The sequence below is a fragment of the Pedobacter humicola genome (assembly GCF_056490705.1).
This window is the reverse complement of the sequence record NZ_JBWJIG010000019.1, coordinates 57,672-105,670: the sequence shown is the minus strand read 5'-3', so window position 1 is coordinate 105,670 and position 47,999 is coordinate 57,672. Positions and strand designations below refer to the sequence as shown.

Annotated in this window: 45 protein-coding genes (1 of these 45 only partly in view); 25 read left to right on the top strand and 20 right to left on the bottom strand. The window is 39.5% G+C overall.

The window, feature by feature from the left end; all coding sequences use genetic code 11:
- Positions 1–77: 77 nt before the first annotated feature.
- Complete coding sequence (locus AC04Q1_RS23230; protein WP_478366933.1) at positions 78–557, bottom strand: hypothetical protein; 480 nt, start codon at positions 555–557, stop codon at positions 78–80.
- Between the two features lie 369 nt (positions 558–926).
- Between AC04Q1_RS23230 and AC04Q1_RS23225 the strand changes: the two genes are divergently transcribed.
- Positions 927–1,634 carry a toll/interleukin-1 receptor domain-containing protein gene (locus AC04Q1_RS23225; RefSeq protein ID WP_478366932.1) on the top strand — a complete coding sequence of 236 codons (708 nt, stop codon included), beginning with the start codon at positions 927–929 and terminating at the stop codon, positions 1,632–1,634.
- A gap of 142 nt (positions 1,635–1,776) precedes the next feature.
- The gene (locus AC04Q1_RS23220) at positions 1,777–2,022 is read left to right on the top strand and encodes a hypothetical protein (RefSeq protein ID WP_478366931.1); all 246 of its coding nucleotides are present in this window, start codon (positions 1,777–1,779) and stop codon (positions 2,020–2,022) included.
- Between the two features lie 388 nt (positions 2,023–2,410).
- Here AC04Q1_RS23220 and AC04Q1_RS23215 read toward each other — a convergent pair whose 3' ends face one another.
- Entirely contained in the window at positions 2,411–2,776 is a 366-nt protein-coding gene (locus AC04Q1_RS23215) for a hypothetical protein (protein ID WP_478366930.1), read from the bottom strand.
- A 399-nt stretch (positions 2,777–3,175) separates the two neighbouring features.
- On the opposite strand from AC04Q1_RS23215, the gene AC04Q1_RS23210 reads away from it, so the two are divergent.
- The 4 genes from AC04Q1_RS23210 (at position 3,176) to AC04Q1_RS23195 (ending at position 7,314) form a co-directional block, all read left to right on the top strand.
- Complete coding sequence (locus AC04Q1_RS23210) at positions 3,176–3,418, top strand: hypothetical protein (protein ID WP_478366929.1); 243 nt, start codon at positions 3,176–3,178, stop codon at positions 3,416–3,418.
- Positions 3,419–4,200: 782 nt separating this feature from the next.
- Positions 4,201–5,751, top strand: a complete 1,551-nt coding sequence (locus AC04Q1_RS23205) for a HEAT repeat domain-containing protein (RefSeq protein ID WP_478366928.1) — start codon at positions 4,201–4,203, stop codon at positions 5,749–5,751.
- Positions 5,752–5,783: 32 nt separating this feature from the next.
- Positions 5,784–6,170, top strand: coding sequence for a DUF7674 family protein (locus AC04Q1_RS23200; RefSeq protein ID WP_478366927.1), 387 nt, complete (start codon positions 5,784–5,786; stop codon positions 6,168–6,170).
- A 421-nt stretch (positions 6,171–6,591) separates the two neighbouring features.
- Entirely contained in the window at positions 6,592–7,314 is a 723-nt protein-coding gene (locus AC04Q1_RS23195; RefSeq protein WP_478366926.1) for a hypothetical protein, read from the top strand.
- Between the two features lie 146 nt (positions 7,315–7,460).
- On the opposite strand, the gene AC04Q1_RS23190 is transcribed toward AC04Q1_RS23195, so the two are convergent.
- The 4 genes from AC04Q1_RS23190 to holA all read right to left on the bottom strand — a co-directional run bounded on the left by AC04Q1_RS23190 (position 7,461) and on the right by holA (position 13,340).
- Positions 7,461–7,997 (bottom strand): hypothetical protein, encoded by a 537-nt coding sequence (locus AC04Q1_RS23190; protein WP_478366925.1) that lies wholly within the window; start codon positions 7,995–7,997, stop codon positions 7,461–7,463.
- A gap of 346 nt (positions 7,998–8,343) precedes the next feature.
- Positions 8,344–9,072: a copper homeostasis protein CutC gene (locus tag AC04Q1_RS23185; protein ID WP_478366924.1), complete on the bottom strand. Its 729-nt coding sequence runs from the start codon at positions 9,070–9,072 to the stop codon at positions 8,344–8,346.
- Between the two features lie 849 nt (positions 9,073–9,921).
- The gene (locus tag AC04Q1_RS23180) at positions 9,922–12,180 is read right to left on the bottom strand and encodes a glycosyl hydrolase family 95 catalytic domain-containing protein (protein ID WP_478366923.1); all 2,259 of its coding nucleotides are present in this window, start codon (positions 12,178–12,180) and stop codon (positions 9,922–9,924) included.
- A 137-nt stretch (positions 12,181–12,317) separates the two neighbouring features.
- The gene (holA, locus tag AC04Q1_RS23175) at positions 12,318–13,340 is read right to left on the bottom strand and encodes a DNA polymerase III subunit delta (protein ID WP_478366922.1); all 1,023 of its coding nucleotides are present in this window, start codon (positions 13,338–13,340) and stop codon (positions 12,318–12,320) included.
- Positions 13,341–13,573: 233 nt separating this feature from the next.
- Here holA and AC04Q1_RS23170 point away from each other — a divergent pair, with 233 nt between their 5' ends.
- Complete coding sequence (locus tag AC04Q1_RS23170; protein WP_478366921.1) at positions 13,574–14,032, top strand: type I restriction enzyme HsdR N-terminal domain-containing protein; 459 nt, start codon at positions 13,574–13,576, stop codon at positions 14,030–14,032.
- A 155-nt stretch (positions 14,033–14,187) separates the two neighbouring features.
- Here the strand turns inward: AC04Q1_RS23170 and AC04Q1_RS23165 are convergent, their stop codons facing one another.
- From AC04Q1_RS23165 to AC04Q1_RS23150, 4 genes are all read right to left on the bottom strand, one after another.
- Positions 14,188–15,381, bottom strand: coding sequence for a Gfo/Idh/MocA family protein (locus AC04Q1_RS23165; RefSeq protein ID WP_478366920.1), 1,194 nt, complete (start codon positions 15,379–15,381; stop codon positions 14,188–14,190).
- Between the two features lie 339 nt (positions 15,382–15,720).
- Positions 15,721–17,085: a 3-keto-disaccharide hydrolase gene (locus tag AC04Q1_RS23160; protein WP_478366919.1), complete on the bottom strand. Its 1,365-nt coding sequence runs from the start codon at positions 17,083–17,085 to the stop codon at positions 15,721–15,723.
- A gap of 86 nt (positions 17,086–17,171) precedes the next feature.
- Complete coding sequence (locus tag AC04Q1_RS23155) at positions 17,172–18,527, bottom strand: Gfo/Idh/MocA family protein (protein ID WP_478366918.1); 1,356 nt, start codon at positions 18,525–18,527, stop codon at positions 17,172–17,174.
- Between the two features lie 316 nt (positions 18,528–18,843).
- Positions 18,844–21,510: a valine--tRNA ligase gene (locus AC04Q1_RS23150; RefSeq protein ID WP_478366917.1), complete on the bottom strand. Its 2,667-nt coding sequence runs from the start codon at positions 21,508–21,510 to the stop codon at positions 18,844–18,846.
- Positions 21,511–21,689: 179 nt separating this feature from the next.
- Here AC04Q1_RS23150 and AC04Q1_RS23145 point away from each other — a divergent pair, with 179 nt between their 5' ends.
- Together AC04Q1_RS23145 and AC04Q1_RS23140 are read left to right on the top strand one after the other, a co-directional pair.
- Positions 21,690–21,857 (top strand): hypothetical protein, encoded by a 168-nt coding sequence (locus tag AC04Q1_RS23145; protein WP_478366916.1) that lies wholly within the window; start codon positions 21,690–21,692, stop codon positions 21,855–21,857.
- A 42-nt stretch (positions 21,858–21,899) separates the two neighbouring features.
- Positions 21,900–22,106 (top strand): hypothetical protein, encoded by a 207-nt coding sequence (locus AC04Q1_RS23140; RefSeq protein WP_478366915.1) that lies wholly within the window; start codon positions 21,900–21,902, stop codon positions 22,104–22,106.
- Position 22,107: 1 nt separating this feature from the next.
- Here the strand turns inward: AC04Q1_RS23140 and AC04Q1_RS23135 are convergent, their stop codons facing one another.
- A complete protein-coding gene (locus tag AC04Q1_RS23135; RefSeq protein WP_478366914.1) occupies positions 22,108–22,743 on the bottom strand; it encodes a Uma2 family endonuclease in 636 nt (211 codons plus the stop codon).
- A 166-nt stretch (positions 22,744–22,909) separates the two neighbouring features.
- Positions 22,910–24,901, bottom strand: a complete 1,992-nt coding sequence (locus AC04Q1_RS23130; protein WP_478366913.1) for a heavy metal translocating P-type ATPase — start codon at positions 24,899–24,901, stop codon at positions 22,910–22,912.
- 358 nt (positions 24,902–25,259) lie between these two features.
- On the opposite strand from AC04Q1_RS23130, the gene AC04Q1_RS23125 reads away from it, so the two are divergent.
- Both AC04Q1_RS23125 and AC04Q1_RS23120 read left to right on the top strand, forming a co-directional pair.
- Positions 25,260–27,296: a M13 family metallopeptidase gene (locus AC04Q1_RS23125; RefSeq protein WP_478366912.1), complete on the top strand. Its 2,037-nt coding sequence runs from the start codon at positions 25,260–25,262 to the stop codon at positions 27,294–27,296.
- A 323-nt stretch (positions 27,297–27,619) separates the two neighbouring features.
- Entirely contained in the window at positions 27,620–28,420 is an 801-nt protein-coding gene (locus AC04Q1_RS23120; RefSeq protein WP_478366911.1) for a DUF2625 domain-containing protein, read from the top strand.
- 47 nt (positions 28,421–28,467) lie between these two features.
- Here the strand turns inward: AC04Q1_RS23120 and AC04Q1_RS23115 are convergent, their stop codons facing one another.
- Positions 28,468–28,806: an MmcQ/YjbR family DNA-binding protein gene (locus tag AC04Q1_RS23115; protein WP_478366910.1), complete on the bottom strand. Its 339-nt coding sequence runs from the start codon at positions 28,804–28,806 to the stop codon at positions 28,468–28,470.
- A gap of 495 nt (positions 28,807–29,301) precedes the next feature.
- On the opposite strand from AC04Q1_RS23115, the gene mnmC2 reads away from it, so the two are divergent.
- The 6 genes from mnmC2 (at position 29,302) to mazG (ending at position 33,931) form a co-directional block, all read left to right on the top strand.
- Positions 29,302–29,970 (top strand): tRNA (5-methylaminomethyl-2-thiouridine)(34)-methyltransferase MnmC2, encoded by a 669-nt coding sequence (gene mnmC2 / locus AC04Q1_RS23110; RefSeq protein WP_478366909.1) that lies wholly within the window; start codon positions 29,302–29,304, stop codon positions 29,968–29,970.
- Between the two features lie 235 nt (positions 29,971–30,205).
- Positions 30,206–31,153, top strand: coding sequence for an aldo/keto reductase (locus tag AC04Q1_RS23105; RefSeq protein WP_478366908.1), 948 nt, complete (start codon positions 30,206–30,208; stop codon positions 31,151–31,153).
- Positions 31,154–31,232: 79 nt separating this feature from the next.
- Positions 31,233–32,342, top strand: coding sequence for an AI-2E family transporter (locus tag AC04Q1_RS23100; RefSeq protein WP_478366907.1), 1,110 nt, complete (start codon positions 31,233–31,235; stop codon positions 32,340–32,342).
- 1 nt (position 32,343) lies between these two features.
- On the top strand, positions 32,344–32,640 hold the full coding sequence (locus tag AC04Q1_RS23095; protein ID WP_478366906.1) for a hypothetical protein: 297 nt from the start codon (positions 32,344–32,346) through the stop codon (positions 32,638–32,640).
- Between the two features lie 14 nt (positions 32,641–32,654).
- The gene (locus AC04Q1_RS23090) at positions 32,655–33,104 is read left to right on the top strand and encodes a DoxX family protein (RefSeq protein WP_478366905.1); all 450 of its coding nucleotides are present in this window, start codon (positions 32,655–32,657) and stop codon (positions 33,102–33,104) included.
- Positions 33,105–33,124: 20 nt separating this feature from the next.
- On the top strand, positions 33,125–33,931 hold the full coding sequence (gene mazG / locus AC04Q1_RS23085) for a nucleoside triphosphate pyrophosphohydrolase (RefSeq protein WP_478366904.1): 807 nt from the start codon (positions 33,125–33,127) through the stop codon (positions 33,929–33,931).
- A 96-nt stretch (positions 33,932–34,027) separates the two neighbouring features.
- Here mazG and AC04Q1_RS23080 read toward each other — a convergent pair whose 3' ends face one another.
- Entirely contained in the window at positions 34,028–34,411 is a 384-nt protein-coding gene (locus AC04Q1_RS23080) for a YchJ family protein (RefSeq protein ID WP_478366903.1), read from the bottom strand.
- 74 nt (positions 34,412–34,485) lie between these two features.
- Between AC04Q1_RS23080 and AC04Q1_RS23075 the strand changes: the two genes are divergently transcribed.
- A complete protein-coding gene (locus AC04Q1_RS23075) occupies positions 34,486–35,286 on the top strand; it encodes a tRNA pseudouridine synthase A (protein ID WP_478366902.1) in 801 nt (266 codons plus the stop codon).
- A 36-nt stretch (positions 35,287–35,322) separates the two neighbouring features.
- Positions 35,323–35,769 carry a hypothetical protein gene (locus tag AC04Q1_RS23070; protein ID WP_478366901.1) on the top strand — a complete coding sequence of 149 codons (447 nt, stop codon included), beginning with the start codon at positions 35,323–35,325 and terminating at the stop codon, positions 35,767–35,769.
- 74 nt (positions 35,770–35,843) lie between these two features.
- On the opposite strand, the gene AC04Q1_RS23065 is transcribed toward AC04Q1_RS23070, so the two are convergent.
- Positions 35,844–37,088, bottom strand: coding sequence for an ABC transporter permease (locus AC04Q1_RS23065; RefSeq protein WP_478366900.1), 1,245 nt, complete (start codon positions 37,086–37,088; stop codon positions 35,844–35,846).
- Between the two features lie 273 nt (positions 37,089–37,361).
- On the opposite strand from AC04Q1_RS23065, the gene AC04Q1_RS23060 reads away from it, so the two are divergent.
- Together AC04Q1_RS23060 and AC04Q1_RS23055 are read left to right on the top strand one after the other, a co-directional pair.
- Positions 37,362–38,513 (top strand): exo-beta-N-acetylmuramidase NamZ family protein, encoded by a 1,152-nt coding sequence (locus tag AC04Q1_RS23060; protein ID WP_478366935.1) that lies wholly within the window; start codon positions 37,362–37,364, stop codon positions 38,511–38,513.
- A gap of 173 nt (positions 38,514–38,686) precedes the next feature.
- Positions 38,687–38,893 (top strand): hypothetical protein, encoded by a 207-nt coding sequence (locus tag AC04Q1_RS23055; protein WP_478366899.1) that lies wholly within the window; start codon positions 38,687–38,689, stop codon positions 38,891–38,893.
- A 36-nt stretch (positions 38,894–38,929) separates the two neighbouring features.
- Here AC04Q1_RS23055 and AC04Q1_RS23050 read toward each other — a convergent pair whose 3' ends face one another.
- Together AC04Q1_RS23050 and AC04Q1_RS23045 are read right to left on the bottom strand one after the other, a co-directional pair.
- Complete coding sequence (locus AC04Q1_RS23050) at positions 38,930–40,777, bottom strand: sensor histidine kinase (protein WP_478366898.1); 1,848 nt, start codon at positions 40,775–40,777, stop codon at positions 38,930–38,932.
- Between the two features lie 34 nt (positions 40,778–40,811).
- Positions 40,812–41,855: a DNA topoisomerase IB gene (locus tag AC04Q1_RS23045; RefSeq protein ID WP_478366897.1), complete on the bottom strand. Its 1,044-nt coding sequence runs from the start codon at positions 41,853–41,855 to the stop codon at positions 40,812–40,814.
- Positions 41,856–41,946: 91 nt separating this feature from the next.
- On the opposite strand from AC04Q1_RS23045, the gene fmt reads away from it, so the two are divergent.
- On the top strand, positions 41,947–42,855 hold the full coding sequence (gene fmt, locus AC04Q1_RS23040; RefSeq protein WP_478366896.1) for a methionyl-tRNA formyltransferase: 909 nt from the start codon (positions 41,947–41,949) through the stop codon (positions 42,853–42,855).
- 288 nt (positions 42,856–43,143) lie between these two features.
- On the opposite strand, the gene AC04Q1_RS23035 is transcribed toward fmt, so the two are convergent.
- From AC04Q1_RS23035 to AC04Q1_RS23025, 3 genes are all read right to left on the bottom strand, one after another.
- A complete protein-coding gene (locus tag AC04Q1_RS23035) occupies positions 43,144–43,881 on the bottom strand; it encodes a hypothetical protein (protein WP_478366895.1) in 738 nt (245 codons plus the stop codon).
- A 239-nt stretch (positions 43,882–44,120) separates the two neighbouring features.
- The gene (locus AC04Q1_RS23030; RefSeq protein WP_478366894.1) at positions 44,121–44,990 is read right to left on the bottom strand and encodes an aminotransferase class IV; all 870 of its coding nucleotides are present in this window, start codon (positions 44,988–44,990) and stop codon (positions 44,121–44,123) included.
- Positions 44,963–45,991, bottom strand: a complete 1,029-nt coding sequence (locus AC04Q1_RS23025; RefSeq protein WP_478366934.1) for an RluA family pseudouridine synthase — start codon at positions 45,989–45,991, stop codon at positions 44,963–44,965. Before AC04Q1_RS23025 ends, AC04Q1_RS23030 begins: the two co-directional genes overlap by 28 nt.
- Before the next feature lie 192 nt (positions 45,992–46,183).
- Between AC04Q1_RS23025 and AC04Q1_RS23020 the strand changes: the two genes are divergently transcribed.
- The 3 genes from AC04Q1_RS23020 to AC04Q1_RS23010 all read left to right on the top strand — a co-directional run.
- Positions 46,184–47,053, top strand: a complete 870-nt coding sequence (locus AC04Q1_RS23020) for a 1-aminocyclopropane-1-carboxylate deaminase/D-cysteine desulfhydrase (protein ID WP_478366893.1) — start codon at positions 46,184–46,186, stop codon at positions 47,051–47,053.
- Positions 47,054–47,225: 172 nt separating this feature from the next.
- A complete protein-coding gene (locus tag AC04Q1_RS23015) occupies positions 47,226–47,804 on the top strand; it encodes a TetR/AcrR family transcriptional regulator (RefSeq protein WP_478366892.1) in 579 nt (192 codons plus the stop codon).
- 8 nt (positions 47,805–47,812) lie between these two features.
- Positions 47,813–47,999, top strand: the 5' end (the start) of a protein-coding gene (locus AC04Q1_RS23010) for an FAD-dependent oxidoreductase (protein WP_478366891.1). The gene runs 962 nt beyond the window's last position; the window shows 187 of its 1,149 coding nt (coding positions 1–187); it begins with the start codon at positions 47,813–47,815; its stop codon lies off the right edge, out of view.

The following is a 47,999-nucleotide window of genomic DNA, read 5'->3' as shown; positions in this document are numbered from 1 at the left end:
ACAAAATTGGGACACCGATGTGGTGCCCCAATTAGGTTCTGGTTAATAAACCAGGTCTTGAGAAACACTAGAGGCTATTATACTTGAATATCAATTCTTTTTCCACGGCTCGGGAAGCGCTGTTTCAGATCATCGTATATGGCCTGTGTACCCGTAACATTAGAGCGGCTTGCTCCTTTAATCGAATAATAAATCACTAAAGCGGCTTCGTAAGCTTCGCTGCCCGCTACCATTCCGGTATCTTCCAGGCCACGCGAAAGGGTACTGATCTGCTGGTAAAGGGCATAAATATAGGAAGCCAGTTTATGATCTTTTTTGGCTTCGGTTAAATCGACATAACCGGGCACTAAACTTGGGCTCTGCGTGGCATACTCCATTGTTTTGTTTACAAAAGCAATGGTCTTATCGCCCATTTTAAGGCTTTCCATTCTTTCTTCGGCGGTTAAATTGATTAACAAAACCGGCGCTAAGGCGGTTTTTAATGCTTCGAATGCAGCTGTAATGGCCGCTGATTGCTCAGGTGTGATTTCGGTCGAAATCTTGTTGCTTAAACTCATTTGGTAGATGGTTTTTAGTTAATATTTAAGTTAATTGGCACTCCTGTAAAATTGTGGGATGAATTAACCATTTACCATGGGATAGCTGGCAAGATGATGTTTTGCCTCTGGGATATGAGGCTGATTTAAAGATAGGAAAAGGGAAGAAAAAGGGAAAATATTTTGAGAAATATTTTTTTGGTTGTATTATTTAGGATTTGCTGGATTTTATCTGTTGGACAGTATTAATACTAAATATGAGTATTTATGGTTTACCGTAATTAATTACCCCCATCTATTTTTAAATTAGTGATCAAATCTAATTGCCAATTAGTTATATCTTCCAAGAAACTAATCATTAGAATTAACAAACCAATTAAAATATAAAATATGGCAAGATGTACAGCACCAGTAAATGGTCACCGATCAGCAAGCGCAGCGGCAAACTGCCCTGCTTGCAGTAGTCGCTATAATCGAAGTTACAGTTCGTATTCTCCTTATTCTTCATCTTATTCTTCATCCTCAAACAGCTCAATAAGTCGTGGTAACAGTAGTAGCCCAACTAGATCTAAGGCGAGTTGGTCTTCTGCAGGTTCTTCTATTCTATATACACCTGCAGAGATCAGAACACTGACACCAGTACGTGAAAATGTAGAAAAGCGTTCTCATTTACCAGACTTAAGAGATGTCTTTCTTTGTCACGCTTGGGACGATCGAAAAGATGCTGCGAAAGAGTTGCATGATTTATTAGAATCGATGGGCGTTTCTGTTTGGTTTAGCGAAAAAGATGTTTTATTAGGTTCATCATTACTCCGTGAAATCGATAAAGGATTGACAAAGTCACGTGTTGGTATTGTGTTAGTTACACCTTCTTTTCTTAAGCGTGTTAAAGGAGAGGGTATCGCAGATAAAGAACTTTCTGCTCTTCTTGCTCGTGATTTACTTGTCCCTATTGTGCATAACACAACGTATGATGAATTACGTGAAGTCAGCCCTTTACTTGGTTCACGAAGTGGTTTAAGTACTATAGAGGATACGATGATAGAGGTTGCTAGTAAGTTAGCGGAATTATTAACTCCTGAGAATATTACATATTAAAGAGCAGTACATAACGGCAGTGGCAAATTTAGTTCTATAGTGGTAGCCCTTGATTTAACATATGTATAAAACCGAAATTTGTATTTCGATTCTTCCTCGATAGCGCAAGTCTTAGCGTTTGAACCATTGGGCTAAATGACTTATGCTATATCGAAAATATCTAAATCCAACGATTTATTTTAAAGCCCCAATTGAGCTTTTACTTTTGGTGATTAGCGTTAAGACTTGTACTAAATACGAGGATCAAATTGCGAAAGCGAAAGAAGTTCTATATCAGAAATCTATTGTTGAAATTATAACTACAAATGAAGCTAAAGAAAGAGTTAAAACAGCAAATATCAATGATTCTCTAGATAAAAAGCAAGTATTGATAAAAAGCAAGTATTGATGATACTTTAGAGAATATTTATGTATGTAAATCTACTTAAGCCAAATAGAAAGGACAAATAAATATTCCCGTAACTCAAGAAGAGCAACCGACTGAATTTGAAGGTTAATAAGGCATTAAGGGACTAATATTTTACATAGTAAAGTTGTAAATAAAAAAAACTTTATATATGTTTACGCTTAATAAAACAGGAAAGGCGTCCCCTTACAACGGAAACGCCTCGAATAAAGCATTTGCGGTGCTCTATCTCCTGCTAGCATTGATTGGTCTTTTAATTTCATTTTGTTACAACTCAGAATGACAATTTTAAAGACTTAATCAGAACCTTACAAGTGGTTCTAAACAACAACCCTACGGTATTAGTAAGCCCAGCTATTTGTTGGGCTTTTTATTTTCTGGAAGTTTCTGGCCTTCCCTTTAAAACATAGATATCTTTTTCTTGGTATTTATCTTTTGAAAGATCGAACATTATATTTTTCTTTTCGTAATCAAATCCCATTTGATCAAATACACTTCCTGCGTTTAGATAATAATAAGCTCCAGCTTTTGAAACCTTAACAGATCCCTCAGCATCAGACTCCAATAAATAGAGCTTGCTTACATCAGCTTTATCCCTTCCTATAAGAAAAGCTTTCTTATTTTGTATTTCCATAAAATTACTTGCTTCTATATTAAGACCTAGCTTTCCTGTTTTGTGCACAGTTGCCTTAGGTTTAGTTCTAGTTGCATTAGCTTTTATGAATTCAATTTCCATTTCCTTGATTTTATTATCACAAATATAATATCATTTTCCATAATTAAAGCAATTTTATAATTATATTTTATAAGTATTTATCCACACTAATCGCATTCTTGTTAGTAAATATTTTCAAATCCTTGCGTATCTTAATATCAGTCATTAATTTTCGTATTACCAAAAGTAACACGTTTTAATTATTAAACATTTTTAATATATAATAAAATTGTTATAAAATCACTTCGTATATATAACGCATATCATATATATAAAATAATTAATTCCTTCTGCATTTTCATACTATAATCCTTGTATGATTCCTTATGCTTCATTTGATAAAAATTCTAGAAAATCACTAAAAAACCAACCCATTCGAGAAATATACCATCAATTGCATATGTTTATAAAAAAGACATTATGAAACGATATGTACTATTAAAAATTCATCTTAACGAAATCTATTCTAAAAGATTTGACGATCTAAGTGAATTAAGGAAAAACCATGATGATAGCTCAGATCATTTTCCAGGAAAAGTGGCGGCTGAATACGATTTAGAAAACGGAGAGTTTCTTGATTTGATAGATCCACATGGAGAGGCAAGTATTCTTAAGCCTCATTTAGATAACATCAGAGCTCAATATAATGAGGAGAACTTGTAGCTTTTAACTATTTAAATATTAGAATAAAAAGTTAAAATGCAAGATCTGCATAAAACAAAAGAGCTTATTGACTCCCGATTCAATGTTAAGAGAAAAATTGAGTTTGATTTTTTTAGTACTCCGCTTGATGAGGTAACTGAATCCCGCAAGGATGGTAATTGTTGTAATGAGTATTGTTTATGTCATTGATATCATCTGAATTCTGTGAAAATGCTACAATAAAAAGGTAACAAAAAACGGATTATCAAAATCATAACACGACACTGTCTTAGTCATAAAAATGGACATACAATATTTATCGAATACAGAAGGCCAACGGCAACTCTAAACTGACATATTTTATAGTGGCTGAAATAGCCCTATGAAAACTTATTTCAAATCGAATAAACACAGATCATATAACTAAGGGTAATTTGCTATATTGTCGCCTTATTTATTTTTCAATAACTCTACCTTCTCCCGCAAGCTGGCCAACAATCTTTCGTACAGTTATAATGATTTCCAATAGAACCATGGTTATGTGAACCTTCGTAGTTATTTTGAATATTATTGATCACGGCTTCATCAGAGTAATTTTTAATCACTTCGACAGAAACCCCTAAAACAGTTACCACTTTTACGAGCGTGGTATCCTCAATTTCTTCGCTCTGCTCTAGTTGGCTAATACCTAGGCGGAGGCAGGGCGCTAATACCTGCAAAGCTGTGGTGAACTATTAGTTTTTCATATATTTAGAGGCTGCTGCTCAGCTTAACCAAACACAATCCAAGACAGAACAAACCACATGGAACTCTGGAATTACCTGCAAATTTTAAGACAAAAGAAACAAGGTTGGCTTTTTAAAAAAGACAATGCTGAAGAAAGACTTCTTGCCTTGACAAAAATATTGGAGTTAGGCTATCCAAGTGCCATCCAGCCGCTGATTCCATTTCTCAAAGACGAAAACAAAGAAATTCAGCAAGCCACTTGTAAAACAATCGCCCATTTATTTAAGAAAATAAACACCAAAAAAGGTTACTACGACACATTAAAACATTGCGACATTTCAAAATCCGATCTCGACCTGTATAGTCTTATCTTTTCAAAGGAGGATTGTATAATGCTCTACTCGATTGCTACGATGAACAGCGATGGGTATGTAAGGGAATATGCCCTTAAGCAACTTTCAGATACCCGGAGCCAAAATGCCATTCCTTTTATCGTTTACAGGTTAGCGGATTGGGTTAAGGCGGTTAGGCATACTGCATTAAGAAGCCTCGGGTATTTTAAAAAGGTTGAATTTATAAATGCACTGGTTGAGCATCTGACCATTTTTGAATGGCTGCAAAAAGTGGAAAGAACAGATTTGCAGTCGGTGCATGCGGATATCATGAATTTTGTGGTGATAAAAAACAAAAGTTATGTAACTGAACACTTCAAAACATTTAGCGAGCGCACAAGAATTGTAATTGCCAGGCACATCGCGAAATCGGCTGATATTGCGCCTAAAGATTTAAAAATACTGTTAAGCGATAAACATTTTTTAGTCCGCAATTTTGCCCTGGCCCATTTCGACAAATTAACTCAGGCTGAAATTGACCGTCTGTTAACTGATAAATCTGCCAGAATTAGAATTCAGACACTCTACCATTTAAAAAACAGAGCGAATTTTTCGGATATCGTATTTCCTTTTATAGCAGACCATTCGGCTACTATCCGCGATTTCGCCCGTTATTCGCTGAAAGGTTTGGTTGCAGACTTTGCGACAATCTACAACGACAATTTATTAAACAGGAGAAACATAACTGGTTCATTAAGTGGCTTAGCCGAAACAAACGGTAAGCATTTTATAGAAACGATCGTTCCTTTTTTGAACGATCCACAGGCAAAAATAAGAAAGGCCACGTTTTTAGCGCTTAAGCAGTTAGACGGAGACAAGGCTTATCATTTCGCTTTGCAGCATTTAGACACCGGATACATCGGTATGCGTAATGTAATTATAGAATATTTTTCTAATGCAGCAACAACAGAGGTGCTTCAACAAGCGAGAAAAATCTATGCAGAAGGACAATGTGATGTAAAGAAATCGATGCTCAAGTTATTTAGCAAAGTTGGAAAATGGGCAACAATTGGGGATATTATGATCGGAACCATTGACGGGAATGAAAGCATAAGACAATTAAGTTTAACTTATTTACAACGCTGGAGAAATAAAGCTACAACTTATTTTACGAAAGCCAAACCAGAGGAGCTCGAAAGGGCAAATCAGCTCTTCAGATATGCCTTTGAAGTACACGAAGAAAAGAAATACTTTAAGCAAAACCCCTTAACAGGTATTGATTTTTATTTACAATAAACAAAGGAATCAAACCCTCAAATCCCTGGTTTATGATGACGAATGATCACTATTTTGATGAAATGATGCGCACCTTTCCGCCGCTACAATCGGAGATTCTGGCATGGGATGCCGGGATGATCCATTTCCGGATGGAAACCTTCGCCGTTTATACGATAGAACAGATCAAAAGTGCGGATCAAACTACACTCCTAAAATGCTTTAACTTTCAGGAATCAAAAATTGACCTGATGGGTCCAGACCTGGTGAATGCCTTAACGGTATCCTACTGTGAGGCGTTATTATTGAGCGCAGCGGCCAGCAGGATGAAAGATTTAACCGCTTTAATGCCACCCAAACTCAGGGCCATATACATCGATTATAAGAACCGGTATAATGGGCTTGCCCGCAAAGCGGTTGATAGAAACCCATTCCTGTAACCGGGTACCGATGATGTAGTACATCCTTGTGTTTAAGTTTGTTGGGTTGGATAAATGTACTGAGCAGAACGCTTTTAACTGATCGGTTGATGGTAAAGCGCGAGCCGTGCCCTTAATCTGACCGGGGACATCAAGACTTGCGCAAGAGGTGTATTTAAGGGTTCTAAATCAGCCAACTGTTTCTCATCAGCGGTAATGCAACTGTTCCGATAGCCGCGAAAACTGTAACATTTTAAGGAAAAAACATATCGGTACATAGTTTATATTAACTTTGGAATACGATCATATATATGGAATTCCAGCAAACATTGTTACCCAATTATCCTCCTGCTCAAATACCCATTCATATCCGGTAATGTACCCTTTAACCACAACCATTTAAACCAAACTAACCCATTTTAGCGCTTTTATCTTTAAACCCATGGCCGATCAGGAAGTAATCAAACACACCAAAAAAATATATAAAATCTGGAACAGCAAGGAGCATTCCTTCCTGCACAAGGCAAAAGAATTTTTTCTCGAAATTCTGATCATTGTATTTGCCGTTAGCCTTTCGATATGGCTCCACGGGCAGAGCGAACATGCCCATAAGGCGGAAGATGTTAAAAAGTTTTTGCTGGGCATGGAAAACGATTTCCGGAACGACCTTAAAGAAATGAAGGCAGACAGAGCGATGTTCATCAACAGCAGGGAAGCATTCAGATACATCAGGGGGCTTAAAATCGGACAAAGGGCGGATGCAGACAGCATTAAGAAATACAACAATTATCTTTTTAATGAAACGGGGCTTTTGGCAAACAACGGAAGGTTTGAAGGATTTAAATCGTCGGGAAAAATCGGTGACATCGAGAACCTCCGGATTCAAAACGAGATGATGGATCTTTATCAGGAGAACATTCCCACACTTATATTATATACCAATTATTATTCGAAGAAAAAATCAGCGCTTGACGACTTTTTCAACAGAAACCTCCATAGAAAGAGCGATCTGGAGAACAATTACCTGGATCTTTTTTCAAGGGAGGAAGTATACAATATGGGTTACGACCTCACACAGGTAAGAAGTATTGTGAGCCAGTACGATAAATGCATCGGTAACATGAACAGCATTATTGCCGAAATCAATAAAGAATATAAAGATTAAAGCGGTAAAAATAATTGCCGCACAACAACAAAAAGCGGCTGGTTTAATGTTAACGCATGCGCGGGATCCGATAGCTGGATAAAATATAAAGCAAGCACATTAAAATCCTAATTTTTATTTCTTAAATACCTAAAGAGTAACAATTGTTATTTTGGAAGGCTAATGACCCTGATCTTTTTCCCCTGAAGAAACTTTTTGGCTTCATCATCCCATAAGGCTTCAACCAGATCTGTTGTTCTTCTCTTACTGTATTTAACCATTTCTTGATAAGGAACCGGCTCTTCGAAATAGACATACAGGGTTAGGGGATTTTTGTGGGCCTGTCTCCTCAGGTTTTCTTCGCGATCCGGATAAAAATGAAAAATCACAAAATCTGTTTTGAACGTTTTTTCGTCCCAATTGCCTGGCACGAAATTATGGATGGGCAGCTCAATAGCATTAAAAAGGACAATCATTTTTTTGTTCGGGTAATAGCCAGCACCTTTCTGAAAATTATACTTCATATAGGCAACGGTATCACCATTAAAAGCTTGGAGATTTTTATAACCGGGAGACTTTTGAGTTTTTTTTTGAGCGACCAGAACTGAATCCTTCCCCTCTACTTTATGTTCAACCTGCCTGCAACCGACTAATGCATAACAGACCAAAAACAGAGGGAATAACAAGAATAGTATTTTTTTCATGGGGATGTAGTGATCTCAGTTAAACGGTTTATTTTAAAGCCCCGGGTCGGGTGTTTGCTTTTAGTTAGGGTATTAAATGTGTGCAAGATTGAGCAAAGGACAAAAATAAATAATATTATCTCCTAACCACCCCTACCTGCCGATGAAAATCGGCACAGGCTCTTCTAAATTCGCAGGGAGTTCCCTTCATAGTTTTAAATAGCATCCGACCTAAAGATGCAATCTGCAAAACATGGCGATCGCATTAAGATTGCTTCGTGCCTCGCAATGACGATATCCTGAGTATTACCTATACCAAATATTGAAAAACTGGTAAGAGAAATATTATTCGTGATTGTTAACAATATTATTGATTCAACACTTCCAAAATTTTCTTAAGCTCTTCCCTACCCGAGATATACACATTACCATAATCATTGATTTCGCCATTGATATAGCGGAGCGGGTTTGGCGCACTGGCCCTTGCCGAAGCATGGTACTCTTTTGCCCCGCATGCATTTACCAGGGTGCTGATATTGCCCGATTTTATCCCTGCTCCGGGCATAATGATGATGCGGTCGCCGGCCTGTTCTACAAGTTGTTTTAACACGTTTGCACCCTGCGGTGCACCAACCGCTCCGCCCGAAGTGAGTACCCGTTCGCAACCACAGGCGATCAGCTCTTCCAATGCCTCGAAAAGATCGGGAGTGCCATCAAAGGCCCGGTTACAGGTTACGCCCATGGGCCCGGCCCATTCTACAATGCGTTTTAACCATTCGGTATCAATTTTGGCATCAATGGTTTGGGTACCGACCGAAATGCCGTTACAGCCAAGTGTTCTACAGATTTCAATATCATTTTTAATGATCTGATATTCATCTTCCGAATAGTAGTAATTACCCGATCGGGGCCGGATGATGGGATAAAGGTCGATGCTGATTTTTTCCCTTACCTGTTTGATGGTGCCGTATGAAGGCGTGGTTCCACCTTCTATGGGGTTATCGCAAAGTTCTACCCTTGCCGCGCCTACCTCCTGGGCAATAAGGCATGATTGTATATTGAAAGCACAAACTTCGAGCTGTTTTTTTGAGATCATGGTTTTGCAGGTTTTAAAGTTCTATATCTGATGAGGTGTATTCAGGTAAAAAGATTGAATACTAACGGAAAGATAGTTGGTTTAGGAGTGTTTTGCAAGACTGGGGAAATGATGTTCACATTTGAGATACTATATCTAATAAGGATAGTGCTTAATTATGCAGGGATTCTTCGTACCTACCATTGACAGAGTCTATTAGAGCGGTCGTCATCCGATAGCTATCGGATGCGAGGAGGAATCCCGAAGTTTCGGGAAAGCAATCTCTCCTGCTAGATCCTTACCAGAAAGATTGCTTCGTCGGCTGAAAAAGCCTTCTCGCAATGACGATACTATGAGGGGATTTATCTCCATTAATATCTCTTGTCATTCATATTGATTTTTATAAAATAAATTATCCCTCAGAATGACAAACACGAATGGAGCGGTGTATAATTCTTAGCTCCCGCATTAAGGTTCCCGCTTGCCCGGGATGCGATAGGTATCGGATGACGGCCGTACTAAAGGCATTCATAGAGCTTATTCCCCTATTCATGGAGTATTTATGCCCTTATAACTATTGTCTATTTTAACAGAATCCTTTGAGTGGTAGTTTTGGTTATTCATTTAGTAATACACACAGGTAACTAAGCGATACAGAGAATGAAGCTATAGGGACGCACATTACTCTTTAGTTATAATCTTACTGTGATATTAGCAATGACTACTAAGAGGGGGCATCCGGGATGATTTAGCCCCCTCTACTTTTAAAATCATTTGTGCAACGTGTTCCCGCCATGAGGCAAAGTTTAATTGCCATCGGTCTTAGCCTGCCAATCGAAAACCCCGGTGTTCTTTGCGGATAATCCTTACTTATTCATAACCATTTTCGAAGGTAATGATCTGTTGTTTTTTCAGGTTTACTTCTGCAATCCCATCCGCTCCCATTTTCACGCTTCCGGCAGGAAGATCTCTCATCACAAAGGTTTTAAAGGGAAGTTTAATCCTCAGTACGCCTGCTTTTTCCGCATATATTTTCACCTGGGTTGGGACGCCATTTTCCTTATGGCCACTGATTAAAAAGGCACCTTTGGCACGCAGGTTATTAAATGAAACATCCTTCCAGCTTTGTGGCACTGCCGGGAAAACCTGGAGATAACCACTCCTGCTCTGTAGCAGCAATTCCTGAACACCCTGTGCAAAAGCAAAATTACCTTCTAACGTAAAAGGACGATAGGTAAAGGCCGAGTATTGCCCCCCCTTTTGATCGCCGTTTAAATGGAAGCTATTTGGCGAGCAGAAATTTGACGCAAAAATCTCCAGTTGCTTTACGGCTTTATCGGCCTGATAAGCCCTGGCGTATAAAGATGCCATCCAGCTAAAGGAGTAACCACACCAGGCCCTGGTACCAATTTCTTCCAAACGCTTTAAAGAGTTATCGACAATGGTTTTATCTTTTGCATTGTTCACATCCAATAAATCGAGTGGATAAATGGCCATATACTGCGACATGTGCCTGTGCGAGCTCGTTAAATTAGATCCCGGTGCTATGGTAAAACCGGTTTCATTTATTTCATAGTCAGGCAATTCGTTCAATACTGCAAGCCAGTGCTTATTTTCCTCCACTTTACCATTGGCTTCACTTACTTCGGCCGCGGCTTTAAATAAAAACTTGGACAAGGATAAATCGAAATTGGTCCAGTTTAAAAACCAGGCCTTAATGCTGTTATCGTTATACTCCGGACTAGAGCTTAAAGGCAATGTACGCTTCCCATCCTTCAACCGGGTGATATTTTCCAGATAGGTCGCCGCTTCGTGGATGTATGGATAAGCCCTTGTTTTCAGAAATACCTCATCCATGCTATATTTCCACTGCCAGTAAAAATGCTGCGAAGTCCAGGCACTTACGGTTGGCGAAAGCGAATATTGGATCCATCCGCCCATGGGGTCGCCGTTCAGGGTAATTACACCGGGAACATTCAAACCCTCCACACCGAAATACTGTTTGGTATAATTCAGGTTTTTCTCCCTGATTTTCCATAACCAATCGGTAAAAGTTGCGCCTTCGGCCAGGTGATTAGCGGTATAGGTTGGCCAGTAACTCAACTGCGTATTTAAATCGTTGTGAAAATCGCCCTTCCAGGGTGGTAAACTGCCATTATCGGCCGTCCAAACGGCTTGTAAGGTAATGGCGGGTGCACCTTTTCTGGCCACACAGCCCAACTTGTACATTTCTAAATAGTATTGTTTTTGGATGAGGTGATCAGGCACAGAAATGTTAGACTTTGCCCAGAAATCCTTCCACCATTTGGCATGGCTGGCCCAACCAGTTGGTTCTTTCGCTCTAGCAGAAATGACGGGCAATGTTGCTGCTTTATCGCTGCTGATGGTCCAGGCGCCGATTACTTTACCCTTAGCCAACTTTTTCCATTGCACCAAGACTTCGTAATAATGCCCCTGATAGGTAGGCTGATGATAACGGATGCTGTTTGCGGTGTTGGTTACCGTGCCCTTTGCATAACCGAGTTTTTGCAAACCTTCGCCGGCGTGACTATCATCCCCTTTTTCTATCAGATTGTTGGCATAATTATGTACGATTAAGTTGGGTAAAATAGCGGTAGATTTAAGGTTTTCCAAACTAAAATACCCCTGTTGCTGTGCCGCATGGATATAACAGTTAAAAACGGTTCCGTTTTCGAACTTCACGGTATTCAGGGCTGTCTCGATATCCAATACATTAGATACCACTTTGCCCAGTTTCGAAATATCAAATTCCATTGCCGCAGCGGGCAATTTGGTCGGGTATGGACTGGTATCATAAGGTGCATCGCCTATTTTCTGAACAGCGGCATAATTATTTTGGTGCACCTGTTCTTCCACCCATTTAAAGGTAAGTTTAGAAATATCGAGCGCTTTACGTTCGTCCCATAAATCGGCACGGTCTAAAGACAGACGGAGTTTGTTATTTTTCTCCCAGATTAAAACCCCCAACATCCCATTGCCTAATGGCATGGCTTCGTCCCACCTGCTGGCAAGTTTAGGAAAGGAAAGGTTATAGGGTTTTAGTGATTGCGCATAGCCTGAATAAGCGAAGCTGAGCAATAACAGAACGATGGTAATTTTGGTTTTCATTTGCTTGTTTAGAAAAGATTAGTCCCTCCTGGTGAGGTATTCATTTCTAAAATAATGATATTAAATTACAATAAAACCCTTAAAAATTGCGCAAACGTTTGATGGACAATATAGAACAGGCTTTTGCGAAAAAAAGATCAGTGCACAATTTTGAAAACGAGTTCTTTTAAAAGTTCGCCATCATCTACGTTTCCGGTACTGTCTAAGCCCTTGCTTTTTAAATCATACTCACGCAACAGACCAATGACCTGGAAAACCTTACCCGTATTGTAATTTCTGGCGGCAACCTCATAATCTTTAATGAAGAAGGGCGGCACGCCCAAAGCCGATGCCGCATCGGCCTTGTTTGGGATATAATGGTATTTTAGCAGTTTGGTAAAATAACCGCCCAAATTGGCCAAAACCATTACCGTTGGATTGGCTTTCGGGTTGCTGGCAAAGTAATTGATGATTTTGTTGCATTTCAGCACGTCGCGGATGGCCAGTGCTTTCTGCAGTTCGAAAACGTTGTACTCTTTACTAATGCCGATATTTTTCTGAACCAGATCGGTGTTGATGGTAACCTCTTTGGGCACATTCAGCATTAATTTTTCGATCTCGTTGGCAATTTTTGAAAGATCTGTTCCTAAATATTCGGCCATTAATGCCGATGCCTGCTGATCAACCTTATAACCTTTTTCTTTAATAAACTCTTCAATCCAGGGTACCAGTTTATAATCGCGGACAGGATCTGACTGAAAAATCAGTCCGCTTTTGTTAATGGCTTTATAGATTTTTTTGCGCTTGTCGAAATTCGCATATTTAAAGGCCAGCACCAAAATGGTACTTGGTAAAGGCTTTTCAAAATAATTGAGTACAAATTCGCCTTCTTTGCTGCTCGAATCTTCTTTGCCCCATTTTAAATCCTGTGCTTCCTTTACAATCACCACCTGGTAATCAGACATCATCGGGTAGCGCTTTGCAGCACCCAAAACCGTAGCCATATCGGTATCCTTTCCATATAAAACAGTTTGATTGAAGCCTTTTTCTGCATCATTCAGCAGTTTATCCTCAATATAATCTGTTACTTGATCGATATAGAAAGATTCTTCCCCATGTAATAGGTACACAGGTTTGAACTTTCGGGCTTTGATATCTTGAATAATTTCGGCAGCAGTCATTGCCCGTAAAATTACGATTTAGGTTTAAGGAATTGGGTAAATGTTTATAATTAGCGTTGAGATTTGAGACGTGAGTTGTTAGATGGGAGAATTCTTGCATATCTCAGAATTAATTAACTTTGGAGCTGTAAAAATTGTTTAATAATTGCATTGCTAACTGAAAACGTTCAACTGTGAATTGAAAATTGCCAATTGCAAACTGAAAACCGTTAACTGAAAACCGCCAACTGAAAATGTTTACCCCTACTCCGCTCAACCTTCCAACATATCCCTTTAAAATTACACAAAAAGATGAGGTGGTTTTTATATTCGATGAGCTCAGAAAGAAACATTTAGTGTTAACGCCCGAAGAATGGGTACGGCAGCATTTTATACAGCACCTGATTTCAAAAAAGAAATTCCCGCGAACCTTGATCCAGATTGAGGGCGGATTGGTGTTAAACCAATTGCAAAAGCGGAGCGATATTTTAGTGTACAACACGGCCGGCGAAAAGCTGATGTTAATTGAATGTAAGGCACCCAAAGTAAAAATCACACAGTCCGTTTTCGATCAGGCCTCCCGGTACAATTCTATTCATCAGGCCAAATGGATTGTATTAACCAATGGCTTACAGCATGTTTATGCCAAGATGGACCTGGAAAAGGGGAAGTTTAACTTCGTACAGGAAATGCCGGAGTATTTGGGACTGTAGTTTTTTGCCACGGAAGCACGGAAAACACGGAGTTATTATATTCCACCTATCGGTTGGTGTCCCACCGACCGAAACTTGACTCGCTTATAAAAATGAAAGTAGCAAAATTTTATCTTCTTAATCGGTGAGACACCGACCATTAGATGACATGTGATCTACACGCTATACGCCGTCTTCCAAACCTGCTTATTACCGCTATAAATGGCTTCATTGCACATCGCTACGCAAATGGCGGCCTGCGTTCCGGTATTGATATTCGATGCGGGTTCTTTTTTGGTGGTTACCGACTTATAAAATTCATCCAGGGCATAATTGGTACCATCTAAAGTGGCTTTATCCAAAATCGGGATCCCGCCGTCTTTGTTCACCACAATTTTTGTCGCTCCGGTTACCCCATCCACAATGCCTAAATCTTTTTTGGTACTTTCTTCAGGATAAAACAAACCTGTATTGGTCAGCAAAGAGACTGATCCTTTGGTCCCTTTTATTTTAAACAGGTAGCCATCGTGTGCATTGCCGCAGGTGGCACCAAAGTTGCCAATCATGCCTTTTTCGTTATAACGCAGAATGGCCTGAATATTATCATAGGTTTCGCGGCCATCTTTAAAAACATCGATACCGCCTGATCCCATAATTTCGTCGGGCTGTGTTTCGAAAGCCCAGTTGATAAAATCGATCTGGTGAGAGAGCAGTTCTGCCGCTAATCCACCTGAATATTCCTTATACATCCGCCAGTTGATCTTTCTTTCTAAAGCAGGATCCGGCACGGCCCTACGCCAGTTCCCGTTACGGTCCCAACGGCAATCGATCTGCGTCACCTTACCCAAATAACCGCTTTGGATCATATCCTTTACCTTAAAGTATAAGGGCGAATAACGGTATTGATAACCTACCTGAAAAATCTGATCGGGATGCTGTTTAACCACTTTTTTAAGCTCGAGCGCCTGCGCGATATTGTAGGTCATGGTTTTTTCTACATACACATGCTTGCCGGCGAGTACCGCATCTTTGGCGATCTTGAAATGCTCACTTAAGGGCGTGGCAATAAAAACCGCCTGAATGGATTTATCATCCAGAACTTTATGGTAATCTTTTATGGCTTTTGCATCGGCAGGGACATACTTTTCAGCCTCTTTAAGCCTGAAATCGAGTACATCACAATAGGCTTTAATCTTATATCTGGCAGGCATCGATTTAATGACCGACAATACCCCTTTACCCCGATCGCCACAGCCAATCATTGCAACATTAATGATTTCATCAGCCATTAAACTGGCAAAACCCTGGTTACCGACCAATAATCCTGAACTTAATAGCGCGGTATGTTTTACAAAAGATCGACGATGCATGATATATTAGAATATTTTATTTTTCTCAAAATTATAATTTGTAGCGCAAAATTACTACTGCTATTAAAGGTAGTCCCGCCAATGCTGCAATCTTTTTGTTACCGGGAGCTGTAAGATGATCGGTAATGCAACAAAAAGTATTTTCGCGTATGTCGGGGCTATTTAAATCTTTCAGTGCCTTTAGGTCAGTTTGCGACACAACCTTAAGCCTAAACCCGAACCGATAGCTGGCGGATACGCTAAATAGCCCGCACTGAGCTACGAGCGAGGACTATATGCAAGCGGGACTGCAGGTGGTCGTAATAACCAACGCTCATTTTCAATAAATAAAGCTTCGCCTTATAATGTTTTAATTTTAATGGTCCTGAAATCTACCTTGTTGCCATGGTCCTGTAGCAGGATATGTCCTTTTGGCGCTTCACCAAAGTTTTTCCAGTCTTTATATTTACTGATGGCAACCAGTTTTTTAAACTCTTCCGAGCCACGGGTATATTCCAGCACTTTTACACCATTTAAATAATGTTCTACTTTGTTATTAGGGTAAACCACCAAACGGCCATTGTTCCAGCTTCCGATAGGACGCAGGTAGCGGGCTTCTTTCTTGGCTGTCATTAAATCGTATAAAGAACCCAAAGTACGGTTTCCATCCCTGCCCAGTTTTGCATCAGGGTGTAAAACATCATCCAAAACCTGGTACTCGAGACCGATGGCAGAACCTGTATTTTTTTCGCTTAGGGTAACAAAGTACTTCACGCCACTGTTTGCGCCAGGGGTAAGTTTAAATTCGAACGACATATCGAAAGCAGCATATTCTTCTTTGGTTACAATATCGCCACCATTGGTAGATTCGGCACCACCTGAGGGTTCTACGCTGATTACACCATCAGCAATTTTCCAGCCTTTGGTTGGGAAAGTAGTTTTATAGGCGCCAATCCAGCCCGCATTGCTTTTACCGTCAAACAACAATTTATAGCCTTCCGATTTTTCGTAAGCCGACAGCGTATTTGGTGTCAAGTTAACAGCATAAATACCTTTCGGAAAAGCTTTAGCTTTTAAGCCCTCTGTTTGGATATTGATGTTTTTGAAATACACTTTCTTGCCATCGTTTTCTACATTATTACCGATACCATGCACCTGTAAACCAATAAAACCAGTTTTATCAAGCGTATCAATCACATAAGCAACGGGTGTTCCGTTTACCCAGGTTTTGGTTTCGTTACCGATACATTCGATTTTATAATGGTTAAATTCGTTCTTTTTATACAAGGGTTTAGCCGATGGATTAAGTTCTAAGGGGTACAACCACAATCTACGGGCTTCATCGTAAATCCCTCCTGTCCATGCCCTTGGTGTAGGGTCTATTTCTACCTGACGGCCAAAAACCAAACCTTTGCCATTGTTTCCTTCTGGTTTGATATGGCTACGCGTCTGAATGCCTGAATTGGTGGTTTCGCCTTCCAGTTTCACGTCCAGTTCTAAAATGAAATCACCATATTCCTTTTCAGTGATCAGGAATGAATTTGGTGTGCCTTTGGTCATCGCACCTACAATCATTCCGTCTTCAACCTTATATGGCGCGGCGCCGGCAACGGCTTTCCACCCGGTTAAGGTTTTACCATCAAATAGTGGTTTTGCCTTTTGGGCAGCGGCTGACAAACTGATGAGGGAAAGGGCTAGAATACTATATTTTTTTATATTTAACATGATAGGTTTTATTATTTTAACCACCTAAGCCACCTGAGAACATCTTAGCTAAGTGCTCAATCAGGTCTTAAAGTGTATGGTATAGATTAATACTTAAATACTTTTCCGTTTGCGATTACTTCCTGCTTGCCTTCATCGAAAACTGCTTTTGCGCCAGTCCTTACAGCGGCATTGGTCATGATGTTGGCAATAGAATGCGAATACCCTGCTTCTACAGGTGCATTTGGCGTTTTACGGCTACGCACACATTCCATCCAGTTCCGCATATGGCCAGAGGTTAACGCATCGCCACCCATATTGGCTCCGGTTGCAGCTTTGATTTCGGTCTTGCTCAAATCAAAATCCGGCAAGAGATTGGCTTTTAAGCCCATCGCCGCAGCCTCCTGTTGCCTTAATCCACCTTTTGGCGATACTTTATTTGTAATCAGATTCAGCTCACCACCATTCGAATAATAGACTTCTCCCACATCACCTACACTATTTTGCATCCGTGAGGTAAAGGTTACCTGAAAACCATCAGTGGTATCGGGCTGACCATAATCAAACACGGCAACCATCGAATCCCAGTTTCTGCGGCCATCTTTCCAGGTGTAAATGCCACCATTTGCCACTACACTACGCGGATGTTTTAGATTGGTAAACCAGTGTACGGTATCAATCTGGTGCGACATCCACTGTCCTGGCATTCCTGAAGAATATGGCCAGAACAAGCGGTATTCTAAATATTTTCTTGGATCGAAGGCTTCTGTTGGGCGGTTCAGCAAGAAACGTTTCCAATCGATATCTTCTTCTTTTAATTTGGCTACTAAATCTGGTCTGCGCCACCTGCCTGGCTGATTAACGTTCCAAACTAGATCTACAGCGGTTATCGGTCCAAATTTCCCTTCCTGAATAAATTTTGCCGCATTGGCGTAATTTTCTCCACTCCTTCTCTGCGAACCGATCTGCACAATCTGTTTGCTGGCTTTTACCGCTTTAAATGCTGCTTTTGCATCATCCATGGTTTCGGCAAAGGGTTTCTCTACATAGGCATCGCAACTGGCTTTAACCGCTTCGATGGTGTGCAACGCATGTTGAAAATCGGCGGTACTGATGATTACGGCATCAAGATCTTTGGTTGCATAAAGCTCGTCGTTGTTGCGGCAAGCTTTGATATCGTGACCGAATTTTGCTTTTAAATGGGCAATTCCTAAATCTCTACGGTAATTCCATAAATCGGAAAGGCCAACAATATCGAAGTTTAGTTCCTTATTGTGGTTGAGGAAACAAGGTAAGAGGGTGTCTTTAAATCGATCAGAAAATCCGACAACACCAACACGTACCCGATCATTTGCGCCAATAATGCGCCCATAACTTTTGGCACTCATGCCCATGGTACCTGCATAGGTAGCCGCAGCAAATACTGCTGATTGTTTAATAAATTTTCGTCTGGAGTTTTCCATTTGAGGATATGAGGTTAGATTATCACTTAAATAGTTTTCGGCCTGGTAAACCGTTTTAACAAAATCTAAAATATGGTTAATAAAAGCAAACCTTAAATTTTCATAAGTAATATTTTTGAAACCTTATGTCAAAGCAATGGATAGCCAGGGCAATAACCTCAAATAAACCCTTATAAAGCTAGTTTTTTGTGGCCACAACCTGGTTTCATAAATGTAAGGAAAACGTTTGAAATAATTAATTCCTGTTCCCTTTTCACATAAAAAAGCCTTTCAGAAAATAATCTGAAAGGCTTTTTTAATGATTAGTATATATCTTCTAGTTCAGTATCGCTAAACTTTCTTCTATAATTTTAATTTTAGCTTCAGCATCTGCCTTTTTATTGCGCTCATTGGCAATAATTTCGGGTTTTGCATTCTGTACGAAACGTTCGTTACTTAATTTCAGATCAACCGATTTTAAGAAGCCTTGCAGGTAGATTAAATCGGCATTTAAACGCTCGCGTTCGGCCTCAACATCTACGTTTTCGGTCAATGGAATAAAGAATTCATCTTTACCCGCCATAAAAGCAGTTGCACCAACAATTTTATCGTTCACAATTTCCGCTTCAGCTACATTGGCCAATTTGAAAACAATGTTTAACCATTTTTCATAATCTAGATCGGAGTTGATCTTGATGCTCAAAGGCAAAGCTTCTTTAGGCGAAATCTGTTTTTGATTTCTTACATTTCTGATTTCGGCTACTACAGTCTTGATTACCTCAGCGTCCTTTAATAACTGTTCATCAAAATTACCTCCTTTTGGAAATTCGGCAACAATACAGCAATCCATTTCGCCACGTTCGGCGAACAGATCATCATGCCATAACTCTTCGGTTAAGAATGGCATATTCGGGTGCAACAATTTGATGATATTTTCGAAGAATCCGATTGTAGCTTTATAACTCTCCGCATCGATGGGCTGTTGGTAAGCGGGTTTAACCATTTCTAAATACCAGGCACAGAAATCATCCCAAACCAATTTGTAAGTGATCATTAAGGCTTCCGACAGACGATACTGTTTAAAATTGGCTTCAATTTCTACCAAAGCTTCGTTAAAGCGGTTTTCGAACCACAATATGGCCTGGGTATTCGGGTTTGCTAAATTTTCATCAACTTCCCATCCCTTCACCAAACGGAAAGCATTCCAGATTTTGCTGGCAAAATTACGCCCTTGTTCGCAGTAACTCTCATCGAACATTAAATCGTTTCCGGCAGGCGACGACATTAACATTCCCACACGAACCGCATCGGCACCATATTTTTCGATCAATCCGATCGGGTCAGGTGAATTACCCAGCGATTTAGACATTTTACGACCTAGTTTATCGCGTACAATACCGGTTAAGTACACATTCGTAAATGGCTTTTTACCCATAAACTCATGTCCGGCCATAATCATACGGGCTACCCAGAAGAATAAAATCTCAGGTGCGGTAACCAGATCGTTTGTTGGATAATAATAGTTGATGTCTTTATTTTCAGGATTTTTAAAACCGTCGAAAACCGAAATCGGCCATAACCATGAAGAGAACCAGGTATCCATCACATCATCATCCTGTCGTAGAAAAGGTTCTAACTGATGTTTGAATCCCGCTTTTTCAGTTTCTGAGCAGCTTTCATCCAAATGTTTTTTCTTCCAGAATTCTTCTAAGGCTTCATCTTTGGTTTTGGCAACCACCCAGTTACCTTTATCATCGTACCAGGCTGGAATTCTTTGTCCCCACCATAACTGGCGGCTAATGTTCCAATCGCGAACATTTTCCATCCAGTGGCGATAAGTATTCTCAAATTTATTCGGAATCAGGTTTACCTCTCCATTCAGCACATCATCCAAAGCAGGCTGGGCCATTTCTTTCATTTTCACAAACCACTGCATCGAAAGTTTTGGTTCGATAGCGGCATCAGTACGTTCAGAAAAACCAACCTGTGATTTATAATCTTCTACTTTATCCAAATGACCTGCCTCTTCGAGCATTTTGGCGATTTTTTTACGGGCAACAAACCGGTCTTCGCCTACTAAAATAACAGCCAGCTCGTTTAAAGTTCCATCATCATTTAAAATATCGGTAACTGGTAAACGGTGTTTCACCCCCAGTTCATAATCGTTTAAATCGTGTGCTGGTGTAACTTTTAAACAGCCCGTTCCAAATTCGATATCTACGTATTCATCTTCAATAACCGGAATTTCGTGGTTAACCAAAGGCACAAAAACTTTTTTGCCTTTTAAGTGCGTAAAACGTTCGTCGTTCGGGTTGATACAGATGGCTGCATCGGCCATGATGGTTTCCGGACGTGTTGTCGCGATCGTTAAAAACTGATCTTCCGTTCCCGAAATCAGGTATTTAATGTAATAAAGTTTCTGGTTAACTTCTTTACGGATTACTTCTTCATCAGAAACGGCCGTTTTACCAGCCGGATCCCAGTTTACCATACGGATACCGCGATAAATCCATCCTTTTTTATATAAATGGATAAAGGAATCGATAACGGCTTCAGAAAGATCTTCTTCCATGGTGAAACGGGTACGGTCCCAATCGCAGCTTGCACCCAATTTCTTTAACTGTTCTAAAATAATGCCGCCATATTTCTCTTTCCATTCCCAGGCATATTTCAGGAACTCTTCACGCGAAAGATCTTTTTTATCGATCCCCTGCTCCTTTAACATGGCTACTACTTTTGCTTCTGTAGCAATGGAAGCATGGTCGGTACCCGGAACCCAGCATGCATTTTTGCCTTGCATACGGGCTTTACGGATTAAAACATCCTGTATGGTATTGTTAAGCATATGCCCCATGTGCAGCACCCCTGTAACGTTTGGCGGCGGAATAACGATAGTGTAAGGTTCGCGCTCATCGGGTTCTGAGTGAAAAAATTTCTTCGATAGCCAATAGCTATACCATTTATCTTCTGTTTCTGCAGGATTGTACTTGGTGGATATGCTCATGAAAAATTATTCAAATATCAATTTAATTGGCAAAAATACGTTTTTAAGGGCAAATTTTAAAGTAGAAATCGATTGAAAAGTAGGCGTATAAATGAAATATTAGAGTTTAAACACGCAGGATTTAATCCGACTTTTCGTTCATAATTGTATTTTAGTATAGAATTAACCTTCGAAGGGCCATGAATACTAAAAATTCCAACATTGCTTATGCCATATTACGTGTAACCATTGCTATAATTTTACTGTCGCACAGTGTTTTAGGCATATTTGATGGCGGAATTAATGATTTTGGAAACTTTTACCTGAACAAAATAGGATTTGCTCCTTTTGGAGTAGCTATTGCCTGAACCATTAAACTTTCACATGTTGTTTGTGCAATACTTTTAGTGATGAATAAATATATCCGACTGGCTTGTTTCGCAACCATATTCGTATTGATTATGGGCATTATTATGGTCCACTTTAAAGAAGGCTGGTTTGTAGTAGGAGGCGGAAGAAACGGTGTTGAGTACAATTTTGTACTCATATGCGTATTAACCGCGATTGTATTTTTTAATTCAGATTCAAACGGGACTAACCCAAAAATGGAGAAATGAGTTAATCAATATCCTCAAAAACATCATCCAATACCAGTTCGAAACCTGGTAATACGGATGAGGTGATTTTTTCGCTATGGGTGAATATTTTAGAGGGCTGGAATTTACCTTCCTCATTTAAGGTGTAAATTAAAATATTCTGATCACTTTGGCTCACTATCCAATATTCTTTCACACCGAATTCTTCGTAAACACGGTATTTATGAAGCAGTTCCATTTTACTATTGCCGGGAGATAAAATTTCGATAACAAGATCGGGTGCACCGATACAACCCCGTGTGTCTAACTTACTTTTATCACAGATGACACAAATATCGGGTTGCAATACCGTATATACATCTTTATCCGCTTTGCTTTCTTTAGGAAAACGAACATCAAAGGGTGCCGCATAAACTTTACACGGTTTACCCTTTAAAAAATTGATTATAGGGTTTAATAAATTGATAGAAACCTCCTGATGAACCCTTGAAGGCGCAGGGCTCATCTTAAAGATTTTGCCTTTAATCAGCTCTACCCTTTCAGGGAAAAGCCAGTTTAAATAATTGGAATAACTATAGGTTAATGATGCGTCAAGCTCATTGAACTGCCTAACGGGCTCATCATCGTTTAAAACTGGATATGGAACAGGCTCAGACATAAACGAATATACTAATTTTTATAGTAATCTGTTAGGCTATTTTTCAACACATCTTACTTATGATCAATAGGTTTTCAGTTTTAAATTTGCAGTGAACAAGCAAACCAATGTCTCAATTTAAAGTCGATACTACAAGGTCAGTTAACCAATTTACCCGATTAACCAATTAAGGAAACTTCATTTTCTGAATCCTTACCGCATTTAAAATGGCCAAAAGCGCCACGCCCACATCGGCAAAAACGGCTTCCCACATCGTGGCAATACCACCTGCACCTAAAATCAATACCAATGCTTTTACCGCAAAGGCCAATACCATATTCTGGATCACCACATTCTTGGTTGCCTTACCGATTTTAATCGCGGTTGCAATTTTAGAAGGCTGATCAGTCTGGATTACTACATCCGCAGTCTCAATGGCGGCATCACTACCCATTGCGCCCATCGCAATACCAATATCACTAATGGCCAAAACGGGTGTATCATTAATCCCGTCGCCAACAAAAGCCACCACTTTAGTTTTATCACTTTTAATTTCTTCCAGTTTAGCCACTTTACCCTCGGGTAATAAATCACCAAAGTAAGTATCTATACCTAAACCAACTGCTACCTTCTTAACAATGGAGGTTTTGTCGCCACTTAACATCACCACTTGTTTTATTCCACTTTCATGGAGCTGTTTAATGGCTTCTACCGAATCCTCTTTTATTTCATCGGCAATTAAAACATAACCGACATATTTCTGATCAACAGCCACAACCACAATACTTTCTTCGATATCCTTTATTTTCGTATCGAACTCAATTTTGAATTTTTCTAAAAGCTTGGTATTACCTGCTAAAACTTCTTTTCCATTTACCATTCCCTTTAGACCCATCCCGGCAATTTCTTCAATATTTTCGGCCGGATGAATTTCTTTTTCGCCAGCATATTCCACTATTGCTTTCGCAATGGGATGGGTTGATTTGGCTTCAACAGCGGTTAATAAGTTTAAAAATTCCTTTTCATCAATACTGCTTTCTACTTTCTGTACTTTGAAAACACCCTTTGTTAAGGTTCCTGTTTTGTCCATCACCACAGTGTTCAATTTGGTAATCAGATCAAGAAAATTCGACCCTTTAAAAAGAATTCCATTGGCTGATGCTGCCCCAATTCCACCAAAATAGCCCAATGGAATAGAAATAACCAGGGCACAAGGGCAAGATATCACCAGGAAAACCAACGATCGGTACAACCAGGTTTGAAAATGGTATTCGCTGCCTAAAACCAAAATCGGGATAGTAACCAATGCTAGTGCTAAAAAGAAAACAATCGGTGTATATACTTTAGCAAACTTGCGGATAAACAACTCTGTTTTGGCTTTGCGTGTAGTGGCATTTTGAACCATTTCCAATATGCGCGACAATGCACTATCGGCAAAAGCCTTGCTTACTTTTACTTCAATTACTTTATCCAAATTAAGCATCCCTGCTAAAATCGGCTCGCCCTTATTAATCGTACGGGGTTTACTTTCGCCCGTTAACGCAGCGGTATTAAAACTGCTTTTATCACTAATGAGTTCGCCGTCTAATGGGATTTTTTCACCTGCCTTGACTTGAATGGTTTCGCCAATTTCTACCTTTCCGGGATCGATATCTTCATATTTTCCATTGCGGAAAACATGCGCAACATCTGCGCGGACATCAAGCAAGGCTTTGATATTTCTTTTCGCACGGTTTACCGCCGCCATTTGAAACAGCTCACCAATGGTATAAAAAAGCATCACGGTTACACCTTCCGGATATTGGCCAATGCCAAAAGCACCAATGGTAGCGATAGACATTAAAGAAAATTCGGTAAAGAAATCTTTTGCTTTAAAAGTCTCCCAAACCTCGCGCAAAACCGGAATACCAACTGGCAAATAAGCCACAATGTACCAGTATGGTCGGATGATCTGAAAAGCAGGAACCGTAAAGAGATTATCGAAAGCAATTCCAATCAATAACATTACCAATGTTACAATGGCCGGCAGGTAAGTTTTAAAGGCCGATGGATCTCCACCATGGTCGTGCTCGTGTTCATCGCCCTCTTCATGCGAATGCTCGTGATCGTGGTTATGTTTTGGCGCAGAATGCACTTTACTGCTGCAACAGCTATCTTCTTTATCTTGAGGGTGACTCATTATATATGATGCTAAATATTATTTTTTATTTATCCCCAAACCATGCAAATGTCGGAAACGGGTGTGGTTTGGATAAGTATTTCAAATTTATGGAAAATAAAATGCTTTATCCCGAATCATTCTTAATAGCAATAATTTTTACAAGCACACAATAAATTTTGTTAAAAAATGTTAATACTGTATAAAAGATTTAAAATCATGAAATCTATTAAAACCTTATTCTCGCCTGCTGAATTTATTAGAAGATTGGGACTGGCAAAAATTTACTACTGGTTTAACAAGTAATATTCTTAGTATATTGTTTCAGTATTAATTTGTATTTCATAAATTTCGCTTTAAATACTAACTTATTAAGCGAATGAAATACCAAAATTTGAAAAGATATTTTGCGGCACTGGGTATAGTCGCTGCTGGCTTTTCTGCAAATGCACAAACAACCAAAAAATTTATCGACCCCGCCAACATGGATTTATCCGTTAAACCTGGCGACGATTATTACACCTATGCAAGTGGTACATGGGTAAAAAACAATCCTGTTCCTGCTAAAGAAACACGTTGGGGCTCTTTTAATGAGCTTCGCGACTTCAATATCAATGCGGTAAAATCATTGGTTGAAGATGCAGCTGCTGATAAATCTGCCCCGGTAGGCTCGGTAAAACGTAGAGTTGGTGATTTTTTTGCTGCAGCTATGGATACGGTAACCATCGAAAAACTGGGTTACACGCCAATTAAGGCTGATTTAGAAAAAATCAAACAGATCAAAGATATTCAGGGCGTTTTAGATCAGGTGGCTTACATGCGTGTAAATGGCTTAGGCGGCGCCATGTTTGGTGTTGGTGTTGGCCAGGACCGTAAAAATGTAAATAAATACATGGTAAACATCGGTCAGGGTGGAACTACCCTGCCCGATCGTGATTACTATTTAAAAGATGATACACGAAGTGTTAAAATCCGCGAGGCTTACAACACTTACATGACTACTTTATTTAGCTTAACCGGAAGTAGTGCTGAAGATGCCAAACAAAAGGCAGCAACGGTTTTTAAAATCGAAAAGCAATTTGCGGAAGCGCAAATGAGCCGTTTAGAAATGCGCGATCCTTATGCCACTTACAATAAACTTACTGTTACAGAGCTGAATGCAAAAACACCCGATATTAACTGGGCAACCTATTTGCCTAAATTCAAAATTAAAGGTCAGGATACTTTGTTGGTTTCGTCGCCTAAGTTTATGACCAGTTTAGACGGGATGTTGAAATCGGTTTCGGTAGCTGATTGGAAAACTTATCTGGAATGGAATATTTTAAAAGGTTCTGCATCCAGCCTAAGTTCTCCATTTGTTAAAGCAAGTTTCGCTTTTACACAGGCACAAACCGGGCAGAAAGTTCAAACACCTCGCTGGCAACGTATGTCATCTTTAACAGATGGTACTATCGGCGAATTATTAGGTCAGCTTTATGTGGCTAAATATTTCAAGCCAGAGGCAAAAGCCCGTATGGATGCTATGATTGTGAACCTGCGTAAAGCTTTCGAAATCAGAATTAACGGTTTAGAATGGATGAGCGCCGAAACCAAGAAAAAAGCACTGGAGAAATTGGCAGCATTTAGACCAAAAGTGGGTTACACTACAAAATGGGAAACCTATACAGGCTTAGAAATTAACAGAAACACTTATTTCCAGAATTTGCGTAATGCCGGGGTTTGGGGTTACAATGAGAATGTAAACAGATTGGGCAAACCTTTAGACCGCACCCGTTTCGGCATGACGCCGCCAACGGTTAATGCATCGTACAGCCCAACCATGAATGAAATTACTTTCCCTGCAGGGATTTTACAGTTCCCTTTCTTCGATCCAAATGCTGATGACGCCTTAAATTATGGTGGTATTGGTGCGGTAATCGGTCATGAAATGAGCCATGGTTTTGATGATAGCGGAAGTCAGTACGACGCTTCCGGTAACTTAAAAAACTGGTGGACAGCCGAGGACAAAGCTAAATTTGATGCCAAAACCAAAGCTCTAGGTGAGCAGTTTGATGCTTACACGGTATTGGATACTGTTCATGTAATCGGAAAATTGACTATGGGTGAAAACATCGGCGATTTAGGCGGATTAAATGCAGCTTACACCGCTTTCAAAATGACCAAACAAGGTCAAAGCAACGAAAAAATAGATGGTTTTACCCCAGATCAACGTTTCTTTTTAGCCTGGGCACAGGTTTGGAGAGGGAATATCTTACCAGAAAGCGCTGCGCAGTTAATTAAAACCGATCCACATTCACCGGGTCCGTACCGTACAATCGGCGCTCCGGTAAACATGGACGCCTGGTACACCGCTTTTGATGTTAAACCTGGTGATAAATTATATAAAAAACCAGAAGACAGAATTAGAATGTGGTAAGTTGAGGTGAAAGATCAGAAGGTGGAGGGGTTAAAGTTTTTTCCCCGATAACCGAATTTCAAACATTAATATCATCCCTATATTGCAAACGCTCCGGATTATTCGGGGCGTTTTGTTTTTACAGGTGAGGTGTAAATGTGGTGTCAGATGTTACCATCTGACACTGATATTCTCATTCATTATTTGTTATCCTGGGCTTCCCTATAAATCGGGACAAGTTGTCAAAGGACATCCTAATAATCCTTATTGAATCAAAAATTATCTCACTCCCTTCAACAATTCTTAATTATCATTCTATCTTTGGAAAACATAACATCCATTTCATGAAAAGCGTATTCAAGACCCTCTTTATCCTCAGTTTAACTTTATTTTCTTCAGCAGCCATCGCCCAAGACAATAAATTAATAAGCCTTGAGGCATTGGTAAATAAAACAGATCCGGCATGGCCATTGGTCAAAAAATGGATCGATTCTGCAAAAAATAAAGTAGAAGTTTTGCCTGTCGATTCTGCCAAAGCAAAAGAGGTATTGTATAATGCCCAAATGACAACTTATGCCACCCTTGGCTCCGTAATTTACAATACAGGTGGTATCCTAATAGATAATGGCTGGATCAGAATTTTAGGTTCGGGCAGTGAAAGATTAACGAGAAACATAGCCGAGTGGAACAAAGGAAAAACAATTAAAGAATATGGGGATAACATTCCTTACCTGTTAATTGCAGATGATGCCGTAGGTGGATTTTTTGCCATTAACTATGGTGGTTTGGGTAAAGACATTAAAAATGTCTACTATCTGGAGCCAAATACGCTAACCTGGCAGCCACTTGGTGCTGGTTATGGGGAGTTTCTTGTTTTTTGTTTCGATAGCGATCTTTCTAAATTTTACAAAGGTTTGCGCTGGAGCAGCTGGAACCAATATATTGCCAATCTAGACGGCAATAAAACCTATAGCTTTCGCCCTTATTTGTGGTCTGAAGGAACAGATATTGAAAAATGTACAAGAAAATTTGTTGGCATTGAAGACATGTACAGGTTCAACATCATGAAATCTAAAGAATTAAATGCTGATAAGGGTATAAAAAAAGATGATTCTAAAAAAGAAGAAGCCAGGAAAGAACAATAAATATTTGGTTCATTGCCCCTAAAAATCATGAATATGCCTGCAGATTTTTAAGCATATTTTGCCTGCGTTTTCTTTGGTAGTTTTGCCAAAACCATTGCTCTTGAGTCGGCTACTCTACTCTTGAGTTCTTTATCGTTTAAAACATCTAAATTTTCGATCTGAATCCATTGTCTTTTTGCCATGTGATAAGCCTGCGCAATGCCATCTCTGGCAGCAAGTTCATCAAATTCATCCGGATTACATTTAATAGAAAAGCTGTTCCCTTCATCAATAGCAATGATCACATAGATTTTTTCCTCAATCATAAAACACAGATGTTCCCATTTCATGCCTTCGGTTGTACCAGGCAAACTCAAACAATATTCTCTGAAAGATTCGATATCCATATTTAGGGTTTAGGGTAAGACCAAAGCTAGCAACAAAAGATTAAAGAAAAAAGTCCGGGGTCGGGAGTCCGAAGTCCGGGGATTAAACGGCCATATAAAACTGAGGTGCACTTAGCTGGCTTAGATGGTAAAAAAAGTCAGAGGTCGGGAGTCCGAAGTCGGGGGATTAAACGGCCATGCAAAACTGAGGTGCACTTAGGTGGCTAAGGTGGTAATGAAAGTCCGGGGTCGGGAGTCCGAAGTCCGAGGATTAAACGGCCATATAAAACTTAAGTGCACTTAGGTGGCTAAGGTGGTGATAAAAGTCCGAGAACGGGAGTCCGAAGTCAGGGGATTAAACGGCCATATAAAACTGAGGTGCAATTAGGTGGCTAAGGTGGTGATAATCGGGAAGTCTAAAAGCACATTTATCCTGAAATCCAAAAATCCTATTCATCCTATATCTATATTTGCACCACGATCTTGAAACTCGATCATCATTATTAATCCTAGCCCATGAATATCATTACCCCTACTGCCGATGGTTCAAATACACTTTACAACGAAACAATAGGCGAACATTACCACAGTAAACATGGCGCATTACAGGAAAGTAAACATGTATTTATCGATGCAGGATTAAAATTTGCTTCTGCCGGCCAGGCTGAAACCTCGATTTTGGAAGTTGGTTTTGGTACCGGATTAAACTTTATTTTAAGTTTCGAATATTGCGAAGCAAACAACATTAACCTTAATTATACCAGTATAGAAGCTTTTCCACTTACCAGTGATGTAATTGAGCAAACGGGTTATTCGGCTTATGTTCCGGAAAGGATATGGGCTGATTTTATTTCCAATTACCCTAATGCATTAAAGGCGCCTCAAAAGCTATCTTCACTATGCACACTGGAAATTCCACATACCACGCTTGCCGAATACCATACTGACCAAAAGTTTGATGTAATCTATTACGATGCATTCTCTGTTCAGCACCAAGCGGAAATGTGGACTGACGAAATCATCACCCATGCCTGCAGTTTCTTAAAACCAGGTGGAACCTTTGTAACCTATGCCATTACGGGGAAACTCAAAAGAGCGGTTAAGGCCTGCGGATTTACCATTGAAAAATTACCCGGAGCACCCGGAAAAAGGGAAATGTTAAGAGCAATTAAGGCAGAAGGTTAGAAGGTATAGGGTTTTTAAACAATTTGCAGTAAAACCTCAATAGTAGCAGCAGCCAAAGTACTTAAACCTGGGTGCAGCGGCAGCCTCCGTTTTTTCTACGGAGCTATAGCGGAAAACAGGACTAACGACAAAATGAAATAGTAGACTGCTTTTCAAAAAACTCCTGACACAATTCAGACCTCCTTACAAAACCTCAGGACTTATAATTTGTTAGCATTACATTAACATTCATATCATGGAAAAAAGAACTTTAGGAAAGACCGATTTAAATATTGCGCCCATTGTATTTGGAGGAAACGTTTTTGGCTGGACGATTGACGAAAAGAAGTCGTTTGAGATATTAGATCAATTTGTAGATAACGGATTTAATTTTATCGATACCGCCGATGTATACTCACGCTGGGTACCGGGAAACAAGGGTGGAGAATCGGAAACCATTATTGGCAACTGGCTCAAACAGCATGATAAGCGCCACGATGTAATTATCGCAACCAAGGTAGGTTCGGATATGGGCCAGGGCAAATCGCTCAAAAAAGATTATATCATCAACCAGGTTGAACATTCTTTATCGCGTCTTCAAACCGATTATATCGATCTTTACTTTTCGCATTTTGACGACGAAAGTACACCCGTAGAAGAAACATTAAGTGCTTACGAAACCTTAATCAGGGACGGAAAGGTACGCTGGATTGGCGCTTCGAATTTTTCTGCCGAACGGTTAAAAGAATCATTGATTTATTCAACAGCACATAACTTACCGCGTTACGAAGTTTACCAGCCAGGATATAACCTGTACGATAGAGCCGAATTTGAGCAAGAACATGAGAAGATCTGTGTAGATTATGGTTTGGGCGTAGTGACCTACTATTCTTTAGCGAGTGGATTTTTGACCGGAAAATACCGCAGCGAAGATGACCTGAATAAAAGCCAGCGTGGGGGTGGCGTTAAAAAATTCCTGAATGATCGCGGTTTCAGAATTTTAGATGCATTGGATCAGGTGGCCGATAAGCATCATGTAGAGCAGGCTTCAGTGGCTTTGGCCTGGCTAATTCATCATCCCTCTATTACAGCACCGATTGCGAGTGTTACTGATTTAAGTCAGCTGAAATCGTTCACAGAAGCTGCAAACTTAAAATTATCTCCTGAAGATATTTCTCTTTTAGACAAAGCGAGCAGCTATTAAAAAATAATCCCTTATATTTAAATGCCCGATTAATGAAACAATTAACCGGGCATTTTGTATTAAACAGGATTTAAAATATATGAAAGACAAATTATCTTTTCTGCCCAAGCTTGCACTGGTTCTTTTCTGTTTAATAAGCCTAACCTACATTGCCATTTTAGGGCAATCGTTACTGGCACCATTGCTTTTCTCCTTTCTGATGGCCATCTTATTGTTGCCTGTGGGCAACTTTCTGGAGCGAAAATTTAAATTTAAACGAGGCTTATCCACACTGGCTTCGGTTATCCTGATGATTGCCGTAATTGGTGGCATTATCTATTTTTTTGGGAACCAATTGAGCGATTTGTGGGCCGATTGGCCTTTATTAAAAGAAAAAGCCAACGTTTCGTATCATGAGTTACAAAAATGGATTTCTCATACTTTTGGTGTAAATTCGCAGAAACAACTCGATTATTTAAACGATAGTACCGAAAAAGCGCTGGCCACAAGTGCTGCAATTGTGGCTACAACTTTGGCTACCTTATCTTCTACCCTATTGTTTTTAGGCTTTACCTTATTGTTTACTTTCTTTATTTTAAACTATCGCAGGATATTATTTACTTTTTTGACATCTGTTTTTAGCGAAGAGCACAAGGCAAAGGTAACCGAAATCGTGAGCCAGATCCAGTATATCATTAAAAAATACATCATTGGCCTGTTCTTACAGATGTTGATTGTTACGGTATTAATGATTACCATACTGAGTTTATTGGGTGTTAAGTATGCGGTTTTATTGGGTTTGGTAGCCGGTATTTTCAATGTGGTGCCATATTTGGGGATATTCTTTGCTTTGCTGGTGAGCAGCCTGATCACGTTTGCGACAGCAGGTGCAGGCAAGGTGCTTTTGGTATTAATTGCTTTTGTTGGCGTTCATGCTATTGATGGAAATGTATTAATGCCACTTGTTGTGGGTTCAAAGGTTAAAATCAACGCGCTGTTCGCTTTTATTGGTATAGTTGTTGGCGAAATGATCTGGGGCATTTCGGGTATGTTTTTATGTATCCCTTATCTTGCCATGCTGAAAATCATCTTTGATCGGGTGGATACCCTGAAACCCTGGGGGATTTTAATGGGTGAAGAACATAAACCCGACAAAAAGAAACGTGTTTACCGCATCACAAAAAAGATTAAATTAGAAGAAAAAGATTAAAATGGCCGAAAACAGATCGCCACACATTTTAAGCACTTCTGCCAACCTGTTGGGCATCTGCTTTGTTGTGCTTACCTCATTAAAAAAACTCGCCCTTACTGATGGTTCTTTAATTGATGAATTTGCAGTTGCTGCAGTGATGTTTTTTATGACGAGCTGCATCTTATCTTTTATCTCGATGAGAAGAGTAAACACAGGAAGTCAAAGATTGGAAAAAGTGGCCGACTTTGTGTTTCTTTCCGGACTGGTGATCTTGTTTGTAGCCACCATCTTAATTGCTTTTAATTTGATAAAATAGATTAAAGATAGCGCATGAAACCCCTATTGGTATTAATCATCGTGTATGTGGCTTTATTAGCCTTTGGCGGTCATACTACATTTGATAAAGGAAATATTTTTGCAGGCAATATTGCCATGGGGGTAATGTTACTTTTTACGGCCATCGGGCATTTCAAGTTTAAAACGAGCATGGCTGCAATGATCCCTTTGTTTATCCCTAAAAAGGTAGAAATTGTTTTGCTAACAGGTGTCCTTGAAATCTTATTTGCGGTTGGTTTAGCAGTGGCGGCCACCAGATATTATACTGGTATAGCGCTTATTGTTTTCTACATTGCCATTTTACCCACCAATATTTACGCGGCCAAACATCGCATCAATTACGAAGATCTGTATAAACCAGGGCCGGGACCAAAATATTTATGGTTCAGAATACCTTTTCAGCTTTTCTTAATCGCCTGGGTTTGGTACTTTAGCATCCGATAATTTTAGCTTAATCATACAACATGCCCAATAACCCGATTCCAGCCAGCGCCAATAACCCTGCCGATGCTTTTACACGTTTACTCACTGTTTTAGATACCCTGCGTACACAATGTCCATGGGATAAAAAACAGACGATGGAAACCCTGCGCCACTTAACCATTGAGGAAACTTATGAGCTGAGTGATGCTATTCTGGAAGGTGATTTAAATGAAATTAAAAAGGAACTTGGCGATGTGATGATGCATTTGGTATTTTATTCGCGAATTGCCTCAGAAACCAACGATTTTAACATCACTGATGTTTTAAACGGGGTTTGTGATAAACTGGTAAACCGGCATCCACATATTTATGGTGATGTTGAAGTGCAGAATGAGGAAGATGTAAAACGCAACTGGGAGCAGATTAAACTGAAAGAAGGCAATAAATCGGTTTTAGCTGGTGTTCCATCATCGTTACCTGCTTTGGTTAAGGCGGCCCGCATTCAGGAAAAAGCCCGTGGGGTAGGATTCGATTGGGAGGATAAAAATCAGGTTTGGGAAAAGGTAGAAGAAGAATTGCAGGAATTTAAAGCGGAATTTAATGTTACCGACAATACGGCTATTGATATTGAAAAAGCCGAGTCCGAATTTGGCGATGTTTTGTTCTCTTTGATCAATTATGCACGTTTCATCAACATCAACCCCGAAAATGCCCTTGAAAAAACCAATAAAAAGTTCATCAAACGTTTTCAATATCTCGAAACCAAAGCTAATGAAAATGGAAAAGCACTTGCTGATATGACACTTTCAGAGATGGATATCTATTGGAACGAGGCAAAGAAATTATAGCTTTTCGTCATGCTGAATTTATTTCAGCAACTTTCTGGTTAAAAAGGCCTTGATCCCCATGTAAAATCGGGACAGGGTGACGACACCAAATTAAAGTTATTTATAAAAATCACCATCCACATAATACCACCTGCCATCTTCTAATTTGAAATTAGATTTTTCATGCAGCACTTCTGTTTGAAATTTCTTGTTCAGATAAAAAGCTTTAAACTCCACCACATCAAAATCCGCAAAAACAATTTCGAGCTTGAGCCATTTAGTGTTTTTTGCACTGCTTAAGTAAGCACTTTTGGAGTGACCTTTTCTTTTGCTGATGTGAGTGGTATAGTAAAGATAATCGGCATTGGCCACTACAAAAGCCGAATATCTGGAGCGCATTAAAGCCTCAGCAGTTGGCGCTGTTTTCACTTTTAGGTGGTAAGGCTGGCAACAGTTCTGAAAGGTGTTTCCGCTTCCGCAGGGACAGTTTATGACATCCATGATTAAAATTTACTGGGCAAAAATAGGATTTAATATTCCTGCTGCTAAAATTTCCGTAAAATTGCAGCGAAATCATGAGATACTTCTTCCATATTGCATATCAAGGCCAGTATTTTAGTGGGTGGCAAAAACAGCCCGGGGTGAAAAGCGTTCAGGAAGTTATTGAGCAAACGCTTTCTAAAATTCTAAAATCACCGGTTGCCATTAACGGTTGTGGACGCACAGATGCGCATGTACATGCCAGTCAGTTTTTCTTCCATGCCGATATCGAAAAAGAAATTGATTTCGACCTGCTCTATATCCTGAATAAAGCTTTGCCCTATAACATTGCGGTATTCGACATTATTAAAATGGAGGGGAAACCCCATGCACGGTTCGATGCTGTACAACGGAAATACGATTACTTTGTGCATACCTATAAAGACCCTTTTCTCAGTACACAAAGTTCATTTTATCAGTTAAACGATCTCGATTTTGATCAAATGAAAGCCGTTGTAGCATTATTGCCCAAATACAAAGATTACAGGGCTTTTTGTACACATCCGGATAAATACGAACATACCATCTGTAACGTAATGGAAGCTGATCTGTTTGTAAATGCAAAAGGCGACAGATTTAGGTTCCATATTGTCAGCAACCGCTTTCTGGGCAAAATGATCCGCATTATTATGGGTAAATTATTAATGGTGGGTAAAGGAGAATTGAGTTTTGATGAATTTGAAAGCGAGCTCATCACCCTAAAACCTGCCAAGCTTTCATTGCCGGCCCATCCAACAGGCTTATATCTTTCTAAGGTGACCTATCCTTATTTAAACCTCGAGCCGCGCACCGAATTTATCCATAGTGCACAAGGCACAGAATGGATTTCGGTTTAGCTGTAGCGTTTTGGTTTTGAGCTCCGTTTAAGGGGTATGAAAGTTCAAATCTGCATTCTTTTATTTGTCTTTGTATTATCGTTAGGCTGTAAAAAAGCAACAAACGTTGATGTTTTACTGGATGGCACTTATACAGGCGTTTTGGTAATTACCAATAGTGTAAAATCTGTACCTGAAACCCGTCCGATTTCGATTACATTAAAAGATGGCAGATTTAATATCAAACCCAATGCGAATGCGAATTTAAAACCCTCGGGAGGCAAGGGAACCTATACTTTCAAAAATGGAATTGGCTATTTTACCGACGAAGGTATTTGGACGGCAGATTTCGACTGGAATATGATTTTAAATGGCGAATACGATATCAGAAGCAGCGGTATAGATTTAACACTGAGAAGAAGAACCAACACAAAAACAGATTTTCCTCCGGCTACCTCTTATGCTACGCTGGAATATGAATACATTTTAAAGAGAACCAATTAATATTTAATTATAAGGACTTAGGTTTAGGTTTGCTTGGGCACCGGAAATTGATCTGTTCGGTGACCCAAGTTTTTTTACTTAAATCTAATGGCCTTCAATGGAGATACCTTGCTAATCAATAATGAAGGGATAATTAAAACCGTTAAACATACCACCACCGTAACCACATTGAGCAACAGCACATCGATAAAATGAAATTCGATCGGTGCATAAGCGAGAAAGTAAGAGGCCTGGTTCAGCTTGAATATATGTGTCGATTGCTGTAAGAAACCAAGTCCGAGGCCTAAAATATTACCCAGTAATAAACCAATACCAATCAGATACGCTGCATTGTATAAAAAAATCTTCATGATGCTCCAGTTGGTGGCCCCAAAAGATTTTAGCATCCCAATCATATTCGTTTTTTCTAAAATCATGATCAATAGTGCGGTAACCATATTGATTACGCCTACAATAAGCATCAGGATTAGCAGCACATTCGTATTTACATCAAGCAACCCTAACCAGGTAAAAATATTAGGGAAATTTTCTTCAATGGAATACGAACGCAGGTTACGTGGAAGTCCTTCGTAAATTTGCCCGGCAATAGGCTTAAGCCTGTTAAAATCTTTGATCCTGATCTCTATGCCACCAATTTCATCAGCTTTCCAGTTATTTAAACGTTTGATGATATTCAGGTTACCTAAAACAAAACCTTTATCAATATCCTCTACCCCGATGTCATAAATCCCTACAATTTTAAATTTACGCGGCCGCAACTGGTTCTGAACAAAATACATGATAAAATCATCACCCGTTTTGAGCTTTAACCTGTTGGCTGTATAATTCGAAATCAAAAGTTCCTGCATGGCAGCAGTGCTATCAGCAAAATCGATAATTGTTCCGCTAATAATGTGCTGTTTGATATAATCCCACTTGTAATTTTTATCTACCCCCTTGAAATTAATGCCTTCAATTTCATTATTGGCCGACAGGATGGCGGGTTTGGTTGCAAAGGGATAATAATATTCTATATCATTATTCGTCTTGAGCATTTTTTGGGTTTCCGCATCCAATACAAAAGGAGAATGCTCAAAGGAATTGTTCAGATCGTAACGGGTTATCTGAACATCGCCCAAATAGCCCCTTACCTTATCCTGAATCTCAGTTTTGAAACCTTTTATAATGGCTATAGAAAGAATCATAACAGCCAAACTCAGCATCACGCCTGCTATTGCGATACGGACGATCAGCTTTGAAAAAGTACGTTCAGATTTAATGGCTATCCGCCCGGCAATGAAATATTCGAAATTCAATTTAATCAATTTGTTAAGTAACAAAAATGCTCAATTCCTTTTTAAAAATGGCATTTTCGAAAATAAATAACCAACTTTAAAGATCAATCAATTAGTTATAACGGGCAAATACCTATAGCATAAATCAAAATATGCGGTAAATTGTTTTGTTATCATACCGGAAGATTAGAATTATTGAAAATGAAAAACTACATCAGCTTTGCTTTAACCAGTTTAATTGCATTATCAGCCTGCGGACAGCCAAAACCACTCGAACAAGAAGTGCTTGGCAAAAAAAGTCCTGAAAACAGAAAACTGATGATCAGGAGCATTAAATTGCCATCCACATTTAAAACCGGTGCCGAGCAAACCGAAAAATATCTCCCTATTTTAAAAGGGAAGCGTGTGGGCATGGTAGTTAACCCAACCTCAGTTATTGGCACACAAACCTCCGTTGATAGCCTGTTGAAACTTGGTGTTAAAATCCAGAAAATATTTGGTCCGGAGCATGGTTTTAGGGGAAACGCCAGTGCAGGAGTTACGGTTAATGATGATGTAGATACTAAAACAGGCATCAAAGCCATTTCGCTTTATGGCAAGCACAGTACGCCTACAACTGAGGATTTGGCCGATATCGATATTATGGTTTTTGATATCCAGGATGTTGGCGTGCGCTTTTACACCTATATTAATACCTTGCAGCATGTAATGGAAGCCTGTGCGGTAAATAATAAAACATTGTTGATTTTAGACCGCCCAAATCCAAACGGGTATTTAATCGACGGACCGATCTTAGACCCTAAATTTAAATCGGGTATTGGTGTACAGCCCATTCCTATTGCACACGGTTTAACGGTTGGCGAGTACGCGCAGATGTTAAATGGTGAAGGTTGGTTAAAGGATAAGGTGAAATGTAAAATCACGATTATCAAAAACGCCAATTACAACCACGATATGGAATATACTTTACCGGTTAAGCCATCCCCAAATTTAAATACGCAACAATCCATTTTACTATATCCATCTACCTGTTTATTCGAGGGCACTTATTTAAACCATGGCCGCGGAACCATGTTTCCTTTTACCGTGGTGGGTGCGCCCTATCTTAAAGGAAAATTCGATTTCAGTTTTACACCAAAGAGCATAAAAGGCATGTCGGAAACACCGTTATTTCAGGATCAGGTATGTTATGGACTGGATTTAAGAAATTATGATACATCAAAACTTGTAAAATCAAAACAGGTAAATATCAGCTGGTTAATCGAGCTTTATAATGCATCGCCCCAAAAAGAAGATTTCTTTAACAGCAAATTAAGTAAAGAAATGGGAACCATTGAAAGACTGGTGGGTGTGGCCGACTTTAGGCAACAGGTAATTGATGGAAAAAGCGAAGCAGAAATCAGGGCAAGCTGGGAACCCGGTTTAAGTGCTTATAAAACCATGCGGAAAAAATATTTGCTTTATGATTAATGAGAGAATGACTTAATGTGAGATTGATTAAATGAGTACATGATAGATTGAGTGAGTTAAACAAGTAATTTTTCAAACTTAACCAATATAGATTTGTTATTACTAACTGAAACGAAGATCAAGGGATTATCCCCGTCTAACATTCAATCATTCAAAATTTAATTATTATAATCATGAGCGGTCCAAAAGTTAAAAGCGATAAACCTGGAAGCAATTACCAGGAAGAGGTGCCAAAAGGCAGAGAACCTCTTGACCATAAAACGGTTAGAAACGACGACGAAAGCACGCCGAATAAAGCGCCTAAAACCAATAATCCGGCTAAACAAAGAGAACTTGATGAGCAGCCTGTACATCCCATCAAAAAGGCGCCAAAAGAATAATAAATGATTCCACTGATTTTAATCCAATCGGTGGAATCAGATTTTTAAGGCAAAACAGAATGTGGATCCCAGGCCTGGTTCACTTTCGACCCAGATTCTACCGCCTTCATTTTTTATAATTTCTGAAGAAATATAGAGTCCGAGACCTAAACCGGGATAGGTATGCTGTAAGTTGCCTCCAACGCGATAAAACTGATCAAAAACAAGGTGCTGCAGTTCCTTAGAAATCCCGATGCCGTAATCGCGTACGCTTAAAACCACCTCATTATGCTCTACGTAGGTATTCACATCAATCTGATTGGCATCTGTAGAATATTTAATGGCATTAGATAAAAAATTGGTAATCACTTGTCCAATGCGCTCCCGATCGAAATAAACCACACTGTTGCTGTTTAAATCGGCCTTTATATGGTGCTTGGAGGTAATATGCTGCATTTCATCTACTATTTCACCAACAGCAAGGTCAAAATCGAATTTTGTCGGGTTAAAAGTCATTTTACCAGACTGAATTTTCGTTACATCAAGCAAGTCGCCTATCAATCCTGTTAAACGGTTTAACTGGAGATCCATTTTACGCACCATACCAGCTTTTTTCTCGTCCCCTTCATTTCTGATCATTTTTTCCAGCACCTGCGCATAAGCTTTGATACTCGTAACGGGTGTTTTCAGTTCGTGACTTGCAATGCCCAAAAATTCGTCTTTTTGCTGCTGAAGCTGCACCTGTTTACTTACATCCATTGCAGCATGTAAAATGGCATAAACGTCACCATCAGCATTCCTTAAAGGTTTATAGGTAAAATTAAACCATACCTTTTCCAATTTACCGTTTACGGGTAATAAAGCTTCCTGCTGATCGGCATGATATGGAATACCTGTACGATAAACATCTTTTAAAATACCGATAAAGGGCTGTCCTTTTAACTCCGGAATGGCATCTTCCATCGGTTTTCCGATCACACTTTTATCTTTGCCCCAAAACCGCAACATTTCATCATTTGCCAGAGAAATTACGATATCCTCAGTTTCATAATAGCCCGTGGCCATTGGGGTGTCTAGCAATAAATTCCTGAAACGTTCCTCGCTTTTGGCCACTTCCATACGGGAATGCACCGACACGGTAATTTCATTCGCTACAACCATAATCCCCGTAACCGTATCGTGCTGATCGCGGATAGGATCGTAAACGAAATTGAAATAATAATCTTGCAGTACGCCATCTCTTTCCAATGTCGCCATGGTTTCATACCCAAAATGCGCCTCCCCTGTTTTATAAACCTGAGCTAATAATTCTGGAAAAGGCTGGTCTTTTATTTCAGGTAAACCGTCTATCAGTTTTAAGCCAATAACCTCATCTGTTTTTCCCCATATCTTTAATAAATCTTCGTTTGCCTGTTCTATAATAAAATCCGGTCCCCTCAAAATACCAATCGCCACGGGTGCATCCTGGATCATTTTTCGAAAAAGTTCCTCGCTTGCCTTAACTTTCAACCTGGCATTAACCAATTCGGTCACATCAGTAGCATTGTTCAGAATGCCCCAAACATTTCCATCCTCTCCTTTTAAAGGTTTATAGATAAAATCGAAATAGAAAGTCTGCAGTACGCCATCGTTAACGAGCATTACCTGATCCTCCTTTGCTTCGTAAGCAATGCCGCTCTCGCGAACTTTCTGAAGAATCGCTAAAAAAGGTTGGTCCTTCAATTCGGGCAAAGCATTGGCAAGTTCCTGCCCAACAACCGTACTATCTCGTCCCCAAGCCTTGAGGATCGCTTTATTGGCCACCTTGATGATCATTTTTTCTCCAACATATAAGGCAATTGGCATTGGAGATTCTTCAATCAAGGTATAAAAAACAGCAGCGTTATCGTCAAGATTAATATGCATATAGGGGGTTAAAAAAACAAATATAATGGTTTTTCTACTTACTACCCGATTTTAAAAACGACAATAATACTTTCTCATCATGTGCCAAACCCAATTTACCAGAAACTTTATTGTTGTTCATTTTCTTCATGTATTTGCCAAGCGCATCTTTTTCGTAGGCGCTAAGCAATAAGGGATATACGTAAGAACTCTTACAAACGGCTCTCGTATTGCCTAATTTTTTCGCTACACAATCCAAAACAGATACAATGGCCTTTTTCGAGTTTAAATTTAAGCTTTCATCCGTACTGCATTTCGAAAACTGACGTAGTGCCTCGAGCGTTCCGCCCCAGGTCCTAAAATCTTTTGCAGTAAAATCATCACCCGTAATTTCTTTTATATATGCATTTATTTTACCAGAATCGATGCTTTTATGTTCTTTGCCATTCGAGTAAAACTGAAACAGTTCCTGCCCGGGGATATCCCTGCATTTTTTTACCAGTTTAGCCAGCGACCGATCGTTTAGCTCAACTTTTTGCTGAACACCTTTTTTACCTATAAAATCCATGGTAATTTTGCTGCCCTCAATTTTGACATGTTTATCTCGAAGGGTAGTGAGTCCGAATGAACCATAAAGCTGTTTGTAGCTCTCATTACCTACACGAATCAATGTTTTTTGAAGCACGTCTACCGAGATGGCCAACACTTTACGCTCATCAAAATCCTTTCTGCGCAAGTCTTTCTCCAGATTTTTCCGGGCATTGGGTAGTGCTTTTCCAAACTCCAACAAACGGAAATATTTATCTTCCGACCGGCGGCTGGTCCATTTTGCATGGTATTTATACTGTTTCCTTCCTGCCGCATCTATACCCGTAACTTGTAAATACGCATTCGGTTTATTGGCTATCCAAACATTTTGCCATGCGGGAGGAATCACCAATGCTTTTATCCTGTCGAGGTGTTTTTCTTCGGTGATTTTATTCCCATCCTTATCTTCATAATGAAATTTACCCGGTTTGCCTTTACGGTAAATCCCAGGCATGGTATCAGTTACGTACACCAATCCACTTGCTTTTACAACTTCTTTACCTTGTACCATTTTTGCCTATAAGTATGGGTTTATTTTTAGTTATTTTGCAAAACTTTAACGCGGGGTAGCCACGTTATTTTTAGAAACACAACACTTTCATATGAAAATAGTTTTTATGGGTACGCCCGATTTCGCCGTAGCTTCTTTAGATGCCTTAGTCAAAGCCAATTTCGATGTAGTTGCGGTAGTTACTGCACCGGATAAACCTGCTGGCCGTGGACAAAAACTAAATGAAAGTGCCGTGAAAAAATATGCTGTAGAAAAAGGAATCCCTGTTTTACAACCCGAAAAATTAAAAAACCCTGAATTTATTGAGGAGTTAAGGTCGTACCATGCTGATTTACAAGTGGTAGTAGCCTTTAGGATGTTACCGGTAGTAGTTTGGAGCATGCCCGTAAAAGGAACCATAAATTTACATGGTTCATTACTCCCGCAGTACCGGGGTGCGGCACCAATCAACCACGCCATTATTAATGGAGAAAAAGAAAGCGGAGTAACTACCTTTTTCCTTAAAGAAGAAATTGATACAGGAGATATTATCCTGAGCGATAGTGTAACTATTGCCGATGATGAAACTGCCGGCGAATTGCATGATAAACTCATGCTTGTTGGCGCAAATCTTTTGGTAAAAACGCTTCATGCCGTCGAAGCAGGCAGCATAACCGAGCAACCACAGCCGCAAAATATTGATTTAAAACATGCACCAAAGATTTTCAAGGAAGATTGTAAAATCGACTGGAACAGGCCAGCACAGACCATCCATAATTTAATCCGTGGTTTAAGTCCTTACCCAACCGCTTTTACGTTGCTTAACGAGAAAAATTTAAAGGTATTTAAAGCAGAAATAGAAGATAAAGCGCCTGAAATTGACGCCGGGAGCTTTTTAACCGATGGTAAAACCTATCTAAAGTTTGCTGCAAAAGATGGTTTCATCAAACTTTTAGATATCCAATACGAAGGAAAAAAACGCATGTTGATCGAAGACTTTTTAAGGGGTATGCGTTTATAATTTTGATTTATTAACTCTAATAGCCGTTTGCAATAGAGTTGACAATTCTTTTAGTCGGTTCCATAAGCGGCCGTTACATTGACTCGATAGAATTAATAAATCATTGTTTTTTTGGAAAGCAGTTACAGTAGCTTTTGGCTTCATCCAGCCCCGCTCCCGCTTCTGCCAATTTGAAAGAAATTGGCATCCCGCTTTGATCGGGTTTAAATGGCTTAGACACCGCAATAATTGAAAATTAATATGCAAAAGAACAGGCAAGTGAGATCACCTGCCTGTTTAATCTAAAAACTACCGGTTATAATGATCGATAGCTCTTTCTATATTTTTTTTACCGGATTCGCCTACAAGGAAACCTCCTAAACTTAAGCCCGCACCGAGCCCCAGTAAAACAAAACTACCGGTGTAATTGCGATGTTCGAGACTTGGGATATTCCCATTGCGTGTAATTCCTGGGCCCGACATCAGTGTTACTCCACTTGCAATAATTGCCACTCCTGCTGCTACATACATTACAATGCCAGTAATTTTGGTATTTCTATAGCGTTTTAGGTAAGCTAAACTTTTAGGATTATCGGCCATTGCCTCATTCAGATTGTTATAACCCACCTTTTTCAGATCAGAAAGCCCCTTGTTAAAGAACATTCTTGTATTTACAACCTGCCGCCTATAATCTCTAAACCTGTAATAATCCCCTTCAAAACGAACATCACCATAAACCACCTCCTGGTAGAGGTTGATCTTACCTTCGATAATTCGCTCCGCAAAGGATGACTGCCTTAAAAAATTGAGTTTCCTTGTATTGGCAAAGAAACCATCTTCGTTATTAAAGAATTTGATCTGGCTGGTTAGTACCTTTCTTGAATCGGCCCTAATTGACCATGAACCGGAAAAATCGGGGCGCAACCTGATCTTTTGGGCATAAATGATTGAATCAGAATTGAGGTACAGAAAATTTCTGGATCCGTTCTCCTGCGAACGGGCGTTCAGGCCATAGCAAGCCATCACGAGAATGAGTAGTTTTTTCATTTCGGTTAAATTTGTGTGTAACCAATAATACTAAAATTCTATAAAATTAAAAATACCTATAGTGCTGATAAATGCGGCTATAACATAAAAGATACGGTGACCAGCAGTCCGAAGTCCTGAGTCTGGAGTCCGAAGTCAATTCACCCAAATGAACCAGGTTAAGTTTGGCGTTGAGCGCGCGGGGTTTGGCGTCAGTTAACCGGTTAACCCAATGAACTAATGATAAATGAACCATTGAACTACATAGCGTTCAACTTCTCGATCAAAAATTTCGATACCTCGTTAAAATAACGTTTCCTACCATACCCCATTACCCATTGAATTCCTTGTGTAGCGTTGGTGATAAAAACTTCTTCAGCTTCTTTTAAGATTTCGGGATTGATCTGCGCTTCGGTTAAAGGCATATCGTTCATTTTGCACAATTGCATAATCGCCGTACGCATCACTCCACTTACGCAGCCTTCAGCCAAAGAAGGGGTATAAATTTGTTTATTATACACCACAAAAACGTTGGCACTGATGCTTTCGCAAAGAAAACCATATTGGTTCAGGATCATCGCCTCATCTAAGCGGTTCTGACTTTTAAAAATTCCGGCCATTACATAAAGCAGGGCATTGGACGTTTTAAAATTAGATAGTTTATTAACAGGTTTGGTTATTTCGTCGAACACATCAATAATTAAACCTTTGCTGTTTAATTCGTACGTGGAAGCTTTTAACGGAATACCCTCCAAAACATAACCTGCTTTATTAATTTCAGGTGTGTAAACTCCCGCCCCTCCCCTGTAAACCGAAAGACGGAAACGTACATTGCCATTCCACTTGTTCCGTTTGGCCAGATCGGCAGTTTTTTGACGCAAAAAATAATCGTCCATTAAAGCATGACCATCTATTTTTAGCGCTTTCATACCCGCTGTAAGCCTATCGGCATGTAAATCGGCAAATTGCAGCTTATTGTTAATCATCCTCATACTTTCAAACAGCCCGTCGCCAAATTTGAAACTTCTGTTCGAAGCCATTAAAACCGGAACGTCTACCGCATGAAACTCATCATTAAATAAAAGGTACTCCTGAAGCATATTTATGATGTAACGATGTAATTTTCCCATTTGGTTAGGCCAGCTTTAAAATCGGGCGGCAATGGCGATTCGAAATACATATATTCTTTTGTAGTCGGGTGAATAAAACCTAAACTCTGTGCATGTAAAGCCTGACGGGGCAATAGTTCGAAACAATTATCGACAAACTGTTTGTACTTGTTAAAGGTGGTTCCCTTTAAAATTTTATCGCCACCATACATGGCATCGTTAAATAAGGGATGTCCGATGTGCTGCATATGTGCCCTGATCTGGTGTGTACGACCGGTTTCGAGCTCACAACTAATCAAGGTTACATATCCCAAACGTTTTAATACTTTATAGTGCGTTACCGACCATTTACCTTTTTCTTCATCATCGTAAATATCCATTACACGGCGGTCTTTCACGCTTCGGCCAATGTAACCTGTTACTGTTCCATCATTTTCAATATCACCCCAAACCAGGGCTATATATCTACGGGTAATGCTGTGATCAAAAAACTGACGCGCCAAATGCGTAATCGATTTTTCATTTTTACTGATCAGCAATAAGCCTGAGGTATCCTTATCAATACGGTGTACCAAACCCGGGCGGCCATCGTTGCCCGGCAATTGTGGAAGCTGCTCAAAGTGGAATGCCAAAGCATTAACCAATGTACCTGTATAATTGTTAAAACCCGGGTGAACGACCATACCGGCAGCTTTATTGACCACTAAAAGATCGCTATCCTCATAAATAATATCAAGCGGTAAATCTTCCGGATAAACTTCGGTATCGCGTGGAGGATGGGGCAAAACAATAGATATCTCATCACGAGGTTTAACCTTATAACTCGCTTTGATCTGCTTTTGATTAACCAATACATTGCCTGCATCAATTGCATTCTGAATACGGTTTCGCGAGGCATTTTCTACGCGCACCATCAAAAATTTATCGATACGCAGCAAAGACTGCCCTTTATCTACAATGATTTTGAGATGTTCATATAATTCCTGCTCTTCTGATTCCTGCAATTCGACCACATTTTCCATGGCGCAAAAATAAACTTTTAACTTCAAGATTTTTTTAATGATTGCAGTTTTCGAAAAAACAGCCTTTTTTATCCACAATTAAAACATCCTAAGTCATTTATTTTGTATTTGTACACCGTATAGTACAGCATCCTGAATGTTGATATATTCTGATAAGAATTCCATTTCCTAATATATTCTTTATTTTTACACGTGTTCGAAGAAATCTATAGCCCTGTACAAAAAATAGCATTTGGGTCCTTTAACAAGCTCTTTGTTAAACGTGATGATCTCATCGATCCTTATATTTCGGGCAACAAATGGCGCAAACTCAAATATATTTTAGCAAGGGCTAAAGAGGAAAACAAAACGCACCTGGTTACCTTTGGTGGTGCGTATTCCAATCATCTGGTGGCCACTGCTGCCGCAGCATCAAGATCGGGCTTAACTGCAACCGCCTTTGTTCGTGGAGAAGAAGTGAAAAATGAAATGTTGTTGCTGTGCAGTTTATTCGGTATGAAACTCATTTTTACCGACCGTGAAAGCTACCGGGACAAACAAAAGCTGTTTCAACAACATTTCGCTAATGATACCCAGGCTTATTTTATCGATGAAGGCGGCGCATCTGCCGAGGCTACTATCGGCTGTTCAGAAATAATTGGAGAATTAACCGAAACCTACGATCATATTTTCTGTGCAGCAGGAACTGGAACTACTGCAGCGGGTTTATTGCAGGGAATTCAGCGACACAATTTAAAGACTAAACTACATATCATTCCAGTATTAAAAGGTGCTTCGTTTATCAAAGATGAAATAACGAAATATACTCCCCTTTCCAGCCACCTGGAACTTCACCACAACTATCATTTCGGGGGTTATGCGAAAACCACCCCCGAATTGATTGAATTTATTAAAACCTTTACCGCGCAAACAGGCTTGCTTCTGGATCCCGTTTATACCGCAAAAATGTTCTACGCTATTCTGGATCTTCACCAAAAAGGAATAATCGGTACAGATGAAAATGTGCTGGCCGTCCATACCGGTGGGTTGATGGGCCTATTTGGGATGAAAGATAAGTTTTAGTATTACCTAAGTTTAATATGGTACATGAACTTATAAACCAGTAATTTCCAATATCATACCACCTATTTGTCAGAATTGATTAACATTTTTATTAAAAATTTAAAAGTAAACAAACGTTTACTTACTTTTGATTCGTATTAATGATGATGAATATATGCGGCCAAAAAATTTAGTGAAAGAAGAAGCAATCCGATCGATTGCGCTACAGATGATCTCTGATGAAGGATTGGAAAACCTAAGCATGCAGAAACTGGCCAAAGCAGCCCATATATCGCCACGCACCATTTACATTAAGTATGAAAACAAAGAGGATCTCCTGGTAAAACTTTTTATTGAGGAAGTTCTCGGTACTTATGAAAAAGCGGTATTGGAAAATTTTGATTCCGAAATGAATTTTATGGAAGGCATGAAAAAGTTATGGTTAAATACTTTTCATTACCTTAAAAATAATAAACCATCGTTCTCTTTAATCCAATACGGAAAATCTTCTCCCCTTTTAAATAAGGCTTTTCAGGAAAAAAATATTCAGCAGGGTGAATTCTTTGCGCCCATCCACGCCTTCTTAAAAGCAAATATTAAGGCCAGACTGATACCAGATTTACCACATGATGTACTCAGGGCATTACTCTTTTCGCCCATCCAGGATTTGGTAGCAGAATATTTTGATCATTTAGACCGACCGGTACAGATAATAAACGAGGAAGTGATTTTAACCTGTTGTGAAATCGTAATTAAAGGAATAAAAAAATAAGAAAAACAATGAACAACATTAAAAATAAAAAAATTGCCATCATAGGGGCCGGTCCCGGTGGATTGACCTTAGCCAGACTTTTGCAAATGGCTGGTTTTAATGTAAATGTATTCGAGCGCGACATTAACGAAAATGCACGTCCAAAAGGAGCTACTTTGGATTTACACGAGGAATCAGGATTGGCAGCGTTACAAG

Bases quoted from the DNA above. Each gene is read 5' to 3' on its own strand.
- AC04Q1_RS23230 (WP_478366933.1), bottom strand. From the start codon at position 557: ATGAGTTTAAGCAACAAGATTTCGACCGAAATCACACCTGAGCAATCA.
- AC04Q1_RS23225 (WP_478366932.1), top strand. From the start codon at position 927: ATGGCAAGATGTACAGCACCAGTAAATGGTCACCGATCAGCAAGCGCA.
- AC04Q1_RS23220 (WP_478366931.1), top strand. From the start codon at position 1,777: ATGCTATATCGAAAATATCTAAATCCAACGATTTATTTTAAAGCCCCA.
- AC04Q1_RS23215 (WP_478366930.1), bottom strand. From the start codon at position 2,776: ATGGAAATTGAATTCATAAAAGCTAATGCAACTAGAACTAAACCTAAG.
- AC04Q1_RS23210 (WP_478366929.1), top strand. From the start codon at position 3,176: ATGAAACGATATGTACTATTAAAAATTCATCTTAACGAAATCTATTCT.
- AC04Q1_RS23205 (WP_478366928.1), top strand. From the start codon at position 4,201: ATGGAACTCTGGAATTACCTGCAAATTTTAAGACAAAAGAAACAAGGT.
- AC04Q1_RS23200 (WP_478366927.1), top strand. From the start codon at position 5,784: ATGATGACGAATGATCACTATTTTGATGAAATGATGCGCACCTTTCCG.
- AC04Q1_RS23195 (WP_478366926.1), top strand. From the start codon at position 6,592: ATGGCCGATCAGGAAGTAATCAAACACACCAAAAAAATATATAAAATC.
- AC04Q1_RS23190 (WP_478366925.1), bottom strand. From the start codon at position 7,997: ATGAAAAAAATACTATTCTTGTTATTCCCTCTGTTTTTGGTCTGTTAT.
- AC04Q1_RS23185 (WP_478366924.1), bottom strand. From the start codon at position 9,072: ATGATCTCAAAAAAACAGCTCGAAGTTTGTGCTTTCAATATACAATCA.
- AC04Q1_RS23180 (WP_478366923.1), bottom strand. From the start codon at position 12,180: ATGAAAACCAAAATTACCATCGTTCTGTTATTGCTCAGCTTCGCTTAT.
- holA (WP_478366922.1), bottom strand. From the start codon at position 13,340: ATGACTGCTGCCGAAATTATTCAAGATATCAAAGCCCGAAAGTTCAAA.
- AC04Q1_RS23170 (WP_478366921.1), top strand. From the start codon at position 13,574: ATGTTTACCCCTACTCCGCTCAACCTTCCAACATATCCCTTTAAAATT.
- AC04Q1_RS23165 (WP_478366920.1), bottom strand. From the start codon at position 15,381: ATGCATCGTCGATCTTTTGTAAAACATACCGCGCTATTAAGTTCAGGA.
- AC04Q1_RS23160 (WP_478366919.1), bottom strand. From the start codon at position 17,085: ATGTTAAATATAAAAAAATATAGTATTCTAGCCCTTTCCCTCATCAGT.
- AC04Q1_RS23155 (WP_478366918.1), bottom strand. From the start codon at position 18,527: ATGGAAAACTCCAGACGAAAATTTATTAAACAATCAGCAGTATTTGCT.
- AC04Q1_RS23150 (WP_478366917.1), bottom strand. From the start codon at position 21,510: ATGAGCATATCCACCAAGTACAATCCTGCAGAAACAGAAGATAAATGG.
- AC04Q1_RS23145 (WP_478366916.1), top strand. From the start codon at position 21,690: ATGAATACTAAAAATTCCAACATTGCTTATGCCATATTACGTGTAACC.
- AC04Q1_RS23140 (WP_478366915.1), top strand. From the start codon at position 21,900: ATGAATAAATATATCCGACTGGCTTGTTTCGCAACCATATTCGTATTG.
- AC04Q1_RS23135 (WP_478366914.1), bottom strand. From the start codon at position 22,743: ATGTCTGAGCCTGTTCCATATCCAGTTTTAAACGATGATGAGCCCGTT.
- AC04Q1_RS23130 (WP_478366913.1), bottom strand. From the start codon at position 24,901: ATGAGTCACCCTCAAGATAAAGAAGATAGCTGTTGCAGCAGTAAAGTG.
- AC04Q1_RS23125 (WP_478366912.1), top strand. From the start codon at position 25,260: ATGAAATACCAAAATTTGAAAAGATATTTTGCGGCACTGGGTATAGTC.
- AC04Q1_RS23120 (WP_478366911.1), top strand. From the start codon at position 27,620: ATGAAAAGCGTATTCAAGACCCTCTTTATCCTCAGTTTAACTTTATTT.
- AC04Q1_RS23115 (WP_478366910.1), bottom strand. From the start codon at position 28,806: ATGGATATCGAATCTTTCAGAGAATATTGTTTGAGTTTGCCTGGTACA.
- mnmC2 (WP_478366909.1), top strand. From the start codon at position 29,302: ATGAATATCATTACCCCTACTGCCGATGGTTCAAATACACTTTACAAC.
- AC04Q1_RS23105 (WP_478366908.1), top strand. From the start codon at position 30,206: ATGGAAAAAAGAACTTTAGGAAAGACCGATTTAAATATTGCGCCCATT.
- AC04Q1_RS23100 (WP_478366907.1), top strand. From the start codon at position 31,233: ATGAAAGACAAATTATCTTTTCTGCCCAAGCTTGCACTGGTTCTTTTC.
- AC04Q1_RS23095 (WP_478366906.1), top strand. From the start codon at position 32,344: ATGGCCGAAAACAGATCGCCACACATTTTAAGCACTTCTGCCAACCTG.
- AC04Q1_RS23090 (WP_478366905.1), top strand. From the start codon at position 32,655: ATGAAACCCCTATTGGTATTAATCATCGTGTATGTGGCTTTATTAGCC.
- mazG (WP_478366904.1), top strand. From the start codon at position 33,125: ATGCCCAATAACCCGATTCCAGCCAGCGCCAATAACCCTGCCGATGCT.
- AC04Q1_RS23080 (WP_478366903.1), bottom strand. From the start codon at position 34,411: ATGGATGTCATAAACTGTCCCTGCGGAAGCGGAAACACCTTTCAGAAC.
- AC04Q1_RS23075 (WP_478366902.1), top strand. From the start codon at position 34,486: ATGAGATACTTCTTCCATATTGCATATCAAGGCCAGTATTTTAGTGGG.
- AC04Q1_RS23070 (WP_478366901.1), top strand. From the start codon at position 35,323: ATGAAAGTTCAAATCTGCATTCTTTTATTTGTCTTTGTATTATCGTTA.
- AC04Q1_RS23060 (WP_478366935.1), top strand. From the start codon at position 37,362: ATGATCAGGAGCATTAAATTGCCATCCACATTTAAAACCGGTGCCGAG.
- AC04Q1_RS23055 (WP_478366899.1), top strand. From the start codon at position 38,687: ATGAGCGGTCCAAAAGTTAAAAGCGATAAACCTGGAAGCAATTACCAG.
- AC04Q1_RS23050 (WP_478366898.1), bottom strand. From the start codon at position 40,777: ATGCATATTAATCTTGACGATAACGCTGCTGTTTTTTATACCTTGATT.
- AC04Q1_RS23045 (WP_478366897.1), bottom strand. From the start codon at position 41,855: ATGGTACAAGGTAAAGAAGTTGTAAAAGCAAGTGGATTGGTGTACGTA.
- fmt (WP_478366896.1), top strand. From the start codon at position 41,947: ATGAAAATAGTTTTTATGGGTACGCCCGATTTCGCCGTAGCTTCTTTA.
- AC04Q1_RS23035 (WP_478366895.1), bottom strand. From the start codon at position 43,881: ATGAAAAAACTACTCATTCTCGTGATGGCTTGCTATGGCCTGAACGCC.
- AC04Q1_RS23030 (WP_478366894.1), bottom strand. From the start codon at position 44,990: ATGGGAAAATTACATCGTTACATCATAAATATGCTTCAGGAGTACCTT.
- AC04Q1_RS23025 (WP_478366934.1), bottom strand. From the start codon at position 45,991: ATGGAAAATGTGGTCGAATTGCAGGAATCAGAAGAGCAGGAATTATAT.